General features: G+C 60.0%; 50 protein-coding genes, 1 pseudogene and 3 riboswitches (1 of these 54 cut by a window edge). Of the genes and pseudogenes, 19 read left to right on the top strand and 32 right to left on the bottom strand.

Annotated features, from left to right (window positions below):
- Positions 1–1,759, top strand: partial view of a M14 family metallopeptidase gene (locus C4334_RS00350; protein ID WP_352430082.1) — the 3' portion only. It extends 140 nt beyond the left edge of the window; 1,759 of the gene's 1,899 nt are visible here — the last part of the coding sequence; the start codon falls outside the window, past its left edge; the stop codon is at positions 1,757–1,759.
- 40 nt (positions 1,760–1,799) lie between these two features.
- Here C4334_RS00350 and C4334_RS00345 read toward each other — a convergent pair whose 3' ends face one another.
- Positions 1,800–1,949, bottom strand: coding sequence for a lmo0937 family membrane protein (locus C4334_RS00345; protein ID WP_352430081.1), 150 nt, complete (start codon positions 1,947–1,949; stop codon positions 1,800–1,802).
- A gap of 398 nt (positions 1,950–2,347) precedes the next feature.
- Between C4334_RS00345 and C4334_RS00340 the strand changes: the two genes are divergently transcribed.
- Both C4334_RS00340 and mutS read left to right on the top strand, forming a co-directional pair.
- A complete protein-coding gene (locus C4334_RS00340) occupies positions 2,348–3,079 on the top strand; it encodes a hypothetical protein (RefSeq protein ID WP_352430080.1) in 732 nt (243 codons plus the stop codon).
- Between the two features lie 42 nt (positions 3,080–3,121).
- Entirely contained in the window at positions 3,122–5,683 is a 2,562-nt protein-coding gene (gene mutS / locus C4334_RS00335; protein ID WP_352430079.1) for a DNA mismatch repair protein MutS, read from the top strand.
- A gap of 190 nt (positions 5,684–5,873) precedes the next feature.
- Here the strand turns inward: mutS and C4334_RS00330 are convergent, their stop codons facing one another.
- The 6 genes from C4334_RS00330 to C4334_RS00305 all read right to left on the bottom strand — a co-directional run bounded on the left by C4334_RS00330 (position 5,874) and on the right by C4334_RS00305 (position 14,579).
- Positions 5,874–6,779, bottom strand: coding sequence for a cation diffusion facilitator family transporter (locus C4334_RS00330; RefSeq protein ID WP_352430078.1), 906 nt, complete (start codon positions 6,777–6,779; stop codon positions 5,874–5,876).
- Between the two features lie 141 nt (positions 6,780–6,920).
- Positions 6,921–7,886 carry a DMT family transporter gene (locus C4334_RS00325; RefSeq protein ID WP_352430077.1) on the bottom strand — a complete coding sequence of 322 codons (966 nt, stop codon included), beginning with the start codon at positions 7,884–7,886 and terminating at the stop codon, positions 6,921–6,923.
- Positions 7,887–8,208: 322 nt separating this feature from the next.
- The gene (locus tag C4334_RS00320) at positions 8,209–9,495 is read right to left on the bottom strand and encodes a pyruvate dehydrogenase complex dihydrolipoamide acetyltransferase (RefSeq protein ID WP_352430076.1); all 1,287 of its coding nucleotides are present in this window, start codon (positions 9,493–9,495) and stop codon (positions 8,209–8,211) included.
- A 72-nt stretch (positions 9,496–9,567) separates the two neighbouring features.
- A complete protein-coding gene (locus tag C4334_RS00315) occupies positions 9,568–10,548 on the bottom strand; it encodes a pyruvate dehydrogenase complex E1 component subunit beta (protein WP_352430075.1) in 981 nt (326 codons plus the stop codon).
- A 72-nt stretch (positions 10,549–10,620) separates the two neighbouring features.
- Entirely contained in the window at positions 10,621–11,760 is a 1,140-nt protein-coding gene (pdhA, locus tag C4334_RS00310; RefSeq protein WP_352430074.1) for a pyruvate dehydrogenase (acetyl-transferring) E1 component subunit alpha, read from the bottom strand.
- 305 nt (positions 11,761–12,065) lie between these two features.
- On the bottom strand, positions 12,066–14,579 hold the full coding sequence (locus C4334_RS00305) for a diguanylate cyclase (RefSeq protein WP_352430073.1): 2,514 nt from the start codon (positions 14,577–14,579) through the stop codon (positions 12,066–12,068).
- A gap of 261 nt (positions 14,580–14,840) precedes the next feature.
- Between C4334_RS00305 and C4334_RS00300 the strand changes: the two genes are divergently transcribed.
- Positions 14,841–16,043: an NAD(P)/FAD-dependent oxidoreductase gene (locus C4334_RS00300; RefSeq protein ID WP_352430072.1), complete on the top strand. Its 1,203-nt coding sequence runs from the start codon at positions 14,841–14,843 to the stop codon at positions 16,041–16,043.
- 386 nt (positions 16,044–16,429) lie between these two features.
- Positions 16,430–16,756, top strand: a complete 327-nt coding sequence (locus C4334_RS00295; protein WP_352430071.1) for a hypothetical protein — start codon at positions 16,430–16,432, stop codon at positions 16,754–16,756.
- A 402-nt stretch (positions 16,757–17,158) separates the two neighbouring features.
- Here C4334_RS00295 and C4334_RS00290 read toward each other — a convergent pair whose 3' ends face one another.
- The 3 genes from C4334_RS00290 to C4334_RS00280 form a co-directional block, all read right to left on the bottom strand.
- Positions 17,159–19,252 (bottom strand): thioredoxin domain-containing protein, encoded by a 2,094-nt coding sequence (locus C4334_RS00290; protein ID WP_352430070.1) that lies wholly within the window; start codon positions 19,250–19,252, stop codon positions 17,159–17,161.
- Between the two features lie 174 nt (positions 19,253–19,426).
- The gene (locus tag C4334_RS00285) at positions 19,427–20,680 is read right to left on the bottom strand and encodes a cation:proton antiporter (RefSeq protein WP_352430069.1); all 1,254 of its coding nucleotides are present in this window, start codon (positions 20,678–20,680) and stop codon (positions 19,427–19,429) included.
- A gap of 245 nt (positions 20,681–20,925) precedes the next feature.
- Complete coding sequence (locus tag C4334_RS00280; RefSeq protein ID WP_352430068.1) at positions 20,926–21,120, bottom strand: helix-turn-helix domain-containing protein; 195 nt, start codon at positions 21,118–21,120, stop codon at positions 20,926–20,928.
- A gap of 407 nt (positions 21,121–21,527) precedes the next feature.
- Here C4334_RS00280 and queF point away from each other — a divergent pair, with 407 nt between their 5' ends.
- The 3 genes from queF to C4334_RS00265 are packed head-to-tail and all read left to right on the top strand — an operon-like array spanning position 21,528 to position 23,440.
- Complete coding sequence (queF, locus tag C4334_RS00275) at positions 21,528–21,968, top strand: preQ(1) synthase (RefSeq protein ID WP_352430067.1); 441 nt, start codon at positions 21,528–21,530, stop codon at positions 21,966–21,968.
- Entirely contained in the window at positions 21,965–22,174 is a 210-nt protein-coding gene (locus C4334_RS00270; RefSeq protein ID WP_352430066.1) for a hypothetical protein, read from the top strand. The genes queF and C4334_RS00270 overlap by 4 nt, the downstream gene beginning before the upstream one ends.
- A gap of 3 nt (positions 22,175–22,177) precedes the next feature.
- Complete coding sequence (locus tag C4334_RS00265) at positions 22,178–23,440, top strand: MFS transporter (protein WP_352430065.1); 1,263 nt, start codon at positions 22,178–22,180, stop codon at positions 23,438–23,440.
- Between the two features lie 22 nt (positions 23,441–23,462).
- On the opposite strand, the gene C4334_RS00260 is transcribed toward C4334_RS00265, so the two are convergent.
- From C4334_RS00260 to crcB, 5 genes are all read right to left on the bottom strand, one after another.
- Positions 23,463–23,909 carry a hypothetical protein gene (locus tag C4334_RS00260; RefSeq protein WP_352430064.1) on the bottom strand — a complete coding sequence of 149 codons (447 nt, stop codon included), beginning with the start codon at positions 23,907–23,909 and terminating at the stop codon, positions 23,463–23,465.
- A gap of 51 nt (positions 23,910–23,960) precedes the next feature.
- Positions 23,961–25,658 carry a dynamin family protein gene (locus C4334_RS00255; RefSeq protein ID WP_352430063.1) on the bottom strand — a complete coding sequence of 566 codons (1,698 nt, stop codon included), beginning with the start codon at positions 25,656–25,658 and terminating at the stop codon, positions 23,961–23,963.
- 17 nt (positions 25,659–25,675) lie between these two features.
- On the bottom strand, positions 25,676–26,395 hold the full coding sequence (locus C4334_RS00250; RefSeq protein WP_352430062.1) for a DUF190 domain-containing protein: 720 nt from the start codon (positions 26,393–26,395) through the stop codon (positions 25,676–25,678).
- Positions 26,396–26,458: 63 nt separating this feature from the next.
- Positions 26,459–26,782 carry a DUF190 domain-containing protein gene (locus tag C4334_RS00245; RefSeq protein WP_352430061.1) on the bottom strand — a complete coding sequence of 108 codons (324 nt, stop codon included), beginning with the start codon at positions 26,780–26,782 and terminating at the stop codon, positions 26,459–26,461.
- Between the two features lie 91 nt (positions 26,783–26,873).
- On the bottom strand, positions 26,874–27,395 hold the full coding sequence (gene crcB / locus C4334_RS00240) for a fluoride efflux transporter CrcB (RefSeq protein ID WP_352430060.1): 522 nt from the start codon (positions 27,393–27,395) through the stop codon (positions 26,874–26,876).
- A 60-nt stretch (positions 27,396–27,455) separates the two neighbouring features.
- A riboswitch (Fluoride riboswitch) is annotated at positions 27,456–27,531 on the bottom strand.
- 115 nt (positions 27,532–27,646) lie between these two features.
- Positions 27,647–27,714, top strand: a riboswitch (Fluoride riboswitch).
- Positions 27,715–27,774: 60 nt separating this feature from the next.
- On the opposite strand from crcB, the gene C4334_RS00235 reads away from it, so the two are divergent.
- From C4334_RS00235 to C4334_RS00195, 9 genes are all read left to right on the top strand, one after another.
- The gene (locus tag C4334_RS00235; protein WP_352430059.1) at positions 27,775–28,977 is read left to right on the top strand and encodes a cation:proton antiporter; all 1,203 of its coding nucleotides are present in this window, start codon (positions 27,775–27,777) and stop codon (positions 28,975–28,977) included.
- Between the two features lie 11 nt (positions 28,978–28,988).
- The gene (locus C4334_RS00230; RefSeq protein ID WP_352430058.1) at positions 28,989–29,405 is read left to right on the top strand and encodes a universal stress protein; all 417 of its coding nucleotides are present in this window, start codon (positions 28,989–28,991) and stop codon (positions 29,403–29,405) included.
- A gap of 78 nt (positions 29,406–29,483) precedes the next feature.
- Positions 29,484–29,549: riboswitch (Fluoride riboswitch) on the top strand.
- Positions 29,550–29,806: 257 nt separating this feature from the next.
- Positions 29,807–32,605, top strand: coding sequence for a nitric oxide reductase activation protein NorD (locus C4334_RS00225; protein ID WP_352430057.1), 2,799 nt, complete (start codon positions 29,807–29,809; stop codon positions 32,603–32,605).
- A 55-nt stretch (positions 32,606–32,660) separates the two neighbouring features.
- On the top strand, positions 32,661–33,539 hold the full coding sequence (locus C4334_RS00220; RefSeq protein WP_352430056.1) for a hypothetical protein: 879 nt from the start codon (positions 32,661–32,663) through the stop codon (positions 33,537–33,539).
- Positions 33,540–33,568: 29 nt separating this feature from the next.
- Positions 33,569–33,991 carry a hypothetical protein gene (locus tag C4334_RS00215; RefSeq protein ID WP_352430055.1) on the top strand — a complete coding sequence of 141 codons (423 nt, stop codon included), beginning with the start codon at positions 33,569–33,571 and terminating at the stop codon, positions 33,989–33,991.
- A 35-nt stretch (positions 33,992–34,026) separates the two neighbouring features.
- Complete coding sequence (locus C4334_RS00210; RefSeq protein ID WP_352430054.1) at positions 34,027–34,443, top strand: tetratricopeptide repeat protein; 417 nt, start codon at positions 34,027–34,029, stop codon at positions 34,441–34,443.
- A 132-nt stretch (positions 34,444–34,575) separates the two neighbouring features.
- Positions 34,576–34,875 carry a cupin domain-containing protein gene (locus C4334_RS00205; RefSeq protein WP_352430053.1) on the top strand — a complete coding sequence of 100 codons (300 nt, stop codon included), beginning with the start codon at positions 34,576–34,578 and terminating at the stop codon, positions 34,873–34,875.
- Between the two features lie 4 nt (positions 34,876–34,879).
- Positions 34,880–36,649 carry a DNA polymerase gene (locus C4334_RS00200; protein WP_352430052.1) on the top strand — a complete coding sequence of 590 codons (1,770 nt, stop codon included), beginning with the start codon at positions 34,880–34,882 and terminating at the stop codon, positions 36,647–36,649.
- 302 nt (positions 36,650–36,951) lie between these two features.
- Positions 36,952–37,398, top strand: a complete 447-nt coding sequence (locus C4334_RS00195) for a YkvA family protein (protein ID WP_352430051.1) — start codon at positions 36,952–36,954, stop codon at positions 37,396–37,398.
- Positions 37,399–37,519: 121 nt separating this feature from the next.
- Here C4334_RS00195 and mpl read toward each other — a convergent pair whose 3' ends face one another.
- The 7 genes from mpl to C4334_RS00160 all read right to left on the bottom strand — a co-directional run bounded on the left by mpl (position 37,520) and on the right by C4334_RS00160 (position 43,796).
- Positions 37,520–38,944, bottom strand: coding sequence for a UDP-N-acetylmuramate:L-alanyl-gamma-D-glutamyl-meso-diaminopimelate ligase (mpl, locus tag C4334_RS00190; protein WP_352430050.1), 1,425 nt, complete (start codon positions 38,942–38,944; stop codon positions 37,520–37,522).
- Positions 38,945–38,998: 54 nt separating this feature from the next.
- Positions 38,999–39,460 (bottom strand): HXXEE domain-containing protein, encoded by a 462-nt coding sequence (locus C4334_RS00185; RefSeq protein ID WP_352430049.1) that lies wholly within the window; start codon positions 39,458–39,460, stop codon positions 38,999–39,001.
- A complete protein-coding gene (locus tag C4334_RS00180; protein ID WP_352430048.1) occupies positions 39,457–40,815 on the bottom strand; it encodes an ATP-binding protein in 1,359 nt (452 codons plus the stop codon). The genes C4334_RS00185 and C4334_RS00180 overlap by 4 nt, the downstream gene beginning before the upstream one ends.
- A 2-nt stretch (positions 40,816–40,817) precedes the next feature.
- Positions 40,818–41,855: an ATP-binding protein gene (locus C4334_RS00175; RefSeq protein ID WP_352430047.1), complete on the bottom strand. Its 1,038-nt coding sequence runs from the start codon at positions 41,853–41,855 to the stop codon at positions 40,818–40,820.
- A gap of 115 nt (positions 41,856–41,970) precedes the next feature.
- A complete protein-coding gene (locus tag C4334_RS00170) occupies positions 41,971–42,369 on the bottom strand; it encodes an anti-sigma regulatory factor (protein ID WP_352430046.1) in 399 nt (132 codons plus the stop codon).
- A complete protein-coding gene (locus tag C4334_RS00165; RefSeq protein ID WP_352430045.1) occupies positions 42,357–42,779 on the bottom strand; it encodes an STAS domain-containing protein in 423 nt (140 codons plus the stop codon). The genes C4334_RS00170 and C4334_RS00165 overlap by 13 nt, the downstream gene beginning before the upstream one ends.
- 36 nt (positions 42,780–42,815) lie before the next feature.
- Positions 42,816–43,796, bottom strand: coding sequence for an STAS domain-containing protein (locus C4334_RS00160; protein WP_352430044.1), 981 nt, complete (start codon positions 43,794–43,796; stop codon positions 42,816–42,818).
- 325 nt (positions 43,797–44,121) lie between these two features.
- On the opposite strand from C4334_RS00160, the pseudogene rfbB reads away from it, so the two are divergent.
- A pseudogene (rfbB, locus tag C4334_RS00155) lies at positions 44,122–45,139 on the top strand (dTDP-glucose 4,6-dehydratase).
- Between the two features lie 212 nt (positions 45,140–45,351).
- Here rfbB and rdgB read toward each other — a convergent pair.
- From rdgB to C4334_RS00120, 7 genes are all read right to left on the bottom strand, one after another.
- Positions 45,352–45,972, bottom strand: coding sequence for an RdgB/HAM1 family non-canonical purine NTP pyrophosphatase (rdgB, locus tag C4334_RS00150; protein WP_352430043.1), 621 nt, complete (start codon positions 45,970–45,972; stop codon positions 45,352–45,354).
- A 198-nt stretch (positions 45,973–46,170) separates the two neighbouring features.
- Complete coding sequence (locus C4334_RS00145) at positions 46,171–46,986, bottom strand: carbohydrate ABC transporter permease (RefSeq protein ID WP_352430042.1); 816 nt, start codon at positions 46,984–46,986, stop codon at positions 46,171–46,173.
- Positions 46,983–47,849: a carbohydrate ABC transporter permease gene (locus tag C4334_RS00140; protein ID WP_352430041.1), complete on the bottom strand. Its 867-nt coding sequence runs from the start codon at positions 47,847–47,849 to the stop codon at positions 46,983–46,985. The genes C4334_RS00145 and C4334_RS00140 overlap by 4 nt, the downstream gene beginning before the upstream one ends.
- A gap of 13 nt (positions 47,850–47,862) precedes the next feature.
- Positions 47,863–49,185: an extracellular solute-binding protein gene (locus C4334_RS00135; protein WP_352430040.1), complete on the bottom strand. Its 1,323-nt coding sequence runs from the start codon at positions 49,183–49,185 to the stop codon at positions 47,863–47,865.
- Positions 49,186–49,252: 67 nt separating this feature from the next.
- A complete protein-coding gene (locus C4334_RS00130) occupies positions 49,253–50,350 on the bottom strand; it encodes an ABC transporter ATP-binding protein (protein WP_352430039.1) in 1,098 nt (365 codons plus the stop codon).
- 260 nt (positions 50,351–50,610) lie between these two features.
- The gene (locus tag C4334_RS00125; protein WP_352430038.1) at positions 50,611–51,501 is read right to left on the bottom strand and encodes a carbohydrate kinase family protein; all 891 of its coding nucleotides are present in this window, start codon (positions 51,499–51,501) and stop codon (positions 50,611–50,613) included.
- A gap of 44 nt (positions 51,502–51,545) precedes the next feature.
- Positions 51,546–51,710: a hypothetical protein gene (locus C4334_RS00120; protein ID WP_352430037.1), complete on the bottom strand. Its 165-nt coding sequence runs from the start codon at positions 51,708–51,710 to the stop codon at positions 51,546–51,548.
- A gap of 360 nt (positions 51,711–52,070) precedes the next feature.
- On the opposite strand from C4334_RS00120, the gene C4334_RS00115 reads away from it, so the two are divergent.
- A complete protein-coding gene (locus tag C4334_RS00115; RefSeq protein ID WP_352430036.1) occupies positions 52,071–53,672 on the top strand; it encodes a trehalase family glycosidase in 1,602 nt (533 codons plus the stop codon).
- 84 nt (positions 53,673–53,756) lie between these two features.
- On the opposite strand, the gene C4334_RS00110 is transcribed toward C4334_RS00115, so the two are convergent.
- The 3 genes from C4334_RS00110 to C4334_RS00100 all read right to left on the bottom strand — a co-directional run bounded on the left by C4334_RS00110 (position 53,757) and on the right by C4334_RS00100 (position 57,058).
- Positions 53,757–56,108 (bottom strand): S9 family peptidase, encoded by a 2,352-nt coding sequence (locus tag C4334_RS00110; protein WP_352430035.1) that lies wholly within the window; start codon positions 56,106–56,108, stop codon positions 53,757–53,759.
- A gap of 210 nt (positions 56,109–56,318) precedes the next feature.
- Positions 56,319–56,783 (bottom strand): tRNA (cytidine(34)-2'-O)-methyltransferase, encoded by a 465-nt coding sequence (locus C4334_RS00105; protein WP_352430034.1) that lies wholly within the window; start codon positions 56,781–56,783, stop codon positions 56,319–56,321.
- A 125-nt stretch (positions 56,784–56,908) separates the two neighbouring features.
- Positions 56,909–57,058 (bottom strand): hypothetical protein, encoded by a 150-nt coding sequence (locus tag C4334_RS00100; protein ID WP_352430033.1) that lies wholly within the window; start codon positions 57,056–57,058, stop codon positions 56,909–56,911.
- Positions 57,059–57,671: the final 613 nt, after the last annotated feature.

Raw genomic sequence — 57,671 nt, 5'->3', positions numbered from 1 at the left:
GAACGGTCAAAGCGAATCGCCCGCCGTTCCGCGCGACTGGCAAACTCACGCGGAAAGAACCGCGTACCGCGAAACGCCGCGTTACGCTGAGACGGTCGCTTTCAGCCGCCGCCTGGACCAAGCTTCCGACTGGATCATCTTCACTTCGTTCGGCGAAAGCGGCGAGGGGCGCGCGCTCCCATTGCTGATCGCGGCCAAAGACGGCACCTTCACGCCTGAAGCGGCAAGACGCGCGGGCAAGGCCGTGGTGCTCATTCAAGCCTGCATTCACGCGGGCGAATCGGACGGCAAAGATGCCGGGCTCGCTCTGTTGCGCGACATCGCCATCACCAAGGTGCGGGCCGACCTCATCGATCGCGTCGTCTTGCTCTTCATTCCGATCTACAACGTTGATGGACACGAACGTTTCGGACCGTACAATCGGATCAATCAAAACGGACCGACCGAGATGGGTTGGCGCGCAACATCCGCCGGGTTGAACTTGAACCGCGATTACATCAAAGCCGATGCGCCGGAGACGCGCGCTTGGTTGCGTCTGTGGAACCAATGGCAACCGGACTTGTTCATCGATTGCCACACCACGGACGGCGCCGATTTCCGCTACAACGTTACCTATCAGTTCGAACAGCACGAAAACGCCCCCCCAGCGACGCGTCGTTGGATGCAAGAGGTCTTCGAGCGGCGTGTTGTGCCAGCGGCGGAAGCGGTGGGCAATCTGCTTTCGCCCTACGTCGTTTTGCACGATGATCTTGATCCGAGCAAAGGCGTTGACGCCTTCATCTCGACGCCGCGTTTCGCCACCGGATATGTGCCGCTGGCGCGCAACCGTCCGGCGCTGTTGATTGAGACACACATGCTGAAACCATATCGCTCGCGCGTTCGCGGAACCTACGACTTATTACGCTTTATGCTCGAAGAAGTGAATAAAGATCCTGACGATTTGCGGCGCGCGGCGCGCGCGGCGGATGAGGAGGCTGCCTCGTGGGGGAAGGGCTACGATCCGCAAAGAAGGGTGGCTCTCGAGGTGCGCGCCACCGACGAAACGACGCCGATTGTCTTCAAAGGCGTCGCCTATCGGCGCGAGTTGAGCGAGGTTTCGGGGACGTTGCGCATCATCTACGGTACCGAGCCGCGCGACATGCAGATCCCCTTCTACAATCACGCGCGCACGAGTTTGGCAGTCGCTCCGCCGCTTTGCTACATCGTGCCGCCGCAGTGGCGGCAGGTCGCTGACCTGCTCATCGCTCATGGCGTGCGGTTTTCGAAGCTCGCAGAACCGACAACGCTCAGCGTCGAATCATACCGCTTTCGCAACGTGAAGTGGGCCAGCGCTTCGTTCGAGGGGCGCGTGTTGGTCTCGTTCGACGTGGAGCCGATCATGGAGCGGCGTACTTTCCCCGCTGGCTCGCTCGTCGTCCCGCTGGCACAACCATCAGCTCGCTTGATCATGCACATGCTGGAACCGGCAGCGCCCGATTCGCTCGTGCGGTGGGGATTCTTCAATGCGATTTTCGAACAAAAAGAGGATGGGGAAGAATATGTGCTCGAGGCTCTTGCGCGGCGCATGATGGGAGCCGATCCAAAGCTGAAGGCGGAATTCGAGGATCTGCTGACCAAAGACAAGAATTTCGCCGCTGATCCACGAGCCCGACTGCGCTTCTTTTATCAGCGTTCGCCCTATTGGGACGCGCAACTGAACATCTATCCGGTCGGACGTTTAGTCGCCCCAACGAATCTGCTTCTGGTCAATGGTTCGTGATCGACGGCGTCGCCCATCGATCACGAACCCTGTTCTTTGGTTAGACGGCGCGGCGCCCGGTTACCAAATTGATGATCAAAACCACAAGGGCAATGACCAGCAGCAGGTGAATAAGCCCGCCAGCCGTGACCTTGGTGATGACTCCGAGAAGCCAGAGCACCAACAAGATGACCAAAATCGTCCACAACATCTTTCGCTCTCCTTTATCAAGGCTCGCCGATGGCGGCAAGCGTTCTCCCAGTCCCCTTCAAAGTAGCGGAAGCAATGGACGTGCCAATGGTGACGGCAGCTCAATACGCGCTTTTTGCTCCGCGTTTCATGCAGTCCCCCGTGCCGAGTTCCATTCGCAGATGCTCTGATTCGTACGAAAATGCGTGGGCAAAGCGCGAGCGATGTCTTGATTCAAGGCGGAGTTGTCGCAGCGCGAAAGGCTTTTATGACGAGCTGGCTGATCGTTTGTTCGCCCGGCGGGCTACTTTGAGAAAGCTTCTGCGAAATTCGCCCGCGCCGTGCAGATTTAGCGGTGCTTGATTCCAGCGCCATTCCTTTTGTAACTTTAAGGGTTGTTCTAGGAACACTTCCGCTCGGATGTCATACCCCAGCGCATCGCGTTTGGAGCTGCCCATCCTGCAAGAACTCGTCGCTACGGGCGGGGCGGAACGAGTGCGATTCCTGTACGAACGTCTAGCCGGCTATTTCCCGCAGTTGACGCTCGTTGAGGACGGAGCTGTTGGGAGTTTCGCGGATCGACGTTGGCGCAGATTGGTGCAGCGTGCGGGCGAAGCCTTGGTTGAAAGGGGCGAGATCGAAAGATGGCGCGGGCGGTGGACGATCACCGCTGCCGGGCGGCGGCGCGTCAATGAAGAAGCGGCTCGATTTGAATTCGACAACGCTCTTGACGCATCATCTTCGCCAAAGAGGCCGCTCACGCACGCAGAAGCGCAGCGGATGTTGATGGAGATCGGGGTGATTTTGGGCTACCATGCTGAAGCTGAGCACGAGGGCTACGATGTCGTGTGGCGCGCCGACGCGGCCAGCCCGCGCATAAGCCATGTCTTCGAAGTGCAGCGACGCGGCAACCTCGACAGCGCGCTGGCGCGTCTGAAGCGCGCTTACGATGCGCAACGTTCGCGCCCGTTTCTCGTCGTCGCAAGCGAGCGCGATACTTCGTCGGCGACGCGCAGCCTCAGCGCCGCGCGTCACGGGGCTTTTCGCGAGATCGGGCGGGCGACGACGATCTTGAGCTTCGAGCAGGTTCGGCGCTTGCACTGTGCGCTTTCGCAGGTGCGCGATCTTTTGACGCCGCTCTTCGAGCGATGACGGCGGCGCGCGTGAAGCGACCAAGGAAAGTCTGCGACCGACATGACGACTGTCACGCCACCGCTGCGCAAACAGTATCTCGAAATCAAGAAGCGCCACAAAGACGCGCTGCTTCTTTTTCGCATCGGCGATTTCTACGAAGCGTTCGACGACGATGCGCTCACGCTCGCACGTGAGTTGGATATCGTTCTCACATCGAAGCCGATGGGCAAGCACCTGCGAGTGCCGCTGGCCGGCATTCCGCATCAGAGTCTCGAAAGGCATCTAGCGACGCTCATCGGGCGCGGTTACCGCGTCGCCATCTGCGAACAGTTGGAAGCGGCTCCCGCCAAGGGCAAAAAATTGATCGCGCGCGACGTGGTGCGCATCGTTACGCCCGGCACCGTCATTGAACCCGGTTTGCTAGAGAGCAAAGCGAACAACTATTTGGCCGCCTACGTTGCCGATGAGCGACGCGCTGGCATCGCTTACGCGGATGTTTCCACGGGCGATTTCGTCGCGACCGAGGTCGGTCTCGGCGCCGCCGTGGCCGAACTGCAACGCATCGCGCCCGCCGAGATTTTGGTCGCGCGAGACCAACCTTTCCCGCAGACCGAGGCGCCGGGGTTCGTCATGCGCGTCGATGCGGCCCTTTTCGATGCGTCAACGCTGCTTCGCCATTTCGGCGCGCGCACGTTGCGCGCGTTCGATCTCGAAGCCACGCCGCTTGCCGCGCGCGCCGCTGGCGCGATCCTCTCCTATTTGCGCGAAACGCAATCGGTCGCCATCGGCCACTTGACGCGCTTGCGTCGCTACGATGCGAGCAACTTCATGACGCTCGATGCGCAGACCGTGCGCGCGCTGGAGATCTTCGAAAGCCCCGCTGCTGATTCCACGCTGCTTGCGTTGCTCGACCGCACACGCACGCCAATGGGCGGGAGGTTGCTGCGCCGGTGGTTGCGCCAACCTCTGCTCGATGTCGCTGAAATCCTCCGCCGACAGAACTACGTCGAGTGGTTCGTTGAACGCGCTGACGCGCGCGCTGAGCTGAGCGCGGCGCTCGCTACGGTGCATGATCTGGAACGACTCTCGGCGCGCGCCCGGTCAGCTTCAGCCACGCCGCTCGAACTCCTTTCGCTGGCCCAGAGCTTGGAAGCGGTGCCGCGCGTGCGGGCCGTTCTGGGGCGGGAGCAAAGGCGTTTCGCTCCGTTGGTCGCTGCCTTGCCCGAGTGTCGCGCAACGGTGGAGACGGTGCGCCGCGCCATCTCGGACGAGATGCTACAGACGGGGCGTGGAGTCAACATCATCCGCGAAGGCTTCTCGGACGAATTGGATCGGTTGCGCGCATTGTTGCGCGATGGTCAGCGTTACCTGAGCGAACTGGAAGAACGCGAACGGGCGCGTACCGGCATCAAGAGCTTGCGCGTCGGTTACAACAAGGTCTTCGGCTATTACATCGAGGTGACGCGCCCGAACCTGCATCTGGTGCCCGCAGACTACACGCGCAAACAGACGCTGGTCAACGCCGAACGTTTCGTTACGCTCGAACTCAAAGAGTATGAGACCATGGTCGTGCGTGCCGAAGCGCGCATCGAGGAACTGGAAACAGGACTCTTCCGACGGGTGTGCGCCGAGGTCGGCAACGCGCGCGAAGAGATCATGGCGGCAGCTTCGACGCTCGCTCAACTCGATGCCATCGTCGCGCTGGCCGAAGTTGCTGCTGAGTGCGACTACGTCCGTCCGCGCGTCATCGAGGGACGACGCATCAAGATCGAGGCCGGACGCCATCCGGTGCTCGAGCGGCGCATCGGGCCGGAACGGTTCGTCGCCAACGATGCCCATCTCGGCGACGATGGGCCGTTGATCGCGCTGATCACGGGACCGAACATGTCGGGCAAGACGACCTACATGCGGCAGATCGCGCTCATCGTGCTGCTGGCCCAGATCGGTTCTTTCGTTCCGGCAAAGAGCGCTGAGATCGGCATCTGCGACCGCATCTTCACCCGCGCCGGTTTGTATGACCGCATCGGCAGCGGCGAATCGACCTTTATGACCGAGATGGTTGAAACGGCGCGCATCCTGCACCAAGCCAGCCCGCGCTCGCTCGTGCTCTTCGATGAACTCGGACGCGGCACTTCGACCTACGATGGGCTGGCTGTGGCACGTGCTGTGATCGAGTACGTGCACAACCATCCGCACCTCGGCTGCCGCACGCTCTTCGCTACGCACTATCATGAGCTGACGGAGCTTGAGTCCTTGCTCCCACGTCTAAAGAATTTTCATGTGGAAACGGCTGAACGGGGTGGCGAAATCGTCTTCCTCTATCGCATCGCGCCGGGCAGCGCCGAACGCAGTTACGGCGTCTATGCCGCAAAGTTGGCGGGACTCCCACCGCCGGTCGTGCGCCGCGCCAACGAGTTGCTCGCCGATTACGAACGGAGGGAGGCGTGCGGAAGAGCCGACGCCCATCTGGGGTCGCGCGCGCGCGTCGAACCGTTGATCGAGATGCTGCTCGCCCTCGATTTGGATTCACTCGCGCCAGTTGAAGCGTTGATGAAGCTCTACGAGCTGCGCCGCGAAGCGGAACGACGAGCGCAACGGCGCGGCGTGCGCAAAATGGCTTGATCACCGGACGAGACGAAACCTCGGTGAGAAAAGACATTCCTTGTCGCCTCGTTGATGAAGGGATGCCCTTTCATTCTTTCAAGCCGAATTCGGCGCCAGCGCTCTTTGCCGCCCTGTCATCGGAGCGCCATTCGTTTGCCGTTCGAGCGGCAAAAGGCTCACCCGCGAAAGTCGCTGGCTGAAAGACGGCCTAAACCGGATCGGTGTGAATCTGCACGCGCGCACGCGGAATCTCATCTTCGATAGCCCGTAGCACTTTGACGGTCAATTCGTGCGCTTCGTCGAGCCTCATCTGACGATCCACTTCAAGGTGAAGGTCGATGAATTTAACCGAGCCTGAACGGCGCGTGCGCAGGTCGTGAAAGCCGCGCACGCCTTGGTCGCGATAGCGGTTGATGATGGCCGCCACCTTTTCATCAACATCCAATGGCAAACGCCGGTCCATCAACACATCAACCGACTCTTTGCCCACGCGCGCTGCCGACCAGATGATGTAAAGCGAGATCGCCAGCGAAATGAGCGGGTCGATCATCAACCATTCGGTCTGTGCGACCAAGACGAGCGCGACCAACGCCCCGAGATTGGTCCAGATGTCCGTCAGATAGTGGGAAGCGTCGGCGTGCAACGCGGGCGAATCGGTGGCGCGCGCAACGCGGCGCAAACGAGCGACGAGCACGGCGCTTACCACGCTCGCGATGACCATCGCTGCGATGCCGAGCTTGGTCGAAGCGACGGGACGCGGCGACGCAATGCGGCGCAATGCCTCCACGATCAGAAAGAAGCCTGAGGCGGAGATGACGCCAGCTTGAAAGAGGCCAGCCAAGGATTCGGCCTTGCCATGACCGTAGGCGTGATCCTCATCAGCGGGGCGCGCCGCCGCGCGCACGGCGACGAAATTGATTGCCGAAGCGAAGATGTCCATGGTCGAGTCGAGTAGCGAAGCCCACACGCTGATCGAGCCCGTTATCCATCCGGTGGCTGCTTTGAGCGCCACTAGAAACGAGGCGATGATCACCGACAGACGCGCCGCACGCCTCTTGGCGCGCGATTCTTCGGCGAGCGAGAGCGACGTGTGAGATCCAAACGCAGCGGTCATAGACGTTCGCATGATAACACGAGGGATGTAGAGCGAGCGCGCTGCGCTTAGCGTGCGTCCCGCGAAAAGGGGGGCGGTTCTTTTTCGATCAAAAGCGCGGGCTGAAAAGCAAGTGCTGCTCGGTCGTCGCTGACCCGGGGCTTAGCGCCCGAAGGCATCTGGGCATTCAGAGATCTCTTGCACGACGCGGTTGCGTGCGCCGCGCGTGACGACGGCGACGCCAGCGAAGATCAACGCGGCGGCAACCCACGCGCGGTGGCTGATGCTTTCGCCGAGAACGAGCGGCGCGACGGCGAACGAGATCAGCGGCTGCAAGTAGATGTAGATCGCTACGCTCGACGGCGCGACGCGCCCGAGCGCCCAAGCGTTGAGGTAATAGGCGCCGACGGTCGGCACGAGCACGATGTATAAGACCACCAGCCGCACGGCCCACCCGAGATCGGCAAACGGGAACTCGCTCAGTTGATATAGTCCAATGGGGAGCGTTACGAGGCTGCCGAGGATGAAGATCAAAGCCGTCACCGTCAGCGCGCCGTAGCGACGGATGAGGTCTTGTGCGAGCGCGATGTATGACCCGTAAAAGAAAGTGTTGGCGACGAGCAGCAGATTGCCCAGCGTCGCTTGGTTTGAGAAGTCGCCGCGCAGCGGATCGACCAAATAGAGCACGCCCACCGCCGCCAGCACGATGCCGAAGACTTTGCTCGCTGTGAGCCTTTCGACCCCGAGCGCTACGCTTGCCAGCAGCGCGAAGACGGGGATGGCTGTTCCGAGCAGCGTCGCGTTGATGGCCGTCGAGAGTTCGAGCCCTTTGACGAAAAGGAACTGATTGAGGACGACGCCGAATAGACTGCAAAGCGCCAGTCGCCAGAGATCCCGGCGCTCGATGCGCGCCAGATGTGTGCGTCCGCCTTGCAACAGCGCGAGCGCAATGGCCGCGCCGACGACGCGGAACGCGACCAATCCCGTGCTCGGCAGCGAACGAAGCGCCACCTTGCCGAAGATGGGCCACGTGCCGAACATCAGTTGCACGAGCGTCAGCGCAAGGTGCGGTTTAACCCGCTGCCACAGCGCGCGCTGCGTCGCCGATCCTGTTTCGATGGAGCGCAAAGCCCAAAGAGCAGCTTGAAAAAGGGAAAGACGGCGAGACCATGTTGGTTTGCCGCCGCAGGTTCGCTCGCAGGCCGGGCGGTGGACGCCGGTTCCGACAGCGCCCGGCTCGCGTTTCAAATGAGTCGGTCGCGGGCTTTTCTTCGGTCGAAGATGCTAGCTGTACTCGCCAGCGCGTGCGCCCGTGCCTTCGCCGGAGCGGGGGACTTGCCCGCTTGCTTCTGCGCCCTTTCCCTACGGCGCGGGCGTTTCATTTCGCTCGCGCTCTTTTGTCTTTTGTTGGGTTCCCCGTTCTTTCATCTCATCACCTTGATGGGGGTCATCAGACTAGCAACATCAATGGGTTCTCCAAAATCTTCTTGAAGGTTTGCAGGAATCGCGCTCCCGTCGCCCCGTCGATGAGGCGGTGATCGCATGACATCGTCACGCGCATCAACTGCCGGATGGCGATCTCGCCGTCGCGCACGACCGGTTTGGCGGTGACCGCGCCTACGGCGAGAATGGCCGCTTCGGGCGGATTAATGATCGCCGTGAATTCATCTATGCCGAACATGCCGAGGTTGCTCACGGAGAAGGTCGCGCCCGTGTACTCTTCCGGTCGCAGTTTGCGTGCCCGTGCACGTTCGGCGAGCTCGCGTATTTCACGGCTGATCGCGCCGATGCTCTTCAAGTTGGCCGCACGCACAACGGGCGTGATCAACCCATCGTCGAGCGCGACGGCGACGCCGATGTCCGCCTGTTTGTAGTAGCGAATCGCCTTGTCTTGAAACGAAGCGTTAACTTGCGGGTGCTGCATCAAGGCGACGGCGGCCACCTTGACGATGATGTCGTTGACGCTGATTTTGAGTTCGGGATCGAGTTCGTTGAGCGACCGGCGCAGTTCCATTGCGCGGTCCATCTCGATCTCGGTCGTCAAAAAGAAGTGCGGTACGGGGCCGAGCGAAGAGGCCAAGCGTCGTGCAATGGTCCGGCGCATCTCGGTGATGGGAACATCTTCGTAGGTGGCTGCTTCGCGCGCTGTTGGGCGTTCAAGCGTCGGCAGTGGAGCTTCCACCGGCAGAACCGGCTCGGCTTGACGACTCGCTTGAATGGCCGCTTCGATGTCGCGTTTGATGATCCTTCCACCGGGGCCGCTGCCTTTGAGCGCGCGCAAATTGATCCCGGCTTCGGCAGCCATGCGCGCGGCGATAGGAGAGACGAAGATGCGTTCGCCCGTTTGCTCGCCGTTGCTTCGAGCCGTTTCTTGCACGTGCGTCTCGGAACGGGCTGCGGTTGGCGGCGATTCCACCGTTGATTCCGTTTGCTTGGCCGGTTGTGCGCCGCCGTTCGGTTTGCCTTCGACTTCGGCCAGCAGCGCGGAGATGTCCTCGTCAGCTTCGCCGACGATGGCGATCGCGTGGCCGAGCGGGACGGACTCGCCTTCGTGGACCAGTATTTTGCGCAAAATGCCGGAGACGTTGGCGGTCACTTCCATGGTCGCTTTATCGGTATCGACTTCGGCGATGGTTTCACCGGCAGAGATCGAGTCGCCTTCCTTTTTGAGCCAACGCGCCAGTTGTCCCTCCTCCATCGTCGGAGAAAGTTTGGGCATGACGATCTTGGTTGCCATTTCTCTCCTCGGGAAATTAAGAAGATTTCAGAAGGGCACGGGAAAAAGCTCGGCTCCCGCTTCGCGCCCGTCTCACGTGTATGTCACTTCGCGCACGGCCGCGACGATGCGCGCAACATCTGGGATGGCCAGACTTTCGAGATTTTTCGCATACGGCATCGGCGCATCAGCGCCCGAAACCCGGCGCGGTGGCGCGTCCAGATAATCGAAGGCGCGCTCGACGACTTCGGCGCTGATCTCAGCACCAACGCCGCAAAAAGGATGCGACTCCTCGGCGATGACGATGCGGTTGGTCTTCTGCACCGATTTGACGATGGCGTCGATGTCGAGCGGACGAATGGTTCGCGGATCGATCACTTCGCACGAGATGCCCTGCTTTTCGAGTTCTTCAGCGGCGCGCAGGGCCACCGGAACCATGAGCGAACGGGCCACGATGGTCACGTCCGTGCCTTCGCGTTTGATGTCAGCGACCCCGAGCGGGATGATGAAATCTTCGTCTTCAGGGACTTCGCCTTTGGTCCCGTATAGTCTTTCTTGCTCCATGAAGATGACCGGATCATCGTCGCGAATAGCGCTCTTCAACAGCCCCTTGGCATCAGCTGGCGTCGAAGGCATGACCACTTTCAGCCCAGGAAAGTGCGCGTACCAGGATTCGAGCGCTTGTGAGTGTTGCGACGAGACTTGGTAAGCCGAGCCGTTCGGCCCACGAAAGACGATCGGCACTTTGAACTGCCCGCCCGACATGTAGAGCATCTTGGCTGCCGAATTGATGATCTGATCGGTGGCGAGGATCGAGAAGTTGAAGGTCATGAATTCGATCACGGGGCGCAGGCCGACCATCGCCGCGCCGACGCCGAGGCCAGCGAAGCCGAGTTCGCTGATGGGCGTGTCGATGACGCGCTTTGGCCCGAACTCGGCGAGCAAACCCTTGGAGACCTTGTAGGCGCCTTCATAAGCGCCAACCTCCTCGCCCATCAAAAAGACGCTCTCATCACGGCGCATCTCTTCGCGCAAAGCTTGATTGAGCGCCTCGCGCATGGTCAACACAGGCATCGAATCGGATCCTCCAAAAACAGAGAAGAACTAGCTAGCGAAACTGCTGGACGCTCGACCGCTTCAACCCTTTTACTTCCTCAGCGGGTTGGCATAGACGTCGGTGTAAAGCTCTTCGGGAGCGGGCCACGGGCTCTCCTCGGCGAACCGCACGGCGCGTTCGACTTCGTCGCGCACGCGCTGTTCGATCTCGTTCATGATCGCGTCATCGAGCAAACCCTTCTCGCGCAAGTTATTGCTCAGCAGCTTGATCGGATCGCGCTGCTGATACTGCTCGATCTCGGCGCGCGTCCGGTAGTTGCCCGGATCGGACATCGAGTGGCCCATGTAGCGGTAGGTGCGCACTTCGAGCAGGGTCGGCAGCGATTCGCGCCGCGCACGCTCGACGGCGCGCATGGTCGCTTCGCGCACGGCCAGCACGTCCATGCCATCGACGAACTCAGAGGCCATGCCGTAAGCGCAAGCCTTTTTGGCGATGTCTTGCAAGGACATGGCGCGCGCCAGCGATGTCCCCATGCCGTACTGGTTGTTTTCGCAGATGTAAACGCAGGGCAGCTTCCACAACTGCGCCATGTTCATCGACTCATGAAAAGAGCCCTGATTGACCGCCGCTTCGCCGAAGAAACAGAGCGTCACGCGATCTTCGTTGCGGTATTTGGTCGCAAAAGCGATCCCCGTGGCGAGCGGTATCTGCCCGCCGACAATGGCATGGCCGCCGAGGAAGTTCACGCTCGCATCGAAAAGGTGCATCGAGCCGCCTTTGCCTGCTGAACAGCCGCCGGCTTTGCCGAAAAGCTCGGCCATGACCTCTTCGGCGCTCATCCCCTTGGCGAGCGCGTGTCCGTGTTCACGGTAACTTGCGATGACGTAATCGTCTGGACGAATGGTCGAAATAGCGCCTACGGCGACGGCCTCTTGGCCGATATATAGGTGGCAGAAACCGCCGATCTTGCCGAGGCTGTAAGCCTCTGCTGCCTTCTCCTCGAAGCGACGGATGAGGACCATCTGATAGAGGAGGTGCAGAAGCAGATCGCGATCGGTTTCGGCAATGCGCGCTTGTTGGTCCTCTTTGCGTCGTTCATGCTCGGCGCGAAGCTCTTCGGTGGTCGCGACTTCTGCTGCTCCGTCGACGGTGGTGACGGTGCTGAGCTCGTCGGCCTGTTGACGTGATGATGATGTTTTTTTGTTGTTCATCTGGCTAGCAGCTCTCATCTTCTCGGACTTGAGGGCGCGCTCTCGCCGGCGTCGCTTTTCGAGCGGTTCGAAGCGGGAACGGGAAACAGCGCGTCTGCGATCTCGCCAGCGGGGGCCAAACCCCACTCGTCAAACTTCAGCGATTGAACCAAACAGCAATTATACGCGAGCGCGCGTCGGAGCGCAAAAAGAGGTCGCTTCCGGTGCCGAGACAAGGTGCATCCGCCACGACGCTTCGATGTAGCGAAGCGGTTTGCAAAAAAAGAGGCGCATGCTCGCGAAAGAGGGCATGCGCCGATCAAGGATTGACGGAGGTAACGCCTTCAGCGGAAGGCGTCGAGGGAAGCAAGAGAACCTGTATCGGACAAGGGGGCGAGTTTACGCGCGTGCTTGTCGCGTTGCATGTTTCGGTGCGCGCTTTCGAGCAGCTCTTCCATCGTCTCGCCGTCTTCTGGAAAGGCTGCAACTCCAACGCTCATCCCGACGTGGATGATGCGCCCCGTGCGGACTGAAAAACGGTGCGACTCGACCGCGGCGCGAATCCTTTCGGCCACCGATGCGGCCACGTCGCGCGAAGCCATAGGCATCAACGCGACGAACTCGTCGCCGGCAAAGCGGGCCAAGACGTCCATTTGGCGGAGCTGTTTTTTGATTAGCTCGGCGACGCGCGCTAAAAGCCGATCTCCGACGCCGTGCCCATGAGCGTCGTTGACTTGGCGGAAACCGTCTAGGTCCATGCTGAGCACGGTGAGCGGCTCGCGCCCGACGCGCTTCGATTCGGCGAGGCGTTGTTCAAGTATCAGGCGAAAGGAGCGCGCATTTGGCAACTCCGTCACCGGATCGGTAAGAGCGCTTTCCCGCGTGCGCTCGAAGGTGAGCGCGTTGTTGAGCGCCACCGAGGCGTGTTGCGCGACCGACTCGAGCAGACGCACGTGTTCCGCCGTGTAGGACGAACGTTTGGTCGAATAGAGCGTGATCGCGCCAAAACTACCGGCCTCGTGAACGAGCGGCGTAGCGAGCACGCAGCGCACCGCGCGCATGATCTCTTCCGGTAGCCCCGTGAGATCAAGCTCCGGCGGCGTGTTGCACAAAGAGCGGCCGTTGGCGATAACCCAACCGGTGATCCCCTCGCCGATGCGTACGCGCCGTTGCGCAAAAGCTTCCGCATGATCGCCGAACGCATGCAAAGCCTTGGCCATGCCACTTCGCTCGTCCACGACGTAAATGACGCACGTTTCAAAGGGGAGAATGGCGCGCAGCTTGCTCGCGATGATCGTTACCGTGTCCTGCAGGTTGAGTGATGACCCGATGGTTTGTGCGATCTCGTGCAACGCGAAGACCTCGCGCTGCGCTTCGACGATGGACCGAAAAGCCACGTCGTCCTCTTTCATGCGAAGTTCGCCCGTTGCCAGTCCCGCATCTGGCACGGCATCGGTCATCGAAATGCTTTCGCGCACCTGCTCCTCGATATCTTGCTCGGCGATGAGTTGATCGAAGCGTTCGACGTTGGCGATGAAAGTCTCGACGATGCGTGGGTCGAAAGAGCTGCCCGATAACCGACGAAGCAACGCCAGCGATTCCTCGCGCGTCATGCCGCGCCGGTATGGCCGGTCGCAGCGCGTCGCGTCGTAGAAATCGACCACCGCGATGATGCGCGCCACCAGCGGAATCTCTTCGCCGCGCAGGCCACGCGGATACCCGGTGCCGTCCCATTTCTCGTGGTGATAACGGACGATCTCCTCCACTGGATAGGGAAAACCGACGCGCCGAACGATGTCGGCCCCAACCACTGTGTGGATCTTCATCTTTTCGAACTCGGCCGCCGTTAGTTTGCCGGGTTTGTTCAAAATGTATTCGGGCACGGCGAGTTTGCCGATGTCGTGGAGCAAGGCACCGGCCTCCAACGCGCGCAGTTCCGCTTCGCTGACGCCGAGCACGCGCCCGAGTTCCATGGCGTAGATTTGCGTGCGCCGAACGTGGCCATGCGTCGTCTGGTCCTTGGCGTCGATGGCAATCGCCAGCGACTCGACCATGTTCATGTGAAGCCGTGCGATCTCTTCCAAGTGCTTGCGCCTTTCCGCTTCAGCCCGTCGGATCTGCGTGATGTGCCGCACGTTGAGTCGGTTGAGCAAGTAAACGAAAGCGACGACGAGCGCTCCGACGAAGAGAAAAGATGGATCGCGATCGTACCACGCTGTGTAAAAGAGCGCTGCGACGGCAGCGCTCGCCATCTGCGTTAGAGTCGCCCAAAGCAGAGCTTCGCGCGACCACTGCAGCTTGCTCGACGTTTGCAGACGGGCGAAAGCGAGGTCGGCGGCGCCGATCAGCCCATGTTGCACGAACGCCATCGCCGTCAATGGTAAAAGCAGAACGCCGAGCGAGGCACCGCCAGCAACGGCAGCGGGGTTGTCAATGACGCTCACCAGCAGTTCGAACGCCGAGGCCGCGACGTAAGTCGCGACGACGTTTGCAGAGGCCAAAAGAAGAAAGCGCGCGCGTCTTCGATGACGAGCCGCCAACGGCCCAGCAACGGCGGCAAGCACGGTCGCCGTCGCCGCACCCTGCACCATGGCCCCCAGAAGAATGAAAATATCAGCTAGCGAGCGATGCCCGATCGCTTCACGATCGTCCTCAATGCCAAGGTCAGCTGTGATCGCAAAGTGTGCGGCGAAAATGGTTAAAACCAGTAGCGCACCGAGCCAGCGAAGCCGCTCCGTGGTGGCTTGCCGTGATACTTCGTGTGCCGCTGAGACCAAACAGAGGATGGCTGCCGCTGAAATCAGCACGAGAAAGGCTACCCAACTCCGTTGGTGAATGATCTGCCGAGCAGATTTCATGAGAATACGAGCAAGACCCTAATAAAAACTACGAAACCGCCAAGAGGACCTTTGCGGGAGAGTTTGTTAAAACTTGCCAAACTTTGTTTGGCAAAAGCAAGGTAACTCTTTTCTCCTTGCGTGTCAAGGGGTTTTTGCCGTCGCGCGCCGAAGGCTTTTCGTTTACGGCCCATGCATGCGCTGCACAAGTTTGCCGCTCTGTGCTCGGTGCGACTCGCGTTTTGACCTTCTTGCGGTCGCCTTCCGTTGGGCCGAGGTGCTATGCTAGGGAGCGTGACTCTCTCCTATTGGCATCTTTCCGCGGAGAAAAGAGGACGCGTCGAGCGCGATGTTTGCATCGTGGGCGGCGGCGTCGCTGGCGCAAGCATCGCTTGGTGGCTCAAGCGTACGGAACCTAAGCTGCGCGTTGCGGTCGTCGAAGCGCGATTCATCGGCGCCGGAGCATCAGGCAGAAACGCCGGGATGGTTTTGGCTGGGTTGGCCGACCACTACGATCTGATGACGGAGCGTTATGGCCGCGAGCGAGCACGCGCAGTATGGGAGGTGACATTGGAGCATCAGCGCTGGTTACGCGAATTCATCGCCGAGACGGGCGCTGACGTGGAACTCGAACCGTGCGGCAGTTGGCGGGTGGCGCTGTTGCCGGAGGAGCGCGAACATCTGATGCGGTCGGCGGAGTTGTTGCGGGCCGATGGTTTTGAAGCGGAGTATGTGGCGCACGATCCGCTCGGCGTCGGGTTTCACGGCGCGCTCGGCATCCGAAGCGACATGGGAGTACACTCCGTCAAGCTCGTGCGAGCGTTGCTGGAGGCTGCGGGAGCGGAGGTGTTCGAGGGGTGCGAGGCCGACGCGATCGAGCCTTCCAGCGCGGGCGTGCGCGTGCGCACGCGGCGCATCGAGTTGACGGCGCGTTATGTGTTCATCGCGCTCAACGCCTATGCTGGGCTTTTCCACCCGTTCTTCAAACGTTTCATTGCGCCCCACAGAGGGCAGATGCTCGTCACTGCTCCCATTGGCGAGCGGCTCTTCGACCGCTTGGTTTACGCCCATCACGGCTACATATATTTTCGTCAGTTGCGCGACGGACGCCTGCTCATCGGCGGTTTCCGTCATCTTTTCCGCGAGCGCGAAGCGACCATCGTTGACGAAACGACGCCGGAAGTTCAGGAGGCGCTCGAGGATTTCTTACGGCAGAAGTTTCCCCAAGCGGCTGCCGCTTCGGTCGAAGCGCGATGGGCAGGGGCGATGGGGTTCTCGACCGACGGGTTACCGGTGATCGGGCGATTGCCGCTGAGCGAGCGTATCATGTATGTGGTCGGATTCACCGGACACGGGTTCGGTCTAGCGCTGGAAGTCGCGCGTCGTGCTGTGCTTTCGTGGCGGACGGGCGCGTCGGATGCGCTCTTCGGTGCGGAAAGATTAGAAGAACTGGCCCTGGGAGAGACGGCCCCTTGCAAGGCTTAGGCGAAACTCGCGCTTTGGGCTTGACGAAAGGCGAAAAATCGTGTATTCCCCGCATCTTGTGCTACACTTCGCACGGAAAAGTTCTCTCCACGCGAGTGGTAGCACAGGCATCGCTCGCTCCGCATGGAACCTCGCGTTCCGAGCCTCGCTCTGGCTTTCACAAAAGGAGCGTGCGAGCGCGGAGTGATGAACGGTTCGTCGCGCGACGAACCGCTTTGGCTGGGCTTCGTTCGAACGCCTCAAAGGCGCGGCTGGCGTGGACGAAGTCCTTGGGTGAAACGGCATCGAGTCGCGGGCGGGTCGCTGCACGCGCCGCAGAAGCTCGCAAACACGGCTCGATCAGAAAGACTTGACCCCTGAATCAAGGGCGACAGGAGGAAATTTAGATGCGACGAACTTTGGCTCTTGTGGCTTTGTTGGCGGCGACGGTCGTCTGGGCTGGCTGTCCCGGACCGGAGAACGCGAACAATGCCAATATGAACGCTAACATGGGCATGATGAATGCCAACGCTGGCATGGGAACCATGAACGCCAACATGGGGACCATGAACGCCAACATGGGCACTATGAACGCCAACATGGGAATGACCAACGCTAACATGGGTGCCATGAACCGCAACATGGGAATGACCAACGCCAACATGGGCGCCATGAACCGCAACATGGGCACCATGAACCGCAACATGGGAGCGAACGCCAACCGCACTCCGTAGTGCCCGCGCTAGAAAGCCGACAAACGAGCGAGGCGCGCTTGAGTTACGGCGCGCCTTTCGTTTCCCCGCCGCGTTGACATCCAAACTTATTCCCCGAAGAGCATGAGGTCGCCCCTGTGTCGGCAATCGCCGTTTTCATCGAACACGCCATCTCGCGATGAAGCCCGATGGTCCGGCGACCAGTTCGCCCAAATTGTCGCTCGGAATGGATCTCGTGGCGCTGCTTCGCGGCAAGCGCGCGACCTCGGTCGGCGCTTTCGAGTAAAAGCGTCGTCCCTTCCGCTTTTCCCATCGCTTCAACTCCCTTTGCCCAGTCGGCCCTTTTAGAGAAAGCGCGATGGTTGATCCCGCGAGTCGGTGTTCGGCGAGCGTATTGGTTGCGGCGCGTCCCCGTGTTGCCCGTCAAGCGCCGCGCGTCTTTCGGTCTAGTTGCGCCGCCAATTCGTCGGGCGAGGTGGTCGGCTGAAGGCACACGCTCTTCTCACACACGTAGGCAGTGGCGCGTCCGCCGAGGAGCGGGCGTTGGCGAAGCAGTGGAAGGCGCGCTTCCTGCTCGGGGGCGCACTGCTGGACCAGTACTTTATTGGGCAAGTACCGTCGCCAGATCTCGGCGCGCAACGCATGCAGAAGCGGGTCGTCTGCCGAAGGGGCGACGAGAGCGATCTCCAGCGGGGGCGAAAGGTAGAAGTCGAGGGCACCGAGCGCGTAGCCAAAGGCCGATGGATAGCTCAGCATCGCGTCGCGCATGATGCGCAGCGTCGCGACCGCGTAGCGGTTGAACTGCTCCTCTCCCGTAAACGTTGCCAAGCGGAGCAAAAGGTCAGCGGCGACGGAATTGCCCGAAGGCGTTGCGTCATCGAATAGATCTTTATTGCGCACGATCAAATTTTCGTGGTTGCGCCCGGTGTAGAAGAAGCCGCCTGCCTCTTCGTCCCAAAACTCGGCGATCATCCGGTCGGCCAGCGTTTCGGCCTCTTCGAGCCAGCGCATCGCGCCTGTGGTTTCGTAAAGGGCCAGCAGCCCGCGCGCAAAGTAGGCGTAATCGTCCAAGTAGGCGCTGAAACGCGCGCGGCCATCCTTGTAACAGTGAAGAAGCGCGCCATCGTGGCGTAACTGGTCCAGAACGAAGAGCGCGTTGCGTTCGGCGATGGCGCGGTAGTCGTCGCGCTCAAGCACCGCCGCGGCTTCGGCGAAGCTTTGCAACATCAAGCCGTTCCACGCCGTCAGTATCTTCTCGTCGCGCGCCGGTTTCGGACGCTCCTCGCGCGCCGCGAAGAGTTTTGCGCGCGCTTCTGCGATCACCCGCCGCGCTTCTTCAAGCGTTAGGTGGAACTCGTGCGCGACCGTTTCGAGCGGGCGGGCGACATGAAGCACGTTGCGCCCCTCGAAGTTGCCCTCCGCTGTAACGCCATAATGCGCGCAGAAGAGTTCTGCCTCGTCAGCCGCGAGCAGCTGGAAGATCTCGTCTTTGGTCCAAACGTAGAACCTTCCCTCTTCGCCCTCCGAATCGGCGTCCTGCGTCGCGTAGAAGCCGCCTTCTTCGGCGAGCATTTCGCGGCGAACGTAATCAAGCGTCTCGGTCGTCGTGCGACTGAAGAGCGGGTCTTCGGTCATTTGGTAAGCGTGGAGGTAGAGGAGGGAAAGAAGAGCGTTGTCATAGAGCATCTTCTCGAAATGGGGCACGAGCCATCTTTCATCAGTCGAGTAGCGGTGGAATCCGCCGCCCAGTTGATCGTAGATGCCTCCTTCGGCCATGCGTCGGCAGGTGAAGACAACCATCTCGCGGGCATCTTGGCGTCCGGTTCGCTGGTGGAAGCGGAGCAGAAACTCCATGTTCATAGCTGCCGGGAATTTCGGCGCGCGTCCCCACCCGCCGTTACGACCATCGAAGGATCGGGCCAAAGCTTCGTAGGCGCGTTCGAGCAGTTCGGCAGAGAGCATCTCGGGCGAGGCTTGCGTTGCCGTCATGCGTCGAAGCGCTGACAGTACGCTCTGCGCTGATTCTTTGACGCCTTCCGGATCGTTGCGATAGGCTTCGGCCACGGCCAACAGCACGCGCCGAAAACCGGGCATGTTGTAGCGGTCTTCGGGCGGAAAGTATGTCCCGCCGTAGAAGGGGACCAGATCGGGCGTCAGAAAGACCGTCAGCGGCCAACCGCCGTGTCCGGTCATCAACTGCACGGCATGCATGTAGATCTGGTCCAGATCAGGCCGCTCTTCGCGATCGACCTTGATGTTGATGAAGTTTTCGTTCATCAAACGAGCCGTTTCCTCTGACTCAAACGACTCGCGTTCCATGACGTGACACCAGTGACAAGCCGAATACCCGATGCTCAGTAAAATTGGCTTGTTTTCGCGGCGCGCCCGTTCGATCGCCTCATCGCCCCAGGGGTACCAATCGACCGGATTGTGCGCGTGTTGTAGTAGATACGGACTCGTCTCGTTGATGAGCCGGTTGGTGTAGCGATGCTCGCCCGAAACTGGTTGCTGCGCCATCGGAAATCTATCCTTTCTCGCGACGATTGTAACAGTTCGCGCGCCACGAGCAAGCGCGCTTGAGACGAAAGCCGCGAAAAACGATCGGCGATTGAGCTTGATGTGCCGATCGTCGTGCGAAGCCGAGCCGCGATCTTGTGCCGAGCGCGATGGGTTGCCTGCCGCAGGGCGCTTTCAGCCGAGGCGCGATAGGTCTTCGCCCGGGACAGCGACGATGCCGCCAGCATCTTCCGGCGCGACCTTTCCGTGCGCGGCCGCTTCCGCGGCGAAGAGCATACGCAGAAATGGCGGTGCAATCAGCGTCGTGGCGACCGACATGAAGAGCACCACGGCGTAAAGCTCTTGTTCGACCACACCGAGTTGCAACCCGATCAGTGCGACGACGATGCCGACCTCGCCACGCGGCGCCATGCCAACGCCGACCTGTGCCATGCGGCGCCAGCCCATTCCCCAAGCGCCTGCACCGCAACCGATGAGTTTGGTCAAAAGCGCGATCACTGTGACGATGAGAGCCAGCACAGCGACGCTTGCGCGCCCGAAGACTTGAAGATCTAGTTGCATGCCGATGTTGACCAGAAAGAAGGGGACCAGAAATTCCGTCACGCCCGACGTCTGCGTGTGAACGTCGTGATCGTTCTCCACAGCTTCGGCAAGCGCCATTCCGGCCAGAAAGGCGCCGATGATGGCGGCGATCCCGATTTTGGCTGCGGCCACTGACAAGCCCAAACAGATGACCAGCGAAATGACGAAGAGCGCATTGCCGATGCGCAACTTCGCAAAGCGCGGAGCGATGCGCGTCAAGGCAGGGGCGCCGACGAACGCGACGAACGCCGTAAAAGCCACCGCCGCTGCTGCAGTCGCGCCGATCTCCCAGTACTTGACTTCGCCTGCGGCCAAGCTCGAAACGACGGCAAGCACCAACAAACCCAAGATGTCGTCGATCACCGCCGCGCCCAAAATGATGCGGCTCGTCGGCGCATCGAGCAGCCCCATCATCGAGAGGACGCGCGCCGTGATTCCGACCGACGTCGCCACCATCGCCGTGCCGAGAAAAAGCGCTTCGATTTGGTCGCCGCCCCACGCACGCATAAGCAACCATCCGCCAGCAAACGGCACGACCACGCCGAGCACGGCGACGGTCATCGCGCGCCCGCCGACGCGCAAGATGGCGCTCGGTTTCGTTTCCAATCCGACCGTGAAGAGGAGGAAGATGACGCCCAGTTCAGCCAGTGCGCCAGTTAATTCCGACGGTGCAACGAGCTTCAGCGCGCTCGGTCCGATGATGATGCCAGCGAGTATCTCGCCGACCACCGCTGGTTGACGAAGCCGTTCGAAGATCTCGGCCATGACTTTGGCCGCCGCCAGCATGATGAAAAGAGAGAGGAGCGTAGTGACTTCTGCGCCCGCCGCGAAAAAGAGGTTGGTCATTTTTCAGCCTCCGTTTGTAGTTCATCGAATCATGGAGAAAATAGTGCGCGAAAGCAAAATCGAGTTAGTCTACTCGCAGCACAGGTCCCTTTATGATGAACGCTCCGCTCGTTAAACCGGCTTAGCTCAAAATGGATGCTCACAAAGCGTCGCGCGTTGGAGCGGTCTATTTAACTTTACGCGTGCCACATGGTTCAAATGGATGCTCGCAACGTATCGCACGACCATCAGGTGACGTCCTCTCCTCAATTAATTGAGGGCATCCCCAAAGGAATGGACGCGAGGATAAAGCCTCGCGCTTTTCCGGTCTCCTCGTACTTTTTCCGGAGGTGCCAGAGGAGGCCGTTGTAGACCTTGGTGGCGCAGTACATGGCGTTCCGGAGGAGGGCTTCCGTCTCGGGATCAGGGTGGATCTGTGCCTTGAGCGTCAGGAGTGGCATCGGCTCTTCAGTATTGTATTATATGCGAGGGGGTGCGGTGTATCCCCTCAATGAATTGAGGGGGATGACAGCCCCCTCGCGCTCCCCCGTTTTTCTAAAGATTGGCCGCCCCCTTTTTCTTTCGCGTCGAGCCACAGTTTGCTCGGACGTCCAGCCATGGTGCGCTGAAGTCGCGCCGAAGCGTTTCACATCGGATGGCGTGGCGTCTCGCCGCGATCCGAAGCTTGCGATTTCGCATACTCTCTTCCAATAAACGTAGCTCACAAGTGAATAGTTTCGCTGCGATCCGAAGCTTGCGATTTCGCCTTGGGCTGCCGAGGCTGCCAAGTGGCCGTCCCACAGGCCGGCAGTGAAATCTCACCGCCGTTCGTGCTACGATGAGCGGAGGTTGTGATGGGGGGAAGGAGATGAAAGCGACCACTGAAGGCATTGGACTTCCGCCGCCGAACTGGCAAGGGTTGGAGATCCGCTCGACTCCGCGCGAGGAGATGAACCTCTATCCGCTCGATACGTTCCCTTACGAGTACGTCGGGCGGGAAATCCGCATCCATTTCGAGATACCGGAGTTTACGTGCATCTGCCCTTTCTCCGATTTTCCGGATTTCGCGACGATTCGCATCGAATACGTGCCGAACGAGCGGTGCATTGAATTGAAGAGCTTGAAGCTTTACATCAACTCTTTTCGTCAAGTGAAGATCTTCCACGAACACGTGATCAACGTTATCCTCGAAGATTTCGTGCGCGCCTGCGATCCGTTGCGCGTTGAGATCGAAGGCGACTTCAACGTCCGCGGCAACATCAAAACGGTTGTGCGCGCAAGCTATCAGCGACCGCAACGAGAGAAATGACCGTGTTGACGATCGCCATCATCGCTGCCGTCGCCGCCGTCGCCGCCGTGCTTGCGTGGCGTGCGGTGCGCTTCGTCATCAGGCTCGTGCTCGCCGGCATCATCTTGCTCGCCGTCACCGTCGGCGCGCTCATCTGGTGGCGCAGCGCGCAAATCTCACCGCCCAAAGAACAACGTCCCGCGCCACGGCGTGCGGTGCTGCGCTAGGTCGTGGCGGAAGCGCAAAGAGAACTGAGGACGCCGGAGGCGTCGCGCTTTTGGCGGCGTTACCGCGAACTTTCGCGCAACGTCGTCGCCATCAGCTTCGTCAGCCTGCTCAACGACGCTTCGAGCGAGATCATCTACCCGTTGTTGCCTCTCTTTCTGGCGTCGGCGCTGGCGACTTCGCCCGCTGCCATCGGCCTGATTGAAGGCGCCGCCGAATCGGTGTCGAGCTTGCTCAAGCTCTTCTCGGGTTACTTCAGCGACCGTCGCGGAAAGCGCAAAGGGCTGGTCGTTTTCGGGTATGCTCTGGCCGGAGCGGTTCGACCGCTGTTGGCTTTCGCCTCTTCTTGGCCGCAAGTGCTCATCATTCGCTTGACGGATCGCATCGGCAAAGGGATCAGGAGCGCGCCGCGCGATGCGATGATCGCCGATTCATCTCCATCTCACCTGCGTGGGTTGGCTTTCGGCTTCCATCGGGCGATGGACCATGCTGGGGCGGTTATTGGACCGCTTCTCGGTTTTGCGATCTTGTGGCTGATCGCTGCCGATCCGGCCCAGCCGACGGCGACCGATTATGCCCGAGTCTTCCTCGTCGCTTCCGTTCCGGCGCTGGCTGCTGTTGGCGTTGCGGCTTTCGTTGTGCGCGAAGCGGCGACCGCGAGCGCAGACGCAAATGCGACGGCGGCTCGTCCGAAGCTCTCTTTGCGCGGCTTCGACTCCAACTTCCGTCGTTTGCTCTTCGTCCTCGCTCTTTTTACGCTCTCGAATTCGTCCGATGCGTTTCTGCTCTTGCGCGCGCAAGAGACGGGCGTCGCCGTCGCCGCCGTGCCGGTGTTGTGGGCCGCGCTGCACGTAAGCAAAGTGACGAGTTCGCTGGTTGGCGGGAATCTGTCCGATCGCGTCGGGCGCAAGCCGATGATGGTGATCGGCTGGTTGCTTTACGGAGCGGTTTACGCTGGCTTCGCCGTGGTCGAGCGCGCGTGGGCGGCGTGGGCGCTCTTTCTCATCTACGGCATCTATTTCGGGCTGACCGAAGGGGTCGAAAAAGCTCTGGTCGCCGATCTGGTCCGCACCGAGCAACGCGGCACGGCTTACGGTCTGTACAACTTCTCGATCGGGGTCATGGTCTTCCCGGCATCGTTGCTGATGGGCGCGATGTGGACCTTGTTCGGCGCGCGCACGGCGTTTCTCATTAGCGCTGGCATCGGAATAGTTGCCGCTGCGCTCATGGTCATCTTCGTCCAAGCACCCCGTCGTCACGAAAGTTGAAGGCGGTCTCTTCTGGGCGCCTTCACTGCGGGGCGATGAGCGACCTGATCTGCTGGACGATCTCGACGAGAGCATCTATTTCGGGGTCGAGCGTTTGAGAAAGTTGGTCCGGCACGTCGCCGAACCCTTTCAACTTCGCCGCGCGCGAGTTTTCCAAAATGGTCCACAAGATTCCGAAATGTCCCGCTAGGTGGCGGGCGAGATCCTCGCGTTGCACGCTCAATTCGAATCGGTCGCGCAATCGGGCTACATGCGCGCGCGCCATTTGCAGAAGCGCGAGGATCTGCTGCGTTCGATTCGGAGAGAGCCTGTTCTCGATCTTGAACATCGCCCCTTCAAATCGCCCTCCGACGATCAGCGCTTCGGTTTCAGTTAGCTGCCGATCGAGCAGAGCGAGGCGTGTGGAGAGGGCGCGCCGCTGGTCATCGTTGAGGAGCGCGGCGAGTTCTTCATGCCGAGGATTCATCATTTGCCACCGTCATCAAAGGTTTGAGCGCCTGATTGGGAGGAACGAGCCTCACTATGCCGAGGACCCATCATTTGCCACCGTCATTGAAGGCGTCGCTTCCTCTTCGGTTCGTTGAAGCTGGCCGAGAGCGGAATCTATGCGCTCGAGATCGGTTCGGATCTGCGGCGCCTCCGCCCCTCCTGTCGAGGCAAGGCGTTCGACGGTTGCGATCAATTCATCCAATCGTCTCTCGGCCTCGCGCTCGATTTGCGTGAGCGCGGCGTTGACGCTCTCGGTCCATTGCGACGCCAGTCGCGAAAGGTTCTTCTCAACCATGTAGGGCACTTTGCTGGCGAAGTGGCGTTTGACGAGCCATTTCACCAAAAACATCGGGATGATCGGCGAAAGCGTCTCCCAGTTGCGATCGAAGATCTTGCCGATGTGCACATCCGGCTCCTTGGGTTCGGCGAGCGCGATCCCGACTTCGGTGGTATGCAAGCGGATGCCGTAAGCGCGCTGCGTTTTTTCTGCGAGCTGATCCCGGCATTCTTGCAAGATGCGGGAGAGTTGCTCTTCGAGGTCCTTTACCGAAAGAAGCATCGCGGCCCGTTCCGATTGCGAAATCACATCCAACTCGCGCGTCAGCGTTCGGCGCAACCATGCGTTGAATGCTTCGAGCGCGTCCTTGACGCTCTTCGTCCAGTGCGGGAACGCTGCTTCCAGCGCATCACGTAGCCGTGTTTCCAGCCTCGCTCTGTGTGCGTTCAGCCTCGCTGCCACGGCATCGCGAGTCGTGCGCTTTGCGTGTTGCGTCAAGAGTCGCATTTGGAGTCGCATCCGGTTTGCGTCCTCCCGTTTGCCGATGATCTGGCTCTTTAGTTGTTCGCGCGTCGAATCGATCGTCTCAGCGGCAGAGAGCGCCAGCGCCAGATAACCGCGACATTCGTCAAGCAGCGTCATGATCTTCTGGGTGAGCACGTCGTCGCGCTTCTGTTCGATCTTGTTGAGCGTCTCGCGGCGTAAAAACTCCTCGAACGCGGCTCTGCTCGCCTCGTGCTCGTGGCGCACAGAGCAAGAGAAAATGGGCGGCGCTGAACCGAAGGCGCGCGTGAGACGTTCGCGCATGAAGCTTATTACTTCATCCCGCTCCAGATCGGTCAATAGATCCGCCTTCGTGAGCAGAATCGCGACGTGGGGCGTATACCGGCGCGCCGTTTGAATGAGCGAAAGGTCGTTTTGTGAAAGGGGATGATCGGCGCTGATGGCGATGAGCGCCAGCCCGGTGTGCGGAAGCCAGTTGAGCGTCTCTTCCGTGTTGTGTGCCAGCGCGCTCTCCAGCCCCGGCGTGTCAACGAAGCGTAGTCGGCGAAATCTCTCTAGATCGGGGAGTTCAAGGGCGAGACGCGAGACGCGCTTCACGTTGCCCGGATTATCTTGTTCGGCGATGAAATGGCGGATGGTCGCGACTGGGACCTCTTCGCTTCGCCCATCAAGGAAATGGACCGTCGCGCGTTGTTTCGGTCCGTAGCTGAGCTCTGTGACCACCGTCGTGACGGGGACGACGCCGACGGGAAGCAGATCGCGGCCGACCAACGCATTGAGAAGGCTGCTTTTGCCGGCTTTGAAACGCCCGATGACGGCGACGTTGATCTCTTGCTGCATTGCCGTCGTGCGACAGATCGCCAGAAGCGGGAGCAACGAAGCGATCCGATGTCGTCGGATGATCTCCGCGATGATGTCTAGCGTGTGCTCGATTCGCTTCGATTCCATCGGCATGTGATATCGAATTACTCTTTCGATCCGGCCTCCGACGCGTGCGTATATTTGATGATCTCGACGTCGGAGAGGACGACCAACCCTTCGTCCACCATCTCATCGAGAATCGGCAGAATGCGACGTATCTTCTCTTCAGCGTCAACGACCGTGATCATGATCGGCAGATCTCTCGATAGGCCAAGCCAACCCGAACGGTGGACGCGCTGCGATCCACCGTAGCCCATCAGCCCGCGGTAAACGGTCGCTCCAGCGATGTCCATCATGCGCAGCTTCTTGACGATCGCCTCGTAGAGCGGTTCGCCTTCCCACCGATCGTCCTCGCCGATGTAGATGCGCACCATTTTGGCTTGGCCTTCGAGCTTCTCGTGTTTCATCTTCGGTCGCTCCTTTTCCGGTTCTCCATGGGTCGTGTGTTTGATGACCTCGGTGTCTTGGACTTCGATCAATCCGTGCTCGACCATCTCGTAGATCCAAGGGAGTAGGGCTTCGATCTTCTGCGCCGAATCCACCGCTTCGATCCTCATCGGCACATCGTCGGTAATGCTGAACAGGTGCGCTTCGTGCAGCTTCCCGCTCGCGCCGTATCCGGCAACGGCGCGCGTAACGGTCGCTCCAGCGCATCCATGACGATGAAGGAATTTCACGATCGCTTCGTAAGTCGGCTCACCGCGGTAATGTTGTGTGGCGTTGACGTACACGACGAGCTTCCTAGCCGGTCCTCTTTCGAGCATCAGCGCTTTCTCCTCCCCTTTTGAAGCATCAGATCGCTACCCTCTTCTCCCGGCTTGCGCCTTTCAAGCATCAGCGCTTTCTCCTCCCCTTTTGAGGAGCACGGTCGTCGGTTGTATTTGCACGAGCCCATGCGAGCCCAAGAGATCGGCGATGCGTTCAGCAACCGCTCGCAGCTTGCCGCCCTCATCGACCGCTTCGATGATGATCGGTAAGTTCTCCATCGTCACTTCATTCAAGGTGGAATGGATGGTGCGATTGATGCCGTATCCCATCACGCCTTTCTCTACGGTCGCGCCCATAACGTTCAGCTCACGCAGCGTTTCGAGCACCAGCTCGCGGAGCGCACGGCGTCCGCGCCGTTCATCGCCTCCGATGAAGATGGTCATCTTCATCGCATCGTGCCTTCGCTTCTCGGCGGCACCCCTTGTGCTCCGTTCACCGATACACTCGTACAAGCTCATCTTCCCATCCCCTTCGTCATGATCGCTCTTCGGTTCGCACGCGCTCCTGAGGTTCGCTCAGGTCATCGAACTGCATCTGGCTCGTTTCAGGCGTTTTCTCTTCGGCTTGCAGCGCCGTTTCCATCTTCATGAGTCCGTTCAGCATGGGCGCTCCCGCCACCCATCGCGCCGCGAAGATGCCGCCCCAAACCGCGATCAGGCCGACGGCGAAGCTCAGAACGACGTAGAGCAGGGCGTGAAACAGATTCCTGTCCTCGATCAATCGCGCCGTTTCATACTCGAAGGTCGAAAAGGTCGTGTACGCGCCGACGAATCCGACGGCAACCAACAATCGCAAGTGCGGATTGACCGTAAAATGTTCGGTCACGAGCGTCAGAAAGAAACCGATGATGAACGACCCGCTGACGTTGATGACGAAAGTCGCCGTCGGAAAAGGGGCGGCGGCGCGCGATAAGACGGAGCCGCTCAGGTAATAGCGCAAGATCGCCCCAAGCGCTCCACCGACGGCCACTGTCAAATACTTCGTGAAGGTGTCCACTCGATTCTCTCCCAATTCAGTCTTTCGCTCCCATAAAGGCGATGACTCCTTTTCAAGCGCACTTGAAAAGGAGTCATCAATCCCGACTCATCACAGCCGAGATGCTTATACGGCGAACCCCATCGCCACGAATTTTCATTCACTATTTTACATGGCGAGACGAAAAAGTCCATAAGGAAAGTTATGGGCCCGTTCATGAAATTCTCGCCAAACGGCTTGACGCTTTCACGGGAAACGGAAAATAATAGCACCGGAAAAAAGGCGATGGAGTTCGCCTAAAAGCGTCCAAGAGATTTGGACTGATGACTCCTGCATCGTGACGTTGAGCGGTGCGGGAGTTTTTATTTTGGGCACGATCGCTCATCAGGGAGGTGCTTTGATGGCTCAAGTGTGGTTTCTCGCCTCCGTCTGGATCGGGTTGGCGTTGATCGCCGTATTGCTCGCCATAAAGCTGCGCATCTCGACGGCGCTCTCCGAGATCATCGTCGGCACGGTCGCGCAGCTCGTCATCGGCGCGACGATCGGCGCAGCTTTTCTCGGCACGCAACAGCCGTGGATCACTTTCCTCGCTGGCGCTGGCGCCATTGTGCTGACGTTTTTAGCCGGCGCGGAACTCGATCCTGAGGTCATCAGCGCACGTTGGAAGGAGACAACGGTCATTGGGCTGGCGGGATTCTTCGCCCCTTTCCTCGGTTGCGCGGCCGTCGCGCGCTACCTTTTGGGTTGGCCCGCTAGACCCGCATGGTTGGTCGGCGTGGCGCTTTCGACGACATCGGTTGCTGTCGTTTACGCTGTCATGCTGGAACTGGGCTTGAACAACACCTCGTTCGGCAAGACGATCCTCGCGGCCTGTTTCGTCAATGATCTAGGTACGGTCATCGCGCTCGGTCTGATCTTCGCGCCGTTCACGCTGAAAACAGCGATCTTCATCATTGCCTCCATCACCGTCTTTGCGATTTTGCCTTGGCTTACGCCGCGTTTCTTCCGTCGCTACAGCAATCGGGTTTCAGAGCTTGAGGCAAAATATCTGCTCTTCCTCCTCTTCGGGATGGGAGGATTGGCCGCTTGGGCGGAAAGCGAGGCGGTTCTACCTGCTTACTTGATCGGGATGGTGTTGGCGGGCACAGTCGGTAAAGATCATGCTTTGATCCGGCGATTGCGGACTTTGACCTTCGGATTGCTGACGCCTTTCTACTTCATCCGCGCCGGCTCTTTCGTCTCCATCCCCGCTCTGCTCAGCGCGCCGCTTGTCTTCGTCATCTTGTTTCTGGCTAAGTCGGTGACGAAGTTCATCGGAGTCTTCCCGACGACGAAGATCTATCGTTACGGCAAAGAAGAAAGCATCTATACGACGATGCTGATGTCAACGGGACTGACTTTCGGAACGATCTCGGCGCTCTTCGGTTTCTCACATGGGATCATAGATCGGGCGCAGTATTCCTACATTGTGGCGACGGTGATCGCCAGCGCCGTGGTGCCGACTATGATCGGCAATGCTTTCTTCCTTCCGAGACATCTTCTGTCTGTGACATCGGAATCGGAGCGTGAGCCGGAGGTCGTCGGCTCATCGACTTCACTTTGAGGAGGTAAAAGATGTTGGAGCGGATTCTTGTTGCCTTCGATGGCTCCGAGCAATCGCGCAAAGCTTTTGAACTCGGGCTCGAAATAGCCGGCAGATTTCGGGCGAAGCTGTTTGTCATCAGCGTCATTCAGCTGCCCGAACCAGCCACCTCGGTTGAAATCGCCGAACTGCTCGATCACGAGCGGGAGCATTTGTTGAGCGAGGCCGCCCACCTACAGAAGCGGGCTGACCATCTCGGCATCGAATTCGAAGCGCACATCGCTGCGGGACATCCAGCTGAACAGATCATACGGCACGCCGAAGACTGTCGCGCTGACATGATCATCATGGGTCGGCGCGGAAGAACGCGCGTAACGCGTTGGATATTGGGTTCAATCTCCGAAAGGGTCCTGCGCTACGCCCATTGTCCCGTCACCGTTGTCAAGTGAGGAGCTGAAGGAAGATTGGTCCGCAGATCCGACGCAGCGCGTTGCACCGTTTGATCGCAGCGGTCTAAAATAGGACCGGTAACTCAGGGTGATGGAGTCCACCATCAACCACTGCGATTGGCAGTTGATGACTCCTGTTTCGAAGCTCGGTCAAGTTTCGGAAAGGAGTTTTTCTTTTGCGTCAACTGAGGAGACGAAGGTTTGATTCCGGCATCTCGCCCCAAGCAGAGGGATCTGTTGCGAATCGCCCGCCCGCGCAAGGCGATGCCAGACGCGAGCGAATCGAGAGTTGGCGGCGCGCGGCGCACGCCTGGTCGTGGATTTCCTCCCACTCGTTCGATCTAGCTTGGGATTTTCTCCGCGCTTTTCGGCGCGTTTCGCCTCGACTCGATCCAAAGGACTTGGTTCGTTGGGTCGATTGCAGCATAAGACTGGCGCGCGTTGACCCATCGCTGGCTGACGAATTCTTCCGCAAAGGCACGGACGTGGTCGTCAGTATATCGCCTTCGATCCGCCCGCGCCTTCTCGCGCTTTGCAGCCGCATAGTACAGATCTACGGTCGCGAGGCACTGCGCGATTGTTTGCGCTTGAACATGACCATCGCAGCGCAGACGCGCGATCAAACACTGAGCGCACGATTGATCGAGGCGGCATTGAATCTTAGTTCCAAGTCGCTCGGTTACTGTCGCGTCTTTCTGCGCCGAACAGCAGAAATCGTCCAGCAGTACGGTGATGAAGGGCGCGAGGACTTTTTGCTTCGTGTGCTCGACCTCGTCGAGCGATTGCCGGCAAAGCTCGCCGTGGATCTGTTCGAAGCCGCCTCGCCTTTGATTGAACGAGCGGGCGATCCGCCCAGCCCCGCTCGGGAGTCGAGCGATCTCTTGTTGCGTCATGTGGAGCGGTTCATCGCCGTCGATGCGGTCAGCGCAGTTCGTTTCTTCATCTGCGGGGTGAAGTTCGCCCGATTCGAAGATGCAGCATTGATCGGTAAATGGGCTGCGCTTTGTGATCGGTTCGCCAGCGTCGAGGGCGCGACCTTCGATAATTTTACGATGCGGGCCGAAGAGGCGACCGATGCTCTGGTCACGCTCGGTTTGGCGCGAGGTGGCGAAGGGAAGGCTTTTGTCGGCGCCGTGCTTGATGGCACGGCTTCGATCGCCGAACGCAGCTTGGTCGCTGCGATCCGGTGCTATGAGGTGAGTCCGGTTTTGCTCGCGCGGTTGTCGCTCAATGCATATCGGGATTGGATAAGTCGCGGACTCGCTTCCTCTTTCGAAGGCAATAAGCTCATCGCTTATTTCGCGGGGGAGTCGCGGGCAAGTCAGAGATCAATGGCCGAAGCTTCCGACGCGCTGCGGTTGGAAGAGATTCTGCCCGTGCTCAAGGGTTATCTCAGCATGTTGACGGGCAAAGATCTCACCGTGATCTCGAGACCTTGGAAGTATGATCTGCTCGAACCCGATTCGAGCGAGGTGGTCGGCTTACCGGAGATGATCGTCGGATTCGAAAGCGCGGAGGAGCGTTTTCGCTTCTACAAGGTGCTCGCTGCGCAGGGAGCTGGCCAGATCGAATTCGGAACTCATGAGGTGGGAACGGAACGCTTGCGCACGCTCGGCTTGGAATTGTGCAAGAAGTTTCCGCATCGTCCACTAGCCTCTTCGAACGATCAGGTCGATTGGCGCACGCTTATCGCCATCTTCCCGCAAACGGCGCTGGCGCAACGCCTCTTCCTGATCCTGGAAAACGCACGCGTCGAGCATCGCTTGCGCTCGCGATATCGCGGATTAGGTCGTGATTTGGATTGGGCGCGGATCTTTCGGAAAAGCTCGCGGCCGCCGGACCGGTACATGATGAAGTACGAGCCGTTCCTTGAACTGCTTTTCGCTGAAGCGCTGGGCCAAGGAGCGGAAGGCGCTCCCGATGCGGAGAAGATTTCATGGCTGGGAGAGGTGAAAGCGGTGCTTACAACTTACGTTCGCAAGACGGAAGCGAGCGTCGCCGATACCATTCGCGCTTGCTTGAAGCTTTACGAACATCTGGCTCCCGAAGAGCCAGAAAGCGAGTTGCGTTGGGAGAAGGAGCGGCTTCGAGAAGAGTCGCCAGCGAAGCGGAAGGAGACAGTAGAAGCCGAAGGCCGAGATGGTGCTGGCGAGCAATTGAAGCTGGAGCAGCGGGAGCGGGATGAGAAGCCCGATCGAGTTCGCACGAAGCCGTTGGAGCAGCCCTGGTGGAACGCGCCGGCTACGAACCTACGAGCCAGCGCTGCCGTGCGGAGCACCGCTCAACCGCTCGACGAAATATGCGTGCCTAATGCTTTCTACTACGATGAATGGGACGCACGACTTGGCGATTATCGCCCACACTGGTGCCGCGTGATCGAGCGCGAATGGCGAGCCGACGACTCAAATTTCGTAAAGCGCGCTCGTGTGGAGCACTCGGGACTGATCAAGCAGTTGCGCCATCGTTTCCAACTCTTGCGGCCAGTCCGGTTGAGGCGCATACGCGGTCAGGTTGACGGGGATGAGATAGATCTTGAAGCGGCGATCGAGCGCGTAATTGACCGACGCGCGCATCGCGCTTCGTCCGCCCGCATCTACGTCGAACTCCAACGCCGCGAACGCGAGATAGCGGTCTGTTTTCTCCTCGATATGTCCGGCTCGACGAGCGCCCGCATCGCGGCGCACAAGTGCGTGCTCGATGCGGAGAAGGAGACCTTGTTGTTGATGAGCGAAGCGCTCAATGCGCTCGGCGATCTTTACGCCATCTATGGTTTTTCGAGCAACGGACGAGCCAACGTCTCTTTCTACCGGTTCAAAGGTTTCGATGAGCCATACAGCGAGCTGATCGCCAATCGCATCGGTGGAGCGAAGTGGTTATCCAATACGCGGCTCGGCGCCGCGATCCGACATGCGACGCGGCGCTTGAGCGAACGATCCGAGGCGACGCGCTTGCTCATTCTTTTGAGCGACGCGCAGCCGACCGATGATGAGTATGGCGATACGCATTACGCGCGCGAGGATACGCGCCTCGCTGTGGCGGAAGCGCGTGCCAGCGGCATATTCCCTTTTTGCATCGCCTTTGGCCTCGAAGACGACGCGCAACTAGATGAAGTCTTCGGAAAGAGCGGTTATGCAATCGTTCAAGACGTCTTTCGACTACCGGAAAAGATGCCGGATATCTATCGCCGTTTAACTACTTGATGTGGACAGGCGGAGCTAGCGACCGGCACGCGGCGACGGTCTTCGGGAATGGCTGATGGTTAGGGTGGACCAATTCGCGTTTCAGATACGTGCGACAAAAGATTTGCCTGTCGCGCTTCGGAACTCCTATGAAAAGGCGTCTGCGAAGGAGGTCTGGAGTTATGTCATTTACGCTCCGCCTATCGTCGATCCGCCGGCGCGTCATCGTCAGATGCCCGCCGGATACTTGCTCATGGTGGGCCGCGATCGTTTGCGCATCGCCGTCGAACGCGATGTTGTGGAGGAACTCGACCTGCCGTTCACCGATTTGATCTCTATCGAGATCGGAGAGGCTCTGCTCTTCTCATGGATGAGGTTGATCTTCGGACGGCGAACCTATCGCGAAATCAAAATCCCTTTCAATACGGTCAGCATTGAACTCTTCAGACGCGCCCTGTTTCTAGCAAGGCGCGCGCTCGATGTGAAATTCGACGGAGCGTGTGATTCGCACGTCAATCGGTCGACTCTGCCGTTCAAATTTCAAAGCGAGCTTCAGCGTTGGCTATTCGAAGATGAAAAGATGCTTGAGCTTGCTTTCCAGCCGGAGATACGCGCGCGCCGTTTTATCATGATCACGCAATTGGCTCCGCCGACGCTCCTTGCCCTAACGGATCGGCAGTTCCTCTGCATTACGGAAGAGCCGCCGATAGCGCGTGAGCGATTAGGTAAATACTCATCGGTTTATGTCTATTGTCCTCTTCCGCGTTTAGATTCATTAGCGCTCGAAGCTGATAGAGAACGAAGGGGATTGGCCGATCTCGGAATTGATCTCGTCAACGATCGAGCGCGTTTTCGCCTTAGTGTGAAGATCAGCGGCGATGATCTGGCGCGGTTTGCGCTCTTCTGCCGACGCACGATGGAAGCTTTGAATAAGAGCGCAAGTGAAGGGCGTTGAGACCCCCGTATTGGGAGAGTGAGCGAGAGATGAAAGTCAATGAAGCGCATCGATTGCACATCGGCGTCACGCTTCGTCATCTTGAGCGGGATCTGATCGCTTTTCAGGAGACCATCGGTAAAGAAGCGTCTCCGGCGCGTTTAACGGTGCATCTTGATCGGATTCGGCCTGCGGCAGAAATCTTCGAACTCGTGGCGCTATTGAGGCGCGAGATCGAAAGCATCGCAGACGAACTCGATCTATCGCCGTGTGCGGAGAGTACCGTCCGTGCTTTCTTGGGGCGTTTACATCTGAAAGTGGCCAGCATAGGCGAATTACTCTCTTTGCGCGCTGTCGGCGATCCAGATCCCGAACTCGCCCGGTACGTTGAAACGAAGGTGGATCGTCTCGAAGCGCTTTTGCGGCGATTGATCGCGCTGTTGGAAGAACAGTTGCGGGAGAATCACGCGTAAAGTTAAGCCAAACGCACGGATGCTGGAGGTTGACGATGGCGCGAAAGCGAAGGGCGCGCGGTTCTGAGCACAATCAGCTCGGCGTGACCTTTTATCGGAGCGGAGCGCTCGATTTGGCCATCGAGCAATTCGAGCTTGCGACGCGCCGTGCGCCGTGGGCTTCCTCATACTGGCTCAATCTCGGAGTCGCGCTGCTCAGCAAAGGCATCTTGGATGAAGCCGAGGCGGCGCTCTCTCGCGCGCTCGAGCTTGACGGCGAAAGCCAGTCGGGCTACTTCCACCTAGCCCAGCTCTATGAGGAGCGCGGTGATGAGGCCGCGGCGCGCGGTGCTTTCAAGAAGGTGATCGATCTCGATCCGCGCACGCATCTGGCCCAGCGCGCGCGCGAACGACTCGAAGGTTGGCGCCCTCGCTTGCTCGGAATGCCGAAGTCGGCGGAGACGAAAGGTTGATCTCGATCTATAATTTTTGCTCTCGAGTTCGGCTGTGCGGGTTTTCGAGTTCGTGCCAGCGTCTCGCGCACTAAGCCCAAAAACCTATTTCAACGACGCGCTAGCGAGTATAATGAAGCGGCGAGGTGTCTTATGCGTGTGGAACGGTGGAACGAGACGAGAAAGCCGGACGCGCGCGAGTTGCGCCGTCGCATGGAGACGGAAGGATACAGCGTTTTCGAGTGGAGCGACCCGCCCGGCAAGGTCTATGCGCCGCATGCGCATCCGGAAGATCAGTCGCATTGGGTGATCAGCGGTGCCATCGCGCTCGAAGTTGGAGGCGAGGAGTACATCTTGCGCGCGGGCGATCGCGACTATTTGCCGGCGGGAACGGTGCATGCGGCGCGCGTCGTCGGCGATGAGCCGGTCGTCTACCTGATCGGCGCGAAGTGATCCGATGTCGAACGAGTACAAGCTCATCACAAGCGAAGAAGGGTTGCGGCACGCGGTCGAAAGATTGCAAACGCACGCGGCCATAGGGTTCGATACAGAGACGACCGACCTCGATCCTTACCGCGGTCGCTTGCGATTGGTGCAACTCGCTACGCCCGAAGAGACCTACGTCATCGATCTCGATAAATTCGCCGAAAGGCCGCGCGAGCACGCGGGACTCGACCCGTTGCGGCGGTTGCTTGAAGCTGACCGTCCGGTCAAGATCGCACACAACGCGAAGTTCGATCTCAAATGGACGTGCCGCCATCTCGGCGTCGAAACCGGCATGGTCTTCGATACGTTGCTCGCCAGTCAGTTGCTCTCCGCTGGCCTTGACGAAAGGCATAACCTCGATGCCGTGATGATGCGCTATCTCGGCGAGAGCGTGGATAAGACGGAACGGGGAAGCGACTGGAGCGGCGAGCTAAGCGAAGCGCAGCTTCTGTATGCCGCGCGTGATGTGGCGCTGCTCGTTCGCTTGCGCGATAAGATGATCGAAAGGTTGAAGGCCGAGGGTCTCGTTCAGTGTGCGCGGCTCGAATTCGAGTGCGTTCCCGCTACGGCGGCGATTGAGCTGGCCGGTTTCTATCTCGATAAGGAGCGTTGGCATCAGCAGATGGCCGCCATCGAGCGGGAGCGCGCGCGCATCGCCGCTGAACTTCAAGAGATGCTCGCCGAAGGCTCAGCCCAAGGAATGCTCTTTGCCGGGGCGCGGACGGAGATCAATTTAGATTCGCACGCGCAATTGACCGAAGCGCTGCGCCGTTTGGGCGTGCCCGTGTCGAATTCAACGCGCAATTGGCGGTTGCAGCCGCTGGCGGCGAAGTATCCGGTGGTCGCCAAGTTGCTCGAGTACCGCACGGTGCAGAAGGCGATGACCAGCTTCGGGCAGAACTTTCTCGACGCCATCAACCCCGTAACGGAGCGCATCCACGCCAACTTTCATCAAATCGGCGCGCCCACCGGACGATACGCTTGCGTCGATCCAAACATCCAACAAATCCCACACGCGCCGGAATACCGTCGCTGCTTCCGCGCCCCCGAAGGGCGAAAGCTCGTCATCTGCGACTTCTCGCAGATCGAACTGCGTATTCTCGCCGAATACTCCAAGGATCAAAACTTCATCGCGACCTTCCTTTCGGGAACCGATTTTCACCGGACCACGGCGGCGCAGGTCTTTCGTCTTGCGCCCGAGGACGTGACGCCCGAGCAACGCTCATTCGCCAAACGACTGAACTTCGGCGTCGTCTATGGCATCGGCGCGTCGCGTTTCGCTTTGATGACGGGGCTATCGGAAAAGGAAGCGGAAGAGGTGATGCGGCGCTATTTCGCAACCTATCCAGCGCTCGATGCTTGGCTCAAAGAGGCCGGGCGTCGTGCCGTGCGCGAGCGTGAAACGCGCACCTTGTCCGGGCGAAAAGCGCGTTTCGCGTTCGATCCCGAAGACAAAAAGGCCGCATCGCTTGTCGAACGCAACGGCAAGAACACGCCGATTCAAGGGACGAGCGCCGACATACTCAAACGCGCGCTTCGTCTGCTCTACGAGCAACTGCGCGGTACGTCGGCTGAGATCGTCAACATCGTGCACGACGAGATCGTCGTCGAAACGGACGCTGCCCAAGCTGAAGAAGTGGCCGCCAAGGTAGAGCGGGCGATGCAAACGGCTGGCGAAGAGTACATCAAGGTCGTTCCAGTGGTCGTTGACGCGCGCGTCGCTGACGAGTGGTTGAAATAGATTGCCGCGCGAGAGCGAAGTGAACGATGACCGGGTCTCTCGAAGCTTTGCAGCGCCGAGTTGCGACGAAAAGCGACAGTCAGGCGCAGGGAGCAACCGGGATGGGGCGCGCTCGCGTCGCGCCTTGAGAAGGCGATGGTTGCGCGACGGATCGACGCGATAAGAGCAAGAGGGAGTTGTGAAAACCCTAGGGGGCAAGCGATTTCCCACAAAAACGGAGGTCGCGGTGGAAGAAAGGCGCTGTGAAAACGCCCCCGCATCGAATAAAATTCGCGCTAGATCCTTTGGTGAGGTAGCAAGCGATGCGAAAAAGAGAGGCAACACGACGGCTCAAAGAGTTGTTGCTATTCTTCCCGAATCTGGTGCGATTATCGGGCGAGTTGATGGTGGACCGGCGCGTGCCGAAGGCGGAACGAGCTTTGTTGGCTGCCGCTTTCCTCTACGCGATCACGCCGCTCGATTTTCTGCCCGATTTCATCCCGTTTCTCGGACAGGTGGACGACGCCTACTTGATCGCGTTGACAGTGCTGCGCCTTTTAAACAAGACGGACGAGCGCGTGATCCGCGAGCACTGGCACGGAAGCGGCGATGTCGTTCCGCTTGCGCGCGCATTGGCCAAAGCCGCGCCCGTGGTCTTGCCCGACAAAGTGACGCGCGTGCTTTCGGAAGGCATCGCGCCCGGAGCGACTTTGGGCAAGAAGCTGTGGCGCAAGATCAAACGACCCGCGCTTCCGGAGCAAGGAACGTGAATCCTCGTTCGGCGAAGATCGAGGCTGTTCAACGAGCGACTCCGAGTCTTTGTTGGAATCTGTTGGGAGAAGACGCCGCATCGTGAGAATCGAGCAACGCGCTCGTTGGCGAGAAAACCCGTCACGGCGTTCGCCCGCGGTGATCGCGCAATGCCGACAAGAGCCGGTCGTGAATGCCGCCGAAGCCGCCGTTTGACATGATGGCAACGACATCGCCGGCCCTCAATTCCGGCAGCAAGTGGCGGATGATTTCATCCACTCCTTGGATGCAGAAAGCGGGCGTGCCGCGCTCTCTGAGTTTGTGGACCAGCGCTTCGGTATCGAGCGGTTGGCCAAGCTGCGCGACCTTGTTTGCGTCGAAGACGCTTGCGATAACGACGTAATCGGCTTCGGCGAAGGCTTGTTCGTACTCTTTTTGAAAGACGGCCAGCCGCGATGACCACGAGCGTGGTTCGAAGACGGCGATGAGCCTACGGGTGCCGTATTTGGCGCGCAAAGCGGCCAAAGTTTCGCGCACGGCGGTCGGATGGTGCGCGAAGTCGTCGATTACGGTGACGCCGCGCTCCGTGCCGCGCACTTGCATACGCCGCGCCACGCTGCGGAAGGTCTTCAGTCCTTGGGCGATCGCTTCTTTGGTCAGCCCCCACGCTTGAGCGGCGATGATGACGGCCAAGCAGTTGCGCACGTTGAACGTGCCGACGAGCGGCGTGGCGAAGTCGGCCCATTCTTCGCCGTCGCGAAAGACGCGAAACGACGTTCCGCTCTCGCCCGTTTCGATGTCACGTGCCTGCCAGCGCGCGTCGGCGCAGGTGCCGAAAGTTTCGAGCTGCGTAAAGAGTTTGTCGCCGAAACTCTGGACCACATCGCGCACGTGCGCGCTATCCCAACCAACGATCAATCGCCCGTTGCCGGGAACGAGGTTCATCAAGCGGCGAAACTCGATCTTGACCGCTTCAAGGTTCGAGTAGATGTCCGCGTGATCGTATTCGATGTTGTTGACGATGGCCATTTCGGGGAGGTAATGCATGAACTTCGGTTTCTTGTCGAAAAAGGCCGTGTCGTACTCGTCGCCCTCGATGATGAAGTAGCGGCTGTCTGTGACGCGAAAGCTCGCGCCGAAGTTCTGCGCGATGCCGCCGATCAAAAAACTCGGATCGAGTCCGCCACATTCCATCACCCATGCCGCAAGGCTAGTGGTCGTCGTTTTGCCGTGCGTTCCAGCGACCACCAGCGAACGGCGTCCGCGAATGAATTCCTCTTTCACCGTCTCGGCCTGTGAGCGGTAAAAGAGTTTTCGATTGAGCGTTGCCTCGACTTCCGGGTTGCCGCGCGAAAGCGCGTTGCCGATGACGACGCAATCGGGCGTCGGCTCCAGATGCTCCGCCGCATAGCCCTGCCTGATCTCGATGCCGAGCTGTTCGAGCATGGTGGACATGGGCGGATAGACGTTCTGGTCCGATCCCGTGACGCGATGGCCGCGCGCTTGAAGCATGCCGGCGAGCGAAGCCATCGCCGTACCGCAAATGCCGATCAGATGGTAGTGCATTTTCTCCCCCGACTGGTGTCCAACGGTGGGCTGCGGCGTAGAGTTCGCCGCGCCTCAAACGGTCAGCGTCAACCAGCAGATCAGAAAGCTGATAAAGAGGCCAGTGACAGCGCCCCCGCCAAACGCGCGTCGGCTTCTTGCGCGCGCCTCGCGCCGCAACATCCAAAGGCCGAGCGGCAGCCACAGCGCTGCCGCCGAGATGGTGCCCGGCGACAGCGAGCGAAAAGCCACGCTGCCTGCAATATGCAGCAGCGCGTTCACGGCGACGATCACGCTCAAGCATGGGATCACCCAGCGGTGACTGCGCCGACGTGTCGCCAGCAGCACTCCCGATGTCATGAGAACCAGCGCGGCGACGTTGAGCCACAAGAATTCTGCGGGCGCAAGCTGCGCCCCCAAGGTCTCTTCGATCCACGATGGAAAGCCTTCGCCGCTCGCGTACTCGTCGCCGATATGCACCAGATAGGTGAGCGGAAAGAGCCAAGCCCACTGTTCGGAAGCGGCGACCGTCTTCATGAAGCCGTTTCAGCTTGCGACTGCTCCTCAGCGACGGGCAAGGTAAAAGTGAAAGTGGCTCCTCGTCCCACCTCGGACTCGACGTTGATTTCGCCGCCGTGCAGTTCGACCAAACGCTTGGTGATGTAGAGTCCGAGCCCCGTCCCTTTTTCGCCTCGCGTGGCGCGGTTCCGCGCTTGCGCGTACTTATCGAAGATCATCTGTTGCTCCTCGGGCGCGATGCCAACGCCCGTGTCGGCAACTGAAACGGCGACCGAGCGACCGTTGCGCGCGGCGCGAATGACGACGCTGCCGCCGGGCGAGGTGAACTTCACAGCGTTGCTGACGAGGTTGTGGAGGATGCGTCCGAGTTGTCCGCGGTCGGCGAGCACAGGGGGAAGCTCCGCGGGCACTTCAACCGTCAGCGTGATGCCTTTTTCGTTCGCCGTCGGCAAGAGCGCCTCGCGCACTTCGGCAACCGCATCCGTGAGGCTAGCCGGTTCGATCTTCAATTGCAACGTGCCGGATTCGAGTTTGGTGGAATCGAGCAGGTCGTTGACGAGCGAGATGAGGTTCTGCGCGTTGCGTTCCATCATCGCCACCATGCGCTCTTGTTCCGGCGTCAACTCGCCCAAACGACCTGACTTGAAGAAACTAATAACGCCGCTGATTACCGTCAACGGCGAGCGTAAGTCGTGCGTGGTCAAAGCGAGGAACTCCTCTTTGAGTTCGGACATCTCGCGCAACTTCTCGTTGGCACGTTGCAGCTCGGCGTTGGAGCGGCTCAGCTCCTGATTGAGCTTTTCGAGCTGTTCGCGTTTTTCTTCGAGTTCAGCCAAGATGGCGATCAGCTCACGGTTTTGGCGTTGCAGCTCTTCCACCGCCGAATCGCCCGCAGCTTGCAGGAAGCTGGCCCGCAACTGCCCCATACGCGCGCGCACGTCGGCGGCCTTTTCGGGCGGAAGCCACTTCGTCACGCTGATGCGCGTCCCCTTGCCGAGACCGGCATCGATCTCGAACTCGTCCATCAAGCGGCGCGTACCGGCGATGCCGATGCCCATGCCCCCAGTAGAAAGGTAGTCGCCGCGCAACGCCGCACGCAGCCGCCTCTCCTCGATGCCCGGTCCTTGATCGGAGGCCGTGATCTGCAAACCCAACAGATGCCCGCGCTCGACGATGGCGAGCGAGATGGTCCCCGTTTTGGCGTACTCGCAGATGTTACGCGTCAATTCCGAGACGGCGGTCGTGATCTTGATCTGCGTCGTCGGGTCGAACTCCATCTCGCGCACCAACCGGCGCACGCGGTCGCGCACGCGGACAATGTCCGCTTCCGAATAGATCGTGAGTTCGCCGATTTTCGTCGTCTTCCGGTCCATTCTCATCTTGCGACGAGCACGGTCGCATCATCCGCCGTCCGACCGTAGTCGCGCATCAAGAGGCTGGCGATCAGTTGCGGACTACGTTCGAGTAAAGCGGGGTAGGATATCACATCCCACGAACGGCTCAACCCGTCGCTTGCGATCACGAGCGTTGCCCCCTGCTGCCATGGGCAGGTGTGCACGCGAACGCGCGGCAGCCGCGCGCCGAGCGTGCCGTTCATCGAGATGAGCGTGCACGAAATGCCGATGGCGCGCGCCTCGACGTTGCCGACGCCGGCATATTGTAAAATGCCGCTCGATGCGTCGAGCAGCGCGATGCCGATGACGGCACCGCGCGTTCCGCGCAACGCTTCGTGGGTTCGCGCGATCAATTCTTCGAGCGGCTCGCCGCGCCACTGGTCGAGCGTCGCCGTCGCTGCCTGCGCCGCTTCCTGTGCGCCTCGCCCATGTCCGATGCCGTCGATGACGGCGAGCAACCATCGATCGCCGCCGCGTTTTTGCGCGAAGAAAGCGTCACCGTTGACCTCCTCGCCAGCGCGCGCGCGGCTCCAGATGCCGAGCCGCCGGTCCAGTTCGTTGCGCAACATCGTCGGATTGGGCCACTTGCGAACCAGCAGGACGGTGCCGCTCGTCGTGCGCGCTGCCTCCTTGAGCCTGCGCGCGGTGGAAACGCCGGGCGAAGAGTAGATCTCGAACTCGTCGGTCAAACGAAGTATGGCCCCGAAACCGGCACCCAACCCGCCGCCCGTCGAATAACCGTCGCGCAACGCTTCTTCGACATCGTATATGCCTGGTCCTTTGTCCCAGTAAACTACTTCGAGTCCGGTCGGCATGCCGAGCGTCGTGCCGAAATGAATCCAACGCTCGCTCGTCGCGTAGCGCACAGCGTTGGTTCCGATCTCTTGGACGACGATTTCGAGTTCCGCCACCTGCTGGTCGCTGAACCCCAACGCGCGCGCGGCGCGCGCGACGGCGCGGCGCGCGGCGCCGATTTGCGTCGCGTCAGTTATTTCCAGCGATTGAAGGATGTGCCGCACGTTCGACCTCGAATCGCGCCAATCGTTTTCTGTTCGTCAAAGCAATGTCCGCGCAACGTCTACCGCTCGTCTTCCGTGACAGCTGGTCTTTCGCTCCTGCGAACATCGCGCGTGGCTAGAGCCAACGAATCACCGTCACGCGCGTGCCGCGCCCAACGTGCGATTCGATCCGAAACTCATCGACCAATCGACGCGAACCGGGCAGCCCCTTGCCCAATCCACCGCCAGTTGAGTACCCATCGCGCATAGCCGCTTCAATGTCCGCGATGCCAGGCCCTTGATCTTCGAAGATCAAGCGCAGGCCGCTACGCCCGTCGGCGTCAAACAGCGGTTGCGCGATGAGCCGCCCGCGTCCGGCATACTTGACGACGTTGCGCGCCAGTTCCGATGCCACCGTCGCAAGGCGCGTCTGATCCGCGAGGCGAAATCCCATGGCGGCAGCCATTGAGCGCACCTCGCTGCGGGCGATGACGATGTCTTGTTCGGTTTCGAGCAGAATCGCTATGCTTTCCAATGGTCGTTCAGCTCTAGGTCGAGAGAGTCATCCCCTTCTTCGCCAATGCCGAACTCGTCACGCAGCAATCTGATCCCTTCGTCCACGTTGAGCACTGTATCAACGCCGGGAAGCTCCAATCCGAGTTCGACCAGCGTGATGGCCACCGCCGGTTGCATGCCAGCGACCACGGTGCGCGCGTCCATGATGCGCGCCATCGCCGCGATGTCGCTGAGCATGCGTCCGATGAAGGAATCGACCATTTCGAGCAGCGAGATATCAATCAACACGCCGCGCGCGCCGGTTCGCTCCAACTCCGAAAGGATGCGCTCTTGAAGTTGCATGGCGGTCGCATCGTCCATGTCAACTTGAATGGGAACGATGAGTGCCCGCCCGACTTTGAGGATCGGTATGCGTTGAGGAGTGTACATCGGCTGATTGTCCCTTGCCTTGATGGATGAGGCTCGTCAGCTCTCTTCGCGCCGCAGGCGCTCCGACGCAGCGTGTCCCTCTGCACGCGGTTGACCATCGTATGTTGCGCGCGCAACGCCTTCGCGCAAGCGTTCGAGCGCTTTGGTCGGGATGACCGTGCGCCCGAGCATCTCGAAAGCGAGCTTGATGCCATCGGCCATCTGCGCACGCGTGGTGATCTGCGAAAGGTCAATGCCGAGCTGCACCATGGTTTGCGCGATGGCTGGGCTGACGCCCGTCAGGATGCACCGCGCGCCCATCAACCGCGCAGCCGTCACGGTTTTGATCAGATGATTGGCGACGAGCGTATCAATGGTGCGCACGCCCGTGATGTCGAGAATGGCGATGGTCGAGCCGGTTTCGGCGATCCTCTGCAGTAGAGCTTCGGTCATCACTTGCGCGCGCCGCGAATCGAGCGTGCCAATGATCGGCAGCGTCAAGATCTTGTCCCATACCTTGATGACCGGCGTTGATAGCTCCAGCATGTCAGCCCGCTGCTGACGGATGATCTCCTCGCGCGAACGTATGTAACGCTCGACCATCACTAACCCCATCTTATCGAGAAGGGGCGTGAAATAGTTCATCTCTTCGATTAACGCCGATGGGTCGGAGCGCATCTCTTCGATCAGGAAACGCAACACCGCGTCGCGCAAAGAGAGTATGTATGTTGCGTTCTCCATCGGCGTGTAGCCTTTGACGGCGCGTAGCCGCGATATCTCGCCGAGAAAAGAACGCAATTCATCGAAGGCTGGGTCATTGAAGTCGCCGCCGTTGGATGCTTTGATCGAGCGGGCGAGCATCTCGACGATTTCGCGCGACTGCTGGCGCAGCTCCTTTTTGGAGATCAACTCATCGCGGAAGTCGTCCGAGTCCAAGCGCTCTTTGATCCAGCGGTCGATGATCTGTTCGCGCCGCTGCGCGAGAAGCTCAGCTACGCGCAAGCCCACGCGCGTCGGCGATGTGCTCTGGTCGCTCATCTTGGGGGTCCCACCTTACCTTCGTCGTCAAACGTCTCGGGTCGAACTAGCTAGGCGTCTGTAGAGAGAGACGCTGCTGGATTTCAGTTTGAGAACGCGAGCGCGTATCTTAGCATTTCGCCCCAAAAGCCACAATAGCGTTGATTTCGCCAAGTGCGCTCCGCTCATCGCAGCCTCCGATGAGCGGGGCGCACCGCATGGACCATCACTCGCAGAAAAAGCGCGCATCGAGTTGCTAGTAGCTAAACGGAAAGCTATACTCTGACGTTTCTCGCGCACGGAGTCGGCGGAGAATCTTCGTCAGCGACTTTCAGGGAACGGAAAGATGACCAAACTGTTCGTCACGGGCGGAGCCGGATTCATCGGCTCGGCATTCATTCGCGTCGCGCTCGAAGCACTGCCCGATTGCGAGATCGTCAACTTCGACGCGCTCACTTACGCAGGCAACCCCGATAACCTGATCGGTTTGGATCAAGGGCGACATCGCTTCGTTCGCGGTGACATCGCCGATCGCGCCGCCGTCATGGATGCCCTTGAAGAGGGCACCGACGCTGTGATCAACTTCGCCGCCGAATCGCACGTCGATCGCAGCATCGCCTCGGCGGATGAGTTCTTGAGAACCAACGTCCTCGGCACGCAGGTGCTGCTCGATGCGGCGCGCGCGCGGCGCGTCGCGCGGTTCGTGCAAATTTCGACGGATGAAGTGATGGGGTCGCTTCCCGAAGACGATGCTTCTTTCTTCACTGAGTCTTCGCCTTATGCGCCGAACAGCCCGTACGCTGCCTCGAAAGCCGCCGCCGAACATCTGGTGCGCGCCGCGCATCACACCTTCGGCCTCGACGTGGTGATCACGCGCTGCGGCAACAACTACGGTCCGCGACAGTTCCCGGAAAAGCTCATCCCGCTGGTGATCGCCAACGCCATTGACGATCAACCGATCCCGGTTTACGGCGACGGGCGCAACGTGCGCGACTGGATCTACGTCGATGATCATTGCCGCGCCATCTTGCAAGCGCTGCTGCGGGGGCGCGCGGGCGAGATCTACAACATCGGCGCGCGCAACGAGCGGCGCAATCTGGAAGTGGTCGAAGCGATTTTGGATGCGCTTGGTAAACCGCGCACGCTCATCAAATTCGTTAAGGACCGGCCCGGTCACGACCGACGCTATGCTATCGATCCGACCAAAGTCGAAAACGAACTCGGCTGGCACCCGCAAGAGAGTTGGGAGAGTGGCTTTTCGCTGGTACGCGGAGAACCAGGCGTGGGTTGCGCGCGCGCGTAGCGGCGCGTATCGCGAATATTACGCGCAACAGTACGGTGTAGAGATCGACCTCGGTCTGTGACCGAGCGAAGGTCTGGCGCTACAGTGGGGACGATGTTGAAGGTGAGATCCTCCCCGCCGAGCTGATTCTAATGGGTCCGGTGGTAAGGCGATCTGGTCGCAAAATACGCGCTAGCCGGTCCTCGGTTTCGGTCACTTCCACGACGCGCCACCGCTCTGGTCGGGCGAAAACATATCAATGGATTCGCAACGCGACCATCGTTGCGTCGCCGGCTATCGAGCGCAAGGCTCGTCGTCGCGAAGAGAGAGCAGAAAGTCGCGGGCTTGCGCGAGCGCGCGGGCACGGTGACTGCGTCGCTGCTTCTCTTCGGCGCTCAATTCACTGAACGTTAGGCTCTCGCCTTCCGGGACGAAAATGGGATCGTAGCCGAAACCGCCATCGCCGCGTGGCGCGTGCGCGATCCTGCCTCTGCACATGCCGCGAAAAAGCCATGCTCGTCCGTCAGGCGAAGCCAGAGCAATGACGCAGACGAAACGCGCGCGTCGTTCCGGATCATTTGTCCGCTGCAGCTCAGCCAGTAGCTTCGCCACGTTCTCGGCATCGGTCGCGCTCGCGCCCGCGTAGCGCGCCGAATGGATGCCGGGCGCACCTGCGAGCGCTTCCACCTCCAAGCCCGAATCGTCGGCGAGCGTCCATAGACCAGTATGGGCCGCGTAATAACGCGCTTTGAGTGCCGCATTGGCTTCGAAAGTCTCACCTGTTTCCGGCGGTGGTTGCAGGGCAGGGAAGTCCGCCAGCGTCAACAGGTGCCAACCGTCGAGCAGTTGCCTTAGCTCGTGCGCCTTGCCGACGTTGCTCGTTCCGATGAGAAGCTTTCTTGTTCGGTCAGACATGGCGTGAAACCATTTGTATTGTAATGGTTCGAGAAGCCAACGGGAAGATCTCCGGCTGGGACTGGGGAAGCATCCTGGAGCGGGTCGTTTTGCTCTTCCGGCGACGCGCGTGGTTTCATCGCCGTGTCCTTTTGGGTGCGCTCACGCGCCAGACTTGCAAGCATCGGCAGCAAGCCGCTTAGGGCGCGAGCAGCGGGGCTATAACCCTTTTATCCCACTGCTCGCCAGACTTTCGATCAAGTAGCGTTGCAGAAAGAGGTAGGCGGCGATGATCGGCAGTGCGAGCAGCGTTGCAGCGGCAAGTTGCGCTCCGAGACGCGCTTCGGCCTGTCCGCCGACGGCAAAGAGCGTCACCATGAGCGGCATGGTCATTAAGTCTTGGTCGCGTATGACCATCAGCGGCCACAGCACATCGTTCCACACGCCCATGAAGGTTAAGATCGCCACTGTGGCGACCACGGGTTTGGATAGCGGGGCGACGATGCGCAATAGGATCGTCCAATCAGAACAACCATCGAGCCGCGCGGCATCGATGAGCGACTGCGGGATCGCGAGGAAGAACTGGCGAAAGAGCAGCGTCGCATAACTGCTCATCATGGCCGGCACGATGAGCGAAAGGCGCGAATTGACCCAACCGAGCTTCGTCATCAACGTGTAGAGCGGGACGAGCGTCAGTTGGGACGGGATCATCATCGTCAGCAGCGCGAGGTTGAAGATCGCATCGCGTCCGCGGAAGCGGAGCCGCGACAGCGCGTAACCCGCAACGGCGCCGAAGATGACCACCGACGTAGTGACTGTCAGCGAAACGACGAGGCTGTTCAAGAAGCCCTTCAGGATGGGGATCTTACCGAAGACGAAGCGGTAATTTTCGTCGGTCGGATGGGACGACCAGAGCGCGAAACCGACGATCTCCGGTTCGGGCTTGAAAGTCGCGGCGATCATCCATACGAACGGATAGAGGAAGATCAATGCGCCACAGGCGAGCGCAACGTAGACGAGCGCTTTCCTCATCATGCAACCTCCCGCTCGACGAAACGACGCTGCAAGAGCACGACGGCGAAGATGATCAGCGCCCAGAAGAAACCGATGGCCGCCGCATATCCCATCTTGCCGAAGAAGAAGGCCTGTTTGTAGAGGTAGAGGACGCCGGAGAGCGTGCTGTTGACCGGCCCGCCGCCGGTCAACACGTAAGGCTCGATGAAGAGCGAAAAGCCGCCGATGGTTGAAAGAACGAGCACCAGCACGATCGTCGGGTTGAGCATCGGGATGGTGATGTGCCAAAACTTATGCCAACTGTTAGCTCCGTCCAGCTCCGCCGCTTCGTACAGCTCGCGCGGGATGGATTGTAGACCGACGAGAAAGAGGACGATGTACAGTCCAACGTTCTTCCACGTTGCCATCAGCGCGATCGAGACCATCGCGATGCGCGGGTCGGTCAACCACCCGACTTCGGCAAAGCCCATCCGACCGAGGAAGACGTTGATAAGCCCCGTTTCGTCGGCGTAGAGCTGTTGCCAAAGGATGGTGACGACCACGCCCGAAATGACCACGGGGAGGAAATAGCAGGCGCGGAAAAGGGCGCGCGCGCGAATCCTCTGGTTGAGCAAGTAGGCGAAGCTGAGCGCCAGCGCTAGTTGCAGCGGGATGTGGACGACGAGAAAGTAGAGCGTATTGCCTAGGGCACGCCGGACGAGCGGGTCGGAAACGAGGCGTTTAACGTTTGCCAGTCCGACCCAGCGCATCGGCGTGTAGATGTTCCAGCGGTGGAAGATCAAGACGAAAGCGAAAGCGAGTGGGTAGCCGAGAAAGAGCAGCGTATGAAGCAGATAGGGCAGGACCATCGCGTAACCCGTGCGCTCGCTTTGCTTTTGTGCCATTGGTCCTCTGGTCTCAATCGGCATCGATGATCGCTTGACTTCTGCGCGCCGCATCGTGGATGGCGCGTTCGGGCGTCTTCAAACCGAAGACCACTGATGCTTCGAATTCTTGCGCGATGATGTCGAAAATCTCTTTCAATTCAGCGACCGATTCCACGCTGCGCGCCGCGGGCAGAAGCTGTGCGAACTGGATCATGCCCGGATGGCGCGCGAAATAATCGCTGAAGATTGGGTCCGAAAGAAGATCGGCGCGGATCGGAAGTTGATTCGTCATCTCCAGCAGAAGCCGATCATTCTCCTTCGAGACGATGAATTTGACGAATTCCCACGCCGCTTGCGGATGACGGCAGGTCCGGAAGATGACGATGCTTTTCGGGTCGGCGTAGCTGACTGTTGGTTCGTCGGTCGCTTCGGGGCGCGGAATGGGACCGAAAGCGTACTCGAAACCGGCAGGAGCGTAGCGTTCGATTTGACTGATGCTCCATGGGCCTGTGAAGCGGGCTGCGATGCGCCCTTGCAGAAAAGGGTCGCCTTGAAAGGACTGGCGCGGCGCGTAGCCGCGTGCGAATAGCTCGCGCGTGAAGCGGAAGACGGCTGCTGCCGCCTCGTTATCAAACTTCACGCGCCCGTGTTCAATGAGCGGCGCGCCGCCAGATGCTGCCAGATAGAGCGGGTAGAAATCGAACATGCGTTTATACCAGATGGGCAGATAGTCGATGGCGATCATCCAGTGATCTGGTCGGCGATCGCCGTCGGCATCTTTGGTGACGCGCGCCGCGATCTGGAGAAACTCGGCGTAGTCGCGCGGCGGGCGATCGCTTCCAGCTTCGCGTAGGAGGCGCATGTTGTAGAGGACCATGATGGGGTTCGATTTCCACGGCAGTTGGTAGAAGTGGCCGTCAGGCGATCTGTATTGTGCGAGCATGTCGGCGCTCATGCGCGCGCGCAAAACGCTCGAAAAATCGGCGAAGTCGTCTAGTCGGACGACGCCTTCGGCATCGAGCAAGTCCTGCATCGCGCCGGGAAAGGCGTTGGCGTAGATGTCCGGCGTCGTCCGACTGGCGAGCGCAGCCAAGATCACCTCTTCCGATGATTGTCCGGCTGGAACGGGCTCGACGCGAACTCTCATCTTCGCCTGTCGCGCGTTCCATTCGTCTGCTACGCGCCGTGCAAACTCCAATTCCTGCGCGTTGGTCGCGCTCCAATAGACGAGCGTGATCTCATCGTCCGATGCGGGCGCGGGCGCGCGCCGCAAGCAGTTTGCGCCGAGGCAACAGAGCGCGCAAACGAGCGCCATGGAACAGATGAGGTGCAGCCTCGTTTTCGCGGCTTTCACCCAATGATGTCTTCTCGCCATCGCGCAGCGTCGCATATTGACTCCGGTCAGTTGTGGAACGCTATCTTCAACCGATGGCCTTGCCGGTCGCTGCATCGAAGAGCTTAGCACGCTTCATGTCGAAGCGAAGCCCGATGCTGGAGTCCGCTCTCGTCGCGGTCTGCGCGCCGAGACGCACGGTGATCTGCTGTCCAGCGACGGAACATGTGGCGAGCGCTTCGCTCCCCAGCAATTCAAGCAGTTCAACTCTGGCCTCGATCGCTTCGCGCGCGCCCGGTTCAGCTTCGCGCACGTCCTCAGGGCGTATGCCGATGATGATCCGGCGTTCAGTTGAGGGGCGATCTTGAAGCAGTCTCTTCTGCTCGGCGGTAGCATCGAGCGCGAGCCGGTCGCGGACGAAACGAAGCTGCCCGTCGCGTTCTTGGATCTCGCAGGTGATGAGGTTCATCGGCGGGCTGCCGATGAAACTGGCGACGAAGACATTAGCTGGATGGCGATAGACTTCGAGCGGCGGACCGATCTGTTGAACGACGCCGCCTTCGACCACGACCAAACGATCGCCCATGCTCATCGCTTCGACCTGATCGTGCGTGACGTAGATGGCGGTGGCTTTCAGTCGTCGGTGGAGCTTGAGCAGTTCGGCGCGCATTTCGACGCGAAGTTTAGCGTCCAAGTTGCTCAACGGTTCATCGAAGAGAAAAAGCTTCGGTTGACGGACGATGGCGCGTCCGACGGCGACGCGTTGCCGTTGTCCGCCAGATAACTCTTTGGGGCGACGATCGAGAAGCGAGACGAGGCCGAGCGTCTCAGCCGCTTGACGCACTCTGCGTTCGATCTCGGCTTTGGGCAAACGGCGCATGCGCAATCCAAAGGCCATGTTCTCGTAAACGGTCATGTGCGGATAGAGCGCGTAGTTTTGAAAGACCATAGCGATGTCGCGGTCTTTGGCAGGGACATCGTTGACCAATTTGCCGCCGATCCAGATTTCGCCTTTGGAGACGGTTTCGAGTCCGGCGATCATGCGCAACAGAGTCGATTTACCGCAGCCGGATGGACCGACGAGCACGATGAATTCGCCGCTTCCCACTTCAAGATCGACATCGGAGACGGCATGAACGCCGTTTTCGTAAACCTTTGAAACGTTTTTCAGCACGAGTTCGGCCATTCCGCTCTCAAATTATTCTCGGAAGACTTACCCGTCAACCCACCCGATGGCGGCGCGGGTTGACCTTCGCCGTTGAAGTCAAACGTCATAGCGGGCGTTTGAGTCTGCGATCGAAAACTGCGATGCAAGGTCAGGTTCGTGGTCGATCCTCGCTGTCAAAGGTTCGTCCGCTGCTCTGCACCAAGAGCGGTTTCGCACGCTTCTCGGATATGCGTATCGAAACCTCGACGGGCCCGCTTCCTCGCCCCCTCTTCAGCCGGTTACTGAAGGATCTGCGCTAGGACATCTTTGGTCACGGGCGGCATGGCTCCACGTTGCGTCGTGACCCAAGAAGCAAGTAGGTTGGCCACGCGCCCGATCTGGTCGAGCCTCTGTCCGCGCGACAGGAGGACCGTCATCGCGGCGGTGAAAGCGTCGCCCGCGCCCACAGTGTCGACGACTTCAGCGCGCACGCCTTGATGATGCGCGACCTCGTCTTCGGCGACGAGCAAGCTCCCTTGCGCGCCAAGCGTCAAACAGACGAGGCGAAGCGAGAACCTGCGCTGAAGCGAGCGCGCAAGTTCCCCTTCGTCCGATCCGATAAGATCGAGCAGCCCAGCGACGACGCCCAGCTCTTCGCGATTCAATTTGACGACGTTGGCGAGGGCGAGCGAGCTGACGATCACTTCGCGCGAGTAGAACGGCGGGCGCAAGTTGACGTCGAGCACCTTGAGCGCATCCGAGCGCACGGCGCGTAAGAAACGCCGAATCGTCGCTCTCGACTGAGCGCGGCGCTGGGCCAATGTGCCGAAACAGACTGCGTGCGCTTCTTGCGCTAAAGCGTTCCACGCTGGCGTCCAAGCCAGATGGTCCCAAGCTGCATCTTCGGCGATCTCGAAGCGCGCGTCACCTCGTTCATCAAGGCGCACACGCACCGTGCCAGTTGGGTGCTGTTCGTCGGTCTGCATCCAAGCGCTCTCCACGCCGTGAGCCTCTAGGGCTTGAAGGGCTTCGTAGCCGAGTCGGTCGCGTCCGATGCGGCTGGCGACGGCGGCCCGCTCACCCAACGCTGCCGCGATGTAGGCGAAATTGGCCGGCGCGCCGCCCAACTGCTTTCCCGTCGGCAATATGTCCCAAAGGATCTCACCTAACCCGACGAACAGCTTCCTCATGATCGTCTCTTGTCGCTTTCAACGCTAGATGTGTTGTTCACTGGTCAGCGCCCGTTTGCGCCGTGTCGGGATCGGGCGAATCCGCTCGCCGACCTCAACCCGTAGTGGTCGAACCACAAGAGCTTGTGGTTCGCATCGCGTTCAGTCCCTGCTCCTTGACGAGTTAGACGCGGCAGCAAGCCGGCCTCGATCTCTCTTGTGGACCGCATCGTGCCCGCTCCCCATTTCTTGAGGTGAGCGTCGCGGTGCTGACTCCGAACCCGCTCGCGCGCGAAGCTGCTCTAGCTTTCGCCCGCAAGCGGTGTTAATTTTAATTTTTACGCCGTTTCCGATCTACAGCAAGATGCGTCCTCGTGTCAGGAGACAGCAAAATGAGACCGGTTCGATGGATATGGGCACGGTTGAAGGCTCGCGACGGGTTCGCGCGGTGCGATGCGGTTCGCGTTCTGATCTCGCTAAGCGCCTCCCCTTCGTCGCACGCTTGCGCAACGTTCGGGCGGTGCAACGTCGAAGGTCGGAAAACGGATGCGCGCCGTCGTGAATGTCAGAGGCGCCTGAATCTCAGCGGCATGTTGTGTGCGGCCTTCGCTCTCTTGAGCCTTTTTTCAAGCGGCAGCATCGCGCAACAGCGCGCCAGCGGTCAAGAACTCCGCGCCATCAAGGAATACATCCATCGAAGCTGGCGCCTTCTGCGCCGCTCCAACGCGCAACTGGCGCAAGCCGCCGTTGATCCGAAATTCAAACCGTCCAGCGTCAGGTGGCCCGTCTACATTTCGCCGCGCGAGGACCTCGCCGCGGTTGAAAAACGGCTCGCCGCCGAGATGTCGCCGGCGGATCTGGCACGCATCGAGCTGCGAACTTTGCCGGACGATCCGGCGCGCATCAGCGAGCACGGACTGCTCTACCTGCCCCATCCTTACGTCGTTCCCGGCGGACGTTTCAACGAGATGTACGGCTGGGATAGCTACTTCATCGAGGTAGGGTTGTTGCGCGACGGCGAGACGGGGCTTGCCAAATCCATGGTCGAGAATTTCCTTTATCAGGTCGAATATTACGGCAAAGTGCTCAATGCGAATCGGACCTATTACCTCACGCGCTCGCAGCCGCCTTTTCTGACGCGCATGGTGCTGGATGTTTACCGGCGCACGCGCGATCGCACGTGGTTGGAAAAGAGCGTGCCCGCGATGGAGAAATATTACCTGTTCTGGACCACAGGGCCGCATCTCGTCGCGGAGACTGGCTTGTCGCGCTACTACGATTTCGGCGAGGGACCGGCGCCCGAGGTCGTCTCAGGCGAACGCGACGCGCAAGGGCGCACGCATTACGATCGCGTTCGCGAGTATTACCGCACCCATGAGGTGAAAGACTACGTCGTGTCGCTCTACTACGACCGCGGGCGCGACCGATTGACCGACCTCTTCTACAAAGGGGACCGGTCGATGCGCGAATCCGGCTTCGATCCGTCGAATCGTTTCGGCCCCTTCAGCGTCGACATCATCAACTACAATCCGGTTTGCTTGAACTCTTTGCTCTACGTGATGGAGAGCGATATGGCGCAGATCATGAACGAACTCGGGCGGCGCCGCGAAGCCGCCGTTTGGTTGCGTCGCGCCGCCGAGCGGCGGCAGCGCGTCAATCGCTTGATGTGGGACGAGGTGGATGGGCTTTATTACGATTACAACTTCGTCGAGCGACGTCGCCGACGTTACCCGTTCGTGACGACCTTCTACCCGCTTTGGGCCGGGATCGCTTCTGCGCAACAAGCGGCGCGCGTCGTCGCCAACCTGCGATTGTTCGAGCGTCGGGGCGGGTTGCAGACGAGCACGAACGTAAGCGGCAGCCAATGGGATGCGCCTTTCGGATGGGCGCCGATGCAACTGCTCGCCGTCCAAGGATTGCAGCGCTACGGCTACCGTCGCGAGGCCGAGCGCATCGCCGTCAACTTCCTTTCGCTGGTCCTTCAGGAATTCATCGAACACCGCACGATCGTCGAGAAGTACGACGTCGTGCGTCGGAAGTCGGACGTCGGCGGCGGGCTGAAATTCGGGTACGCTTCCAACGAGATCGGCTTCGGTTGGACCAATGCGGCGTGGACGGAACTCTACGCCCAACTCACGCCGCGCGCGCGCAGGCTCGTGTTGCGTCCCGATGGCATCCGCGTCCCTCGCTGAAGAACCGGCGCTTGCTTGCCAGCGAGCGGCTTCTGAGCCGCAATTTCGGAGAACGGCGCTTTATGTTTCCGGATGCTTTTGAGGTCAGCGCCCATCTTTTCGCCCTTCGAGATGCTTTTCGAAGAAAGCGAGGATGCGCTCGTATTCATCGGCCCAACTTTCGGGTCTGGTGAAAGAATGGTTCTCCTTCGGATAGAACATCACTTCGAAATATGACGTTTTGCCGAGTTCGATCAGCTTCTGGACCAGTTGCACCGAGTCTTGAAAATGGACGTTGTCGTCCAACATGCCGTGCAGGATGAGCAATGGGCGGCGCAGTTGATCGGCGTAGCTGATGGGCGAGCTGCGTCGGTAGGCTTCCGGATTCTCGTCGGGGAAGCCGAGGCGTTCGGTTGTGTAAACGGGCGACGAAGCGTAGTAATTCCTCCAATCCGCGACGGGACGCAGCGCGGCGGCGCACGCCACTCTTTCCGGCGCGCGCATGGCGAGCATCTCGGCCATGAAGCCGCCGTAGCTGCCGCCATAAACGCCGATGCGCGTCGGATCGGCGTTGTACTCGCGCACGAGGTAATCGATGCCGTCGAGATGGTCTTGAAGATCGAGTCCGCCTAAAAAGCCATGCACGTCAGTGCGCCAATCGCGCCCGTAGCCGGCTGAGCCGCGGTAGTCTATGTCGAACACGAGGTAGCCGCGCTCTGCGAGCAGATGATGGAACATCGCTTCGCGGTAGTAGTTGTTCCAACCGTTGATGACGTTTTGCAGATAGCCTGCGCCATGGATGAAGATCACCGCCGGATGACGTTGCGCGCGGTCGAAATTGCGCGGCAGATAAAGACGCGCGCGCACGGTCTTGCCGTCCTTGGTCGGAAAGGTGACGAAACGCGGTTCGGTCCAGCGGATCTGGCGAAAACGCGCTGGCACGGTGTCGGTCAATCGCACTGGGCGGTTACGATCGTCGCATTCTGTGCACGGTTGAAGCGCATAGAGGTCGTTCGGCGAGTTCCATTCGGAATGTTCGAAGAGAAGGCGCTCCCCGTTCTTCGACAATTGCGCATCCGTGTTCATCCCCTTGGGCGTCGGAAGTCGCCTCTTCGTGCCGGTGCGCACGTCGAGCAGATAGAAATGGCGCTCAGCGGTGGAATCTTCCGTCGAGGAGTAGATGATGTTTGCGCCATCGGGAAGCCATGTGGCCCAGCTTACCTCCCACGGGCCGCGCGTCAACTGACGTGATTTCGGCGAGGCGTCGCGTCCGATGGGCAACAAGTAGAGGTGGTTGAAGCCATCCCGCTCGGAGGCGAAGAGCAATTGGTCGCCGCGCGGCGAAGGCTCAACGATGCGCGATAGCGGCGCGATCCATTTCTCATCCGTCTCTTCGTCGAGCAGTTTGGCTGCGCCGTCCATCGCCGACACGAGAAAGAGTTGGCGACGGCGCGTGTCGCGGTCGATGCGATCGACGATGAGCGCCGAACCGTCGTTCAGCCAACGCAGGACGCGAACGTAAGATTTGCCTTCGGGCGGCGGGAGCTTGACGAGCATGGGGCGCTCGCCGCTCCCATCGGTTGGGATGATCTCGATGCGTTGTTCGGTCCAACCGCGTCTCACGGTCGGCGCTGTGACGAATTCGCCCGTGTAATCTGGAACGATCAACGCTCGCTGCTGCGACGTATCGGCGAGGACGTAAGCCACGCGCGCGCCGTCGTCGGAGACGACGGCGTTGGTGATCGTCGTTGTCGGAGGAGCATCGGCGCGCGGCGGCGCGATGCGCGTCAGTTGGATCAGTTGAGGCTCGTCCACGCCGAGGACGAAGATGTTGCCGCTCGATTGGTAAATGATGCGGCGTCCGTCGGCGAGCCACCGCGCGCCCACTTCCGGCGCGCTCGTCTGCGTCAAACGGCGCGGCGCTCCGCCGTTGACCGCCACGACGTAGAGGTCGCCGTTGTGGGAGAAGAGGAGGCGTCGGCTGTCGGGCGACCATTCAACGGCGCTGATGCTCATCTGGCGCGTTTGGCCTTCACGCTCGGTTCGCTGCCCGCGCGTCTGCTCGTTGCGTCCTGTACGCGCTTGCTGCGCGCCATCTTGTTGCATGGCGAGTTCTTCCCGCTGCTCGTGCGTTTGCCCTCGGCTTTGTACGTTGCGTTCTTGTTGGCCGCCATCGCGTGGCGTCGGGCGCGAGACGTCCGCCGCGCGCACCAACAGGCGCGCTGGCGACTTTCCATCGGTTGGAACTAAATAGAGGTCACGTGGGTCGCGCCCCGCGGCGCTCCACAGAAAAGCGCACCACCTCCCATCGGGCGAGATCTTTGCGCCCTCAGGACGCATCCCGGCGATGGAAGGCTCGGCCATGATGTCGCGCACTGAAAGCGTCTGCGCACGGAGGGTTTGCCAGAAACAGAGGCAAAGGAGGACGGTCGAGATCGAGACTGTTCTTCTCATCATTCTCATTACTTCTTCACCAAGGCTTGCACAACATTTGCGTTTGCCGCTTCGTGCGTTGCCGTGATGGACGCGGAATCGGCAGCGCCGCTCGGCGGTTTGTCCGTTGTCGTTGTGACTCCCCGCCGCTCGATGCTGCGCGATTCGGCAGCGCGCTCCCGCCCGCACTGGTTCCGCCGCTGCCGTTGTTGCGACTTCCCATCGCTCAAGCTTTCAAGCTTCGCGCAGCGCGCCGATTTGACGCAACGCCTCGTAAAGCGCGATCGAGACCGAAGTCGCCAAGTTCAGACTGCGCACGCGCGGGTTGAGCATCGGGATGCGCAAGCAGCGATCCCAATTGGCCCGCAGCAGCGTTTCGGGCAACCCGCGCGTTTCGCTGCCGAAAACTAGGCAATCGTTCTCGCTGAAGCTCCAATCGAGATAGGAGCGTTCGGCTTTGGTGGAAAAATATAGGAAGCGCGCCGCAGGCAACATGGCGTAAAGCGATTCGAGGTCGCGGTGGCGATGGAGCGTCACTTCGGGCCAGTAGTCTAATCCGGCGCGTCGCACGGCGCGATCGTCCAACCGAAAGCCGATCGGCCCGACGATATGCAAAGGCGTGCGCGTCGCGGCGCATAGGCGCGCGATGTTGCCCGTGTTCGGTGGGATCTCCGGTTCGACGAGCGCCACGTGAATCATGCGTCCAGAAAAATGGAGCGGCAAAACGTTGTTACGATTTGCCGCCCCTGGATGTCAAGCCTGCAAGGGCCAGATTGTTTTGTGCGCCAGTGGAAAAGGTGGAACCGAAACGAAAGAGCCCTCGATCACTTCTTCGAGGACTTCTTCGTCGACTTCTTCGCCGCCGATTTCTTCGCGGTGGCTTTCTTCGCGCCGCCCTTGGAACCGGACGACTTCTTGGCCGAAGCCTTGGTTGACTTCTTGGTCGACTTGCTCGCTTTTTTCGCAGTTGGCATATGCTGTCTTTCTCCTTTTTGAGTTTAACCGCTCTCGACCACAAGATGCTGTGTTCAGTTCATTCTTGTGGCCTAGAATTAACGGCGCACAACATGTTGTGATTTATAATCGCATCGCGCGCAGATGTCAACATCTTATTTCATTCGCGCGCGATTTTTTTTGCGCCCTCTTTTCAACGCGAGAGGACGATTCGCTGCCGCACGCACTAAGAGAGCGCGTGGCGGAACATTTGCTCTCTACAAGGGCAAAAGAATCCGCCGCCGATTGCGCGAAGCATACTGACCGGCGATAAGCCCTTCGCGCGACGCCGCGTGCGAGCGGGAGAGAGACCTTCTCGTGCGCGTGAAGTTTCAACGGCGAAGAGACGTGAGGAGCGAAACCAAGGCGCGCTCGGCGTGGCGACGTTCGTTTGGTTAACGGCGGAAGAGGGGCGAAGCGCGGCGTGATCGGCGCCAGCGACGCAACGCGCGAGGGGGCTTCAGCGAAATAGGGGTGTGAAGACCCAGCGGTCGTGGCGTTCCAGACCGTAGTAGGTGATGATCGAGGCGCGCCTGCTGCGCGACGCGACTCCGACGAAAGGTCCCGACGTTTCATCGCGGCTGCTGGCAGGCG

It is taken from the genome of Pyrinomonas sp., assembly GCF_040289685.1.
Taxonomy (GTDB): domain Bacteria; phylum Acidobacteriota; class Blastocatellia; order Pyrinomonadales; family Pyrinomonadaceae; genus Pyrinomonas.
This window is presented reverse-complemented; position numbering and strand designations above follow the sequence as displayed.

Coding starts and splice junctions, on each gene's coding strand:
- mutS (WP_352430079.1), top strand. CDS start 3,122: ATGACGACTGTCACGCCACCGCTGCGCAAACAGTATCTCGAAATCAAG.
- C4334_RS00145 (WP_352430042.1), bottom strand. CDS start 46,986: ATGATGAGGAAAGCGCTCGTCTACGTTGCGCTCGCCTGTGGCGCATTG.
- C4334_RS00140 (WP_352430041.1), bottom strand. CDS start 47,849: ATGGCACAAAAGCAAAGCGAGCGCACGGGTTACGCGATGGTCCTGCCC.
- C4334_RS00160 (WP_352430044.1), bottom strand. CDS start 43,796: ATGAGCGACCAGAGCACATCGCCGACGCGCGTGGGCTTGCGCGTAGCT.
- C4334_RS00295 (WP_352430071.1), top strand. CDS start 16,430: ATGCGACGAACTTTGGCTCTTGTGGCTTTGTTGGCGGCGACGGTCGTC.
- C4334_RS00100 (WP_352430033.1), bottom strand. CDS start 57,058: ATGCCAACTGCGAAAAAAGCGAGCAAGTCGACCAAGAAGTCAACCAAG.
- C4334_RS00255 (WP_352430063.1), bottom strand. CDS start 25,658: ATGGAATCGAAGCGAATCGAGCACACGCTAGACATCATCGCGGAGATC.
- C4334_RS00105 (WP_352430034.1), bottom strand. CDS start 56,783: ATGATTCACGTGGCGCTCGTCGAACCGGAGATCCCACCGAACACGGGC.
- C4334_RS00285 (WP_352430069.1), bottom strand. CDS start 20,680: ATGACCAACCTCTTTTTCGCGGCGGGCGCAGAAGTCACTACGCTCCTC.
- C4334_RS00250 (WP_352430062.1), bottom strand. CDS start 26,395: ATGCTCGAAAGAGGACCGGCTAGGAAGCTCGTCGTGTACGTCAACGCC.
- mpl (WP_352430050.1), bottom strand. CDS start 38,944: ATGCACTACCATCTGATCGGCATTTGCGGTACGGCGATGGCTTCGCTC.
- C4334_RS00345 (WP_352430081.1), bottom strand. CDS start 1,949: ATGTTGTGGACGATTTTGGTCATCTTGTTGGTGCTCTGGCTTCTCGGA.
- C4334_RS00180 (WP_352430048.1), bottom strand. CDS start 40,815: ATGGACCGGAAGACGACGAAAATCGGCGAACTCACGATCTATTCGGAA.
- rdgB (WP_352430043.1), bottom strand. CDS start 45,972: ATGTCTGACCGAACAAGAAAGCTTCTCATCGGAACGAGCAACGTCGGC.
- C4334_RS00330 (WP_352430078.1), bottom strand. CDS start 6,779: ATGACCGCTGCGTTTGGATCTCACACGTCGCTCTCGCTCGCCGAAGAA.
- C4334_RS00305 (WP_352430073.1), bottom strand. CDS start 14,579: ATGAAATCTGCTCGGCAGATCATTCACCAACGGAGTTGGGTAGCCTTT.
- C4334_RS00205 (WP_352430053.1), top strand. CDS start 34,576: ATGCGTGTGGAACGGTGGAACGAGACGAGAAAGCCGGACGCGCGCGAG.
- C4334_RS00185 (WP_352430049.1), bottom strand. CDS start 39,460: ATGAAGACGGTCGCCGCTTCCGAACAGTGGGCTTGGCTCTTTCCGCTC.
- C4334_RS00130 (WP_352430039.1), bottom strand. CDS start 50,350: ATGGCCGAACTCGTGCTGAAAAACGTTTCAAAGGTTTACGAAAACGGC.
- C4334_RS00215 (WP_352430055.1), top strand. CDS start 33,569: ATGAAAGTCAATGAAGCGCATCGATTGCACATCGGCGTCACGCTTCGT.
- C4334_RS00320 (WP_352430076.1), bottom strand. CDS start 9,495: ATGGCAACCAAGATCGTCATGCCCAAACTTTCTCCGACGATGGAGGAG.
- C4334_RS00165 (WP_352430045.1), bottom strand. CDS start 42,779: ATGTACACTCCTCAACGCATACCGATCCTCAAAGTCGGGCGGGCACTC.
- C4334_RS00115 (WP_352430036.1), top strand. CDS start 52,071: ATGTTGTGTGCGGCCTTCGCTCTCTTGAGCCTTTTTTCAAGCGGCAGC.
- C4334_RS00220 (WP_352430056.1), top strand. CDS start 32,661: ATGGTTAGGGTGGACCAATTCGCGTTTCAGATACGTGCGACAAAAGAT.
- C4334_RS00195 (WP_352430051.1), top strand. CDS start 36,952: ATGCGAAAAAGAGAGGCAACACGACGGCTCAAAGAGTTGTTGCTATTC.
- C4334_RS00125 (WP_352430038.1), bottom strand. CDS start 51,501: ATGAGGAAGCTGTTCGTCGGGTTAGGTGAGATCCTTTGGGACATATTG.
- queF (WP_352430067.1), top strand. CDS start 21,528: ATGAAAGCGACCACTGAAGGCATTGGACTTCCGCCGCCGAACTGGCAA.
- C4334_RS00290 (WP_352430070.1), bottom strand. CDS start 19,252: ATGGCGCAGCAACCAGTTTCGGGCGAGCATCGCTACACCAACCGGCTC.
- C4334_RS00230 (WP_352430058.1), top strand. CDS start 28,989: ATGTTGGAGCGGATTCTTGTTGCCTTCGATGGCTCCGAGCAATCGCGC.
- C4334_RS00235 (WP_352430059.1), top strand. CDS start 27,775: ATGGCTCAAGTGTGGTTTCTCGCCTCCGTCTGGATCGGGTTGGCGTTG.
- C4334_RS00210 (WP_352430054.1), top strand. CDS start 34,027: ATGGCGCGAAAGCGAAGGGCGCGCGGTTCTGAGCACAATCAGCTCGGC.
- C4334_RS00315 (WP_352430075.1), bottom strand. CDS start 10,548: ATGCCTGTGTTGACCATGCGCGAGGCGCTCAATCAAGCTTTGCGCGAA.
- C4334_RS00120 (WP_352430037.1), bottom strand. CDS start 51,710: ATGCGGTCCACAAGAGAGATCGAGGCCGGCTTGCTGCCGCGTCTAACT.
- C4334_RS00300 (WP_352430072.1), top strand. CDS start 14,841: ATGCTAGGGAGCGTGACTCTCTCCTATTGGCATCTTTCCGCGGAGAAA.
- C4334_RS00200 (WP_352430052.1), top strand. CDS start 34,880: ATGTCGAACGAGTACAAGCTCATCACAAGCGAAGAAGGGTTGCGGCAC.
- C4334_RS00110 (WP_352430035.1), bottom strand. CDS start 56,108: ATGATGAGAAGAACAGTCTCGATCTCGACCGTCCTCCTTTGCCTCTGT.
- C4334_RS00280 (WP_352430068.1), bottom strand. CDS start 21,120: ATGCCACTCCTGACGCTCAAGGCACAGATCCACCCTGATCCCGAGACG.
- C4334_RS00260 (WP_352430064.1), bottom strand. CDS start 23,909: ATGATGAATCCTCGGCATGAAGAACTCGCCGCGCTCCTCAACGATGAC.
- C4334_RS00245 (WP_352430061.1), bottom strand. CDS start 26,782: ATGACCATCTTCATCGGAGGCGATGAACGGCGCGGACGCCGTGCGCTC.
- C4334_RS00270 (WP_352430066.1), top strand. CDS start 21,965: ATGACCGTGTTGACGATCGCCATCATCGCTGCCGTCGCCGCCGTCGCC.
- pdhA (WP_352430074.1), bottom strand. CDS start 11,760: ATGAGAGCTGCTAGCCAGATGAACAACAAAAAAACATCATCATCACGT.
- C4334_RS00340 (WP_352430080.1), top strand. CDS start 2,348: ATGTCATACCCCAGCGCATCGCGTTTGGAGCTGCCCATCCTGCAAGAA.